Source organism: Janthinobacterium agaricidamnosum (genome assembly GCF_003667705.1).
Lineage (GTDB): Bacteria > Pseudomonadota > Gammaproteobacteria > Burkholderiales > Burkholderiaceae_D > Janthinobacterium.
On the sequence record NZ_CP033019.1, the window covers coordinates 5,435,793 to 5,491,280 of the forward strand.

The 55,488-nt window shown below is 63.2% G+C and carries 53 protein-coding genes and 2 pseudogenes (2 of these 55 running past the window's edge); 21 read left to right on the forward strand and 34 right to left on the reverse strand.

Going from position 1 to position 55,488, the window contains the following annotated elements; all coding sequences use genetic code 11:
* Nucleotides 1–720 carry the 5' end (the start) of a leucine--tRNA ligase gene (gene leuS / locus D9M09_RS24630; protein WP_070311735.1) on the reverse strand. Its footprint begins 1,920 nt before the window's first position, so the window shows 720 of its 2,640 coding nt (coding positions 1–720); it begins with the start codon at nucleotides 718–720; the stop codon falls past the left edge of the window.
* Nucleotides 721–875: 155 nt separating this feature from the next.
* On the opposite strand from leuS, the gene D9M09_RS24635 reads away from it, so the two are divergent.
* Together D9M09_RS24635 and D9M09_RS24640 are read left to right on the forward strand one after the other, a co-directional pair.
* On the forward strand, nucleotides 876–1,640 hold the full coding sequence (locus D9M09_RS24635) for a DUF6597 domain-containing transcriptional factor (RefSeq protein ID WP_240453466.1): 765 nt from the start codon (nucleotides 876–878) through the stop codon (nucleotides 1,638–1,640).
* A gap of 41 nt (nucleotides 1,641–1,681) precedes the next feature.
* Entirely contained in the window at nucleotides 1,682–2,083 is a 402-nt protein-coding gene (locus D9M09_RS24640; protein WP_240453467.1) for a VOC family protein, read from the forward strand.
* Here the strand turns inward: D9M09_RS24640 and D9M09_RS24645 are convergent.
* Nucleotides 2,080–2,976 carry a LysR substrate-binding domain-containing protein gene (locus D9M09_RS24645; protein WP_070220526.1) on the reverse strand — a complete coding sequence of 299 codons (897 nt, stop codon included), beginning with the start codon at nucleotides 2,974–2,976 and terminating at the stop codon, nucleotides 2,080–2,082. The genes D9M09_RS24640 and D9M09_RS24645 overlap by 4 nt on opposite strands.
* Nucleotides 2,977–3,135: 159 nt before the next feature.
* Between D9M09_RS24645 and D9M09_RS24650 the strand changes: the two genes are divergently transcribed.
* Both D9M09_RS24650 and D9M09_RS24655 read left to right on the forward strand, forming a co-directional pair.
* Entirely contained in the window at nucleotides 3,136–4,317 is a 1,182-nt protein-coding gene (locus tag D9M09_RS24650; RefSeq protein ID WP_070220528.1) for an acyl-CoA dehydrogenase, read from the forward strand.
* Nucleotides 4,317–5,576, forward strand: a complete 1,260-nt coding sequence (locus D9M09_RS24655; RefSeq protein WP_070220530.1) for a CaiB/BaiF CoA transferase family protein — start codon at nucleotides 4,317–4,319, stop codon at nucleotides 5,574–5,576. The genes D9M09_RS24650 and D9M09_RS24655 overlap by 1 nt, the downstream gene beginning before the upstream one ends.
* 113 nt (nucleotides 5,577–5,689) lie before the next feature.
* Here the strand turns inward: D9M09_RS24655 and D9M09_RS24660 are convergent, their stop codons facing one another.
* Genes D9M09_RS24660 through D9M09_RS24670 form a run of 3 tightly spaced genes read right to left on the reverse strand, consistent with a single transcriptional unit; the run spans nucleotide 5,690 to nucleotide 7,495 of the window.
* Entirely contained in the window at nucleotides 5,690–6,016 is a 327-nt protein-coding gene (locus D9M09_RS24660; protein WP_070220532.1) for a barstar family protein, read from the reverse strand.
* An 8-nt stretch (nucleotides 6,017–6,024) separates the two neighbouring features.
* Nucleotides 6,025–6,834 (reverse strand): 4-hydroxy-tetrahydrodipicolinate reductase, encoded by an 810-nt coding sequence (gene dapB, locus D9M09_RS24665; RefSeq protein WP_121670611.1) that lies wholly within the window; start codon nucleotides 6,832–6,834, stop codon nucleotides 6,025–6,027.
* Between the two features lie 19 nt (nucleotides 6,835–6,853).
* Nucleotides 6,854–7,495 (reverse strand): outer membrane protein assembly factor BamE, encoded by a 642-nt coding sequence (locus tag D9M09_RS24670; RefSeq protein WP_070220536.1) that lies wholly within the window; start codon nucleotides 7,493–7,495, stop codon nucleotides 6,854–6,856.
* A gap of 196 nt (nucleotides 7,496–7,691) precedes the next feature.
* Between D9M09_RS24670 and fur the strand changes: the two genes are divergently transcribed.
* Nucleotides 7,692–8,123: a ferric iron uptake transcriptional regulator gene (gene fur / locus D9M09_RS24675; RefSeq protein ID WP_034745717.1), complete on the forward strand. Its 432-nt coding sequence runs from the start codon at nucleotides 7,692–7,694 to the stop codon at nucleotides 8,121–8,123.
* A gap of 51 nt (nucleotides 8,124–8,174) precedes the next feature.
* Here fur and hrcA read toward each other — a convergent pair whose 3' ends face one another.
* Nucleotides 8,175–9,191, reverse strand: a complete 1,017-nt coding sequence (gene hrcA / locus D9M09_RS24680; protein ID WP_034745713.1) for a heat-inducible transcriptional repressor HrcA — start codon at nucleotides 9,189–9,191, stop codon at nucleotides 8,175–8,177.
* Between the two features lie 117 nt (nucleotides 9,192–9,308).
* Nucleotides 9,309–10,034 carry an HAD family hydrolase gene (locus D9M09_RS24685; RefSeq protein ID WP_162995788.1) on the reverse strand — a complete coding sequence of 242 codons (726 nt, stop codon included), beginning with the start codon at nucleotides 10,032–10,034 and terminating at the stop codon, nucleotides 9,309–9,311.
* Nucleotides 10,035–10,280: 246 nt separating this feature from the next.
* On the opposite strand from D9M09_RS24685, the gene D9M09_RS24690 reads away from it, so the two are divergent.
* Complete coding sequence (locus tag D9M09_RS24690; RefSeq protein ID WP_070220540.1) at nucleotides 10,281–10,880, forward strand: hypothetical protein; 600 nt, start codon at nucleotides 10,281–10,283, stop codon at nucleotides 10,878–10,880.
* A 41-nt stretch (nucleotides 10,881–10,921) separates the two neighbouring features.
* Complete coding sequence (locus tag D9M09_RS24695; protein ID WP_121670613.1) at nucleotides 10,922–11,503, forward strand: hypothetical protein; 582 nt, start codon at nucleotides 10,922–10,924, stop codon at nucleotides 11,501–11,503.
* 187 nt (nucleotides 11,504–11,690) lie between these two features.
* Here D9M09_RS24695 and mmsB read toward each other — a convergent pair.
* The 5 genes and pseudogenes from mmsB to D9M09_RS24720 form a co-directional block, all read right to left on the reverse strand.
* A pseudogene (mmsB, locus tag D9M09_RS24700) lies at nucleotides 11,691–12,599 on the reverse strand (3-hydroxyisobutyrate dehydrogenase); the annotation flags it as partial.
* Nucleotides 12,600–12,613: 14 nt separating this feature from the next.
* Nucleotides 12,614–13,741, reverse strand: a complete 1,128-nt coding sequence (locus D9M09_RS24705) for an enoyl-CoA hydratase/isomerase family protein (protein WP_121670615.1) — start codon at nucleotides 13,739–13,741, stop codon at nucleotides 12,614–12,616.
* Nucleotides 13,734–14,519, reverse strand: a complete 786-nt coding sequence (locus D9M09_RS24710) for an enoyl-CoA hydratase (RefSeq protein WP_070290847.1) — start codon at nucleotides 14,517–14,519, stop codon at nucleotides 13,734–13,736. Before D9M09_RS24710 ends, D9M09_RS24705 begins: the two co-directional genes overlap by 8 nt.
* The gene (locus tag D9M09_RS24715; RefSeq protein WP_070290846.1) at nucleotides 14,516–15,676 is read right to left on the reverse strand and encodes an acyl-CoA dehydrogenase family protein; all 1,161 of its coding nucleotides are present in this window, start codon (nucleotides 15,674–15,676) and stop codon (nucleotides 14,516–14,518) included. Before D9M09_RS24715 ends, D9M09_RS24710 begins: the two co-directional genes overlap by 4 nt.
* Nucleotides 15,677–15,685: 9 nt before the next feature.
* Nucleotides 15,686–17,194 carry a CoA-acylating methylmalonate-semialdehyde dehydrogenase gene (locus D9M09_RS24720; RefSeq protein ID WP_121670616.1) on the reverse strand — a complete coding sequence of 503 codons (1,509 nt, stop codon included), beginning with the start codon at nucleotides 17,192–17,194 and terminating at the stop codon, nucleotides 15,686–15,688.
* Nucleotides 17,195–17,348: 154 nt separating this feature from the next.
* On the opposite strand from D9M09_RS24720, the gene D9M09_RS24725 reads away from it, so the two are divergent.
* Entirely contained in the window at nucleotides 17,349–18,731 is a 1,383-nt protein-coding gene (locus D9M09_RS24725) for a short-chain fatty acyl-CoA regulator family protein (protein WP_070290844.1), read from the forward strand.
* Nucleotide 18,732: 1 nt separating this feature from the next.
* Here the strand turns inward: D9M09_RS24725 and D9M09_RS24730 are convergent, their stop codons facing one another.
* The 7 genes from D9M09_RS24730 to D9M09_RS24760 are packed head-to-tail and all read right to left on the reverse strand — an operon-like array spanning nucleotide 18,733 to nucleotide 25,656.
* Nucleotides 18,733–19,788: an adenosine deaminase family protein gene (locus D9M09_RS24730; RefSeq protein WP_070290843.1), complete on the reverse strand. Its 1,056-nt coding sequence runs from the start codon at nucleotides 19,786–19,788 to the stop codon at nucleotides 18,733–18,735.
* A 25-nt stretch (nucleotides 19,789–19,813) separates the two neighbouring features.
* Complete coding sequence (locus D9M09_RS24735) at nucleotides 19,814–20,758, reverse strand: nucleoside hydrolase (protein WP_240453468.1); 945 nt, start codon at nucleotides 20,756–20,758, stop codon at nucleotides 19,814–19,816.
* A gap of 20 nt (nucleotides 20,759–20,778) precedes the next feature.
* On the reverse strand, nucleotides 20,779–21,810 hold the full coding sequence (locus D9M09_RS24740; protein ID WP_121670617.1) for an ABC transporter ATP-binding protein: 1,032 nt from the start codon (nucleotides 21,808–21,810) through the stop codon (nucleotides 20,779–20,781).
* Between the two features lie 13 nt (nucleotides 21,811–21,823).
* Complete coding sequence (locus D9M09_RS24745) at nucleotides 21,824–22,603, reverse strand: ABC transporter permease (protein WP_070290842.1); 780 nt, start codon at nucleotides 22,601–22,603, stop codon at nucleotides 21,824–21,826.
* Complete coding sequence (locus tag D9M09_RS24750) at nucleotides 22,600–23,439, reverse strand: ABC transporter permease (RefSeq protein WP_070311744.1); 840 nt, start codon at nucleotides 23,437–23,439, stop codon at nucleotides 22,600–22,602. Before D9M09_RS24750 ends, D9M09_RS24745 begins: the two co-directional genes overlap by 4 nt.
* A 21-nt stretch (nucleotides 23,440–23,460) precedes the next feature.
* Entirely contained in the window at nucleotides 23,461–24,483 is a 1,023-nt protein-coding gene (locus D9M09_RS24755) for an ABC transporter substrate-binding protein (RefSeq protein ID WP_230501729.1), read from the reverse strand.
* 57 nt (nucleotides 24,484–24,540) lie between these two features.
* The gene (locus D9M09_RS24760; RefSeq protein ID WP_227742059.1) at nucleotides 24,541–25,656 is read right to left on the reverse strand and encodes a porin; all 1,116 of its coding nucleotides are present in this window, start codon (nucleotides 25,654–25,656) and stop codon (nucleotides 24,541–24,543) included.
* 227 nt (nucleotides 25,657–25,883) lie between these two features.
* On the opposite strand from D9M09_RS24760, the gene D9M09_RS24765 reads away from it, so the two are divergent.
* Entirely contained in the window at nucleotides 25,884–26,801 is a 918-nt protein-coding gene (locus D9M09_RS24765) for a LysR family transcriptional regulator (RefSeq protein ID WP_070220566.1), read from the forward strand.
* 8 nt (nucleotides 26,802–26,809) lie between these two features.
* Here the strand turns inward: D9M09_RS24765 and rsmA are convergent, their stop codons facing one another.
* From rsmA to D9M09_RS24785, 4 genes are all read right to left on the reverse strand, one after another.
* On the reverse strand, nucleotides 26,810–27,589 hold the full coding sequence (gene rsmA / locus D9M09_RS24770; RefSeq protein ID WP_070220568.1) for a 16S rRNA (adenine(1518)-N(6)/adenine(1519)-N(6))-dimethyltransferase RsmA: 780 nt from the start codon (nucleotides 27,587–27,589) through the stop codon (nucleotides 26,810–26,812).
* Nucleotides 27,590–27,680: 91 nt separating this feature from the next.
* The gene (gene pdxA, locus D9M09_RS24775) at nucleotides 27,681–28,736 is read right to left on the reverse strand and encodes a 4-hydroxythreonine-4-phosphate dehydrogenase PdxA (protein ID WP_121670618.1); all 1,056 of its coding nucleotides are present in this window, start codon (nucleotides 28,734–28,736) and stop codon (nucleotides 27,681–27,683) included.
* A gap of 19 nt (nucleotides 28,737–28,755) precedes the next feature.
* Nucleotides 28,756–30,150: a peptidylprolyl isomerase gene (locus D9M09_RS24780; RefSeq protein ID WP_227742060.1), complete on the reverse strand. Its 1,395-nt coding sequence runs from the start codon at nucleotides 30,148–30,150 to the stop codon at nucleotides 28,756–28,758.
* A 103-nt stretch (nucleotides 30,151–30,253) separates the two neighbouring features.
* Nucleotides 30,254–32,491 (reverse strand): LPS-assembly protein LptD, encoded by a 2,238-nt coding sequence (locus D9M09_RS24785; RefSeq protein WP_070220574.1) that lies wholly within the window; start codon nucleotides 32,489–32,491, stop codon nucleotides 30,254–30,256.
* A gap of 99 nt (nucleotides 32,492–32,590) precedes the next feature.
* Between D9M09_RS24785 and D9M09_RS24790 the strand changes: the two genes are divergently transcribed.
* The 5 genes from D9M09_RS24790 to D9M09_RS24810 all read left to right on the forward strand — a co-directional run bounded on the left by D9M09_RS24790 (nucleotide 32,591) and on the right by D9M09_RS24810 (nucleotide 37,953).
* A complete protein-coding gene (locus D9M09_RS24790) occupies nucleotides 32,591–33,658 on the forward strand; it encodes an aminoglycoside phosphotransferase family protein (RefSeq protein ID WP_070290836.1) in 1,068 nt (355 codons plus the stop codon).
* Nucleotides 33,659–33,702: 44 nt separating this feature from the next.
* Nucleotides 33,703–34,422, forward strand: coding sequence for an N-acetylmuramate alpha-1-phosphate uridylyltransferase MurU (murU, locus tag D9M09_RS24795; protein WP_070311748.1), 720 nt, complete (start codon nucleotides 33,703–33,705; stop codon nucleotides 34,420–34,422).
* A complete protein-coding gene (locus D9M09_RS24800; RefSeq protein ID WP_162995848.1) occupies nucleotides 34,422–35,744 on the forward strand; it encodes an aminopeptidase P N-terminal domain-containing protein in 1,323 nt (440 codons plus the stop codon). Before murU ends, D9M09_RS24800 begins: the two co-directional genes overlap by 1 nt.
* Nucleotides 35,745–35,753: 9 nt before the next feature.
* Nucleotides 35,754–36,896: a UbiH/UbiF/VisC/COQ6 family ubiquinone biosynthesis hydroxylase gene (locus tag D9M09_RS24805; RefSeq protein ID WP_070220590.1), complete on the forward strand. Its 1,143-nt coding sequence runs from the start codon at nucleotides 35,754–35,756 to the stop codon at nucleotides 36,894–36,896.
* Between the two features lie 115 nt (nucleotides 36,897–37,011).
* Nucleotides 37,012–37,953: a GGDEF domain-containing protein gene (locus D9M09_RS24810; RefSeq protein ID WP_071650188.1), complete on the forward strand. Its 942-nt coding sequence runs from the start codon at nucleotides 37,012–37,014 to the stop codon at nucleotides 37,951–37,953.
* Nucleotides 37,954–38,084: 131 nt separating this feature from the next.
* On the opposite strand, the gene D9M09_RS24815 is transcribed toward D9M09_RS24810, so the two are convergent.
* From D9M09_RS24815 to D9M09_RS24825, 3 genes are read right to left on the reverse strand one after another with little or no spacing between them, the layout of a single operon-like run.
* A complete protein-coding gene (locus D9M09_RS24815) occupies nucleotides 38,085–39,539 on the reverse strand; it encodes an NAD(P)(+) transhydrogenase (Re/Si-specific) subunit beta (RefSeq protein WP_070220594.1) in 1,455 nt (484 codons plus the stop codon).
* A gap of 8 nt (nucleotides 39,540–39,547) precedes the next feature.
* Nucleotides 39,548–39,862 (reverse strand): NAD(P) transhydrogenase subunit alpha, encoded by a 315-nt coding sequence (locus D9M09_RS24820; RefSeq protein WP_034745644.1) that lies wholly within the window; start codon nucleotides 39,860–39,862, stop codon nucleotides 39,548–39,550.
* A 24-nt stretch (nucleotides 39,863–39,886) separates the two neighbouring features.
* Entirely contained in the window at nucleotides 39,887–40,999 is a 1,113-nt protein-coding gene (locus tag D9M09_RS24825) for a Re/Si-specific NAD(P)(+) transhydrogenase subunit alpha (protein WP_121670620.1), read from the reverse strand.
* A 411-nt stretch (nucleotides 41,000–41,410) separates the two neighbouring features.
* Between D9M09_RS24825 and D9M09_RS24830 the strand changes: the two genes are divergently transcribed.
* Nucleotides 41,411–41,890: an NUDIX hydrolase gene (locus tag D9M09_RS24830; RefSeq protein WP_010401817.1), complete on the forward strand. Its 480-nt coding sequence runs from the start codon at nucleotides 41,411–41,413 to the stop codon at nucleotides 41,888–41,890.
* A gap of 42 nt (nucleotides 41,891–41,932) precedes the next feature.
* Nucleotides 41,933–43,054, forward strand: coding sequence for a tRNA 2-thiouridine(34) synthase MnmA (gene mnmA / locus D9M09_RS24835; RefSeq protein WP_121670621.1), 1,122 nt, complete (start codon nucleotides 41,933–41,935; stop codon nucleotides 43,052–43,054).
* On the opposite strand, the gene D9M09_RS24840 is transcribed toward mnmA, so the two are convergent.
* The 3 genes from D9M09_RS24840 to D9M09_RS24850 all read right to left on the reverse strand — a co-directional run bounded on the left by D9M09_RS24840 (nucleotide 43,051) and on the right by D9M09_RS24850 (nucleotide 45,121).
* Complete coding sequence (locus D9M09_RS24840; protein WP_121671233.1) at nucleotides 43,051–43,458, reverse strand: response regulator; 408 nt, start codon at nucleotides 43,456–43,458, stop codon at nucleotides 43,051–43,053. The genes mnmA and D9M09_RS24840 overlap by 4 nt on opposite strands.
* A 146-nt stretch (nucleotides 43,459–43,604) precedes the next feature.
* Complete coding sequence (locus tag D9M09_RS24845; RefSeq protein ID WP_070290831.1) at nucleotides 43,605–44,378, reverse strand: 5'-3' exonuclease; 774 nt, start codon at nucleotides 44,376–44,378, stop codon at nucleotides 43,605–43,607.
* A gap of 71 nt (nucleotides 44,379–44,449) precedes the next feature.
* A complete protein-coding gene (locus D9M09_RS24850) occupies nucleotides 44,450–45,121 on the reverse strand; it encodes a glutathione S-transferase (protein ID WP_121670622.1) in 672 nt (223 codons plus the stop codon).
* Nucleotides 45,122–45,287: 166 nt separating this feature from the next.
* On the opposite strand from D9M09_RS24850, the gene D9M09_RS24855 reads away from it, so the two are divergent.
* The 4 genes from D9M09_RS24855 (at nucleotide 45,288) to nagZ (ending at nucleotide 50,793) form a co-directional block, all read left to right on the forward strand.
* Nucleotides 45,288–46,340, forward strand: coding sequence for a YjgN family protein (locus D9M09_RS24855; protein WP_070220604.1), 1,053 nt, complete (start codon nucleotides 45,288–45,290; stop codon nucleotides 46,338–46,340).
* A gap of 1 nt (nucleotide 46,341) precedes the next feature.
* Nucleotides 46,342–47,355 (forward strand): M48 family metallopeptidase, encoded by a 1,014-nt coding sequence (locus tag D9M09_RS24860; RefSeq protein ID WP_121670623.1) that lies wholly within the window; start codon nucleotides 46,342–46,344, stop codon nucleotides 47,353–47,355.
* 104 nt (nucleotides 47,356–47,459) lie between these two features.
* Complete coding sequence (locus D9M09_RS24865) at nucleotides 47,460–49,070, forward strand: FMN-binding glutamate synthase family protein (protein ID WP_121670624.1); 1,611 nt, start codon at nucleotides 47,460–47,462, stop codon at nucleotides 49,068–49,070.
* A gap of 181 nt (nucleotides 49,071–49,251) precedes the next feature.
* Entirely contained in the window at nucleotides 49,252–50,793 is a 1,542-nt protein-coding gene (nagZ, locus tag D9M09_RS24870) for a beta-N-acetylhexosaminidase (RefSeq protein ID WP_121670625.1), read from the forward strand.
* A gap of 46 nt (nucleotides 50,794–50,839) precedes the next feature.
* Here the strand turns inward: nagZ and D9M09_RS24875 are convergent, their stop codons facing one another.
* Entirely contained in the window at nucleotides 50,840–51,820 is a 981-nt protein-coding gene (locus D9M09_RS24875) for an oxidoreductase (RefSeq protein ID WP_121671234.1), read from the reverse strand.
* 138 nt (nucleotides 51,821–51,958) lie between these two features.
* Here D9M09_RS24875 and D9M09_RS24880 point away from each other — a divergent pair, with 138 nt between their 5' ends.
* The gene (locus D9M09_RS24880) at nucleotides 51,959–52,879 is read left to right on the forward strand and encodes an AraC family transcriptional regulator (RefSeq protein ID WP_121670626.1); all 921 of its coding nucleotides are present in this window, start codon (nucleotides 51,959–51,961) and stop codon (nucleotides 52,877–52,879) included.
* 35 nt (nucleotides 52,880–52,914) lie between these two features.
* Here the strand turns inward: D9M09_RS24880 and D9M09_RS29255 are convergent, their stop codons facing one another.
* The 4 genes and pseudogenes from D9M09_RS29255 to D9M09_RS24895 all read right to left on the reverse strand — a co-directional run.
* On the reverse strand, nucleotides 52,915–53,076 hold the full coding sequence (locus D9M09_RS29255; RefSeq protein ID WP_162995789.1) for a hypothetical protein: 162 nt from the start codon (nucleotides 53,074–53,076) through the stop codon (nucleotides 52,915–52,917).
* 64 nt (nucleotides 53,077–53,140) lie between these two features.
* The gene (locus D9M09_RS24885) at nucleotides 53,141–53,422 is read right to left on the reverse strand and encodes a hypothetical protein (RefSeq protein WP_121670627.1); all 282 of its coding nucleotides are present in this window, start codon (nucleotides 53,420–53,422) and stop codon (nucleotides 53,141–53,143) included.
* 8 nt (nucleotides 53,423–53,430) lie between these two features.
* Nucleotides 53,431–55,331 (reverse strand): annotated as a pseudogene (gene feoB, locus D9M09_RS24890) (ferrous iron transporter B).
* A gap of 2 nt (nucleotides 55,332–55,333) precedes the next feature.
* Nucleotides 55,334–55,488: the 3' portion of a FeoA family protein gene (locus D9M09_RS24895; RefSeq protein WP_070220616.1), read on the reverse strand. The gene runs 130 nt beyond the window's last position; only the last 155 of its 285 coding nucleotides appear in the window; its start codon lies beyond the right edge, outside the window; its stop codon occupies nucleotides 55,334–55,336.

The window sequence follows — 55,488 nt, forward strand, 5'->3', positions numbered from 1 at the left end:
ATGCGGGAAGGCGAAGCGCACGCCCGTCGACTTGCCGATCCAGTTGGTCTGCATGATGCGCACGCGCTCGGGCCAGCCCGGCAGCTTGTCATCGACATAGGCCAGCAGCTCTTCCGCGTAATCGGTGATGCGCGCGTAGTACATGGGGATTTCGCGCTTTTCGATCAGCGCGCCGGAACGCCAGCCCTTGCCGTCGACCACTTGTTCGTTGGCCAGCACGGTCTGGTCGATCGGGTCCCAGTTCACGGTGCCCGTCTTCTTGTAGATGATGCCTTTTTCCAGCATCTTGAGGAACATCCACTGGTTCCATTTGTAGTATTCGGGCTTGCAGGCGGTCATTTCGCGCGACCAGTCGATGGCCAGGCCCATCGATTCCATCTGCTGCTTCATGTGGGCGATGTTCGAATACGTCCATTGCGCAGGCGGCACGTTGTTGGCCATGGCCGCGTTTTCCGCCGGCATGCCGAACGCATCCCAGCCCATCGGCATGAGCACGTTGTAGCCGTTCATGCGCAGGTAGCGGTACATCACGTCATTGATCGTATAGTTGCGCACGTGACCCATGTGCAGCTTGCCCGAAGGGTAAGGCAGCATCGAGCAGGCAAAATACTTGCCTTTTGGGAAACGCGGATCGTGTTCGACGGCTTTATAGGCGTCGATCGCCTTCCAGTGCGATTGGGCGGCTTGTTCGACGTCGGCGGGACTATATTTATCTTGCATGATGTGCGGCCAATAGTGGATATGAACCGAGCATTATACTGGTTGTCGCCGCCCGATAGCGCGGCGCGCTGGCGGCCCGGGCCGGCAAATTTTGGCAAGCGCACAATTATGCTGTGTAATATATGGCAATCTTGTTCTTTGCATCAAAGCCGGCCATGATCGTCTATCAGGAATATCTGCCCATCCCCACCTTGCGGCCCTGGCTGGACTGCGTCTGGACCTGCCGCGTGCAGACGGGCGCCACGCCCTTCACGCACCAGGTCTTGCCCGACAATTGCATCGACATCCTGTGCCAGGACCAGCAGGACGCCAGCTTTGCCGTGGGCATGATGACGGCGCCGATTACCGTCGTCAGCCAGGGTCTGGTGCAGACGGTGGCGGCCCGCTTCAAGCCGGGCGCAGCGGCACGCTTCTTCCAGCTGCCCTTGTGCGAACTGAGCGATGGCCGCACGGGATTGCAGCAGCTATGGGGCCGCGAGCTGGCGGCGCGCCTCGGTGACGCGCTATGGAGCGAGCCCTTGTCCAACGCACAAAGAATTGCCATTTTGCAAGAATATCTGCTGCTGCGCCTGCGCGCCGCGCCGCCACGGCGCCAGGCCGGCGCGGCCGACCATGCCATCGCGGCCATTGAGGCGGCATCGGGGCAGGTGCGCGTGGATGGACTGGCGCAGCAGCTGGGCGTGTCGCGCCAGCACCTGGCGCTGCAATTTCGCCAGCAAGTGGGCATCAGCCCGAAGCTGTTTGCCCGCATCTGCCGTTTCCGCGCCGCCTGCCAGGCCATGCAAAGCGTGGCGGGACAGCAGGACTGGGCGCAGATGGCCTTGCAATATGGTTATTTCGATCAGTCGCACCTGATCCACGACTTCCAGGAATTCGCCCGCAGCTCGCCCGACGCGTGGCTGGCGGGCCGGCGCGCGTGAGCACCTTCCATTTTTCCAATCGCCACGCGCACGCCGGTGGCATGATGGCGTTATTCTTCATTCACCAGGAGCAGAACATGATCAAGGGCTTGCGCACCGTCACCTATCCCGTCCCCGACCTGGACAAGGCCAAAGCCTGGTACAGCCAGGTATTCGGCACGGCACCGTATTTCGACCAGCCGTTCTATGTCGGCTTTGCCATCGGCGGCTTCGAGCTGGGACTGCTGCCGGACGGCAAGCCTGGCACGCAGGGCAGCGTGACGTACTGGGGCGTGGATGGCATTGAGCAGGAAGTCGAACGCATCGTGGCGCTGGGCGGCAGCCTGCACCATCCGATCACGGACGTGGGCGACGGCATCCGCACGGTGGAATTGCTCGACCCCTTCGGCAACCAGATCGGCCTGATCGACAATCCCCACTTCGATACGGCCAAGGTCGTCTAGGCCGCCTCGTCTTGCAGCCATACGCGGAACTGCTGCAAGGCCAGTTTCTCATGTGCCGCCTCGGGCGTGATCAGGTAATACGCGCGCTGGCCGCGCAGTGGGCGCTCGCATGCGATGCGCAGCTCGCCGCGCGCCAGTTCCGCTTCGACCAGCATACGGGGCAGCAAGACCACGCCCTGTCCCTGCACGGCCGCCATGGCCAGCATGGAAAACAACTCATAGCGGGCGCCGTAGCGCGCCAGTTCCCCATCGACCTGCATGGCGTCAAACCACTGGCGCCAGGCGCCCGGGCGCGTACTTTGCTGCAACAAGGTCAGTTCCAATAAATCCTGCGGCTGCCAGGCGCTGCGCGCCGCCAGCAGGCGCGGGCTGGCGACAGGCACGATTTCTTCGTGCATGAGCAAGGTGGCGCGCGTGCCGGGCCAGCGCGCCAGCTGCTCGGGCGTACCCGCGTACAAGGCGCCGTCGTATTCCGTATCGGCAAACATGAACGGCTTTGTATAGGCATCGATATGCACGACGATATCGGGGTGCAAACCGGCCAGCGACGACAGCCGCGGCATCAGCCAGCGCGTGGCAAACGTGGGCACAGACGCGAGCTGCAGCGCCCCGCCGCCGCCCTGGCGCGCCATGGTGTCGAGCGTGTCGCGCTCCAGGCCGTCGAGGCGGGCCGCGATCTGGCGCGCATACGCGGCGCCGGCGCTGGTCAGCAGCACGCCATGGCGCGTGCGCTGGAATAGTTGCACGCCAAGAAAGCTTTCCAGGGAAGATATCTGCCGCGACACGGCGCTTTGCGTCAGCGACAGTTCGCGCGCCGCATGCGTGTAGCTCTGGTGGCGCGCGGCCGCTTCGAAACAATTTAGCGCTTGCAGCATGGGAATTTTGCGTGACATGGGGGTATCGGGCCGGTGAAAGGCTTCAGTATGCCGCAAGATATGCGCATCACGCATGTCTGGGTGCAAAAAAATCGTTTGCGCAAGGCTAGGCAAAAACCTACCATGAGCCATATTCAATCTTGCGCCGATCACCGGCGCTCACCTGCGAGGCCTGTGATGAGCAAAACCGTATTCGACTGGAATTCCCCCCTGCTGCTGGAAGAACAACTGACGGGCGACGAACGCGCCGTGCTGGAAGCGGCCCGCGACTATTGCCAGGGCAGCCTGGTGCCGCGCGTGCTTGAATCGTTCCGCCATGGCCGCACGGACGCCGCCATCTTCCGCGAAATGGGCGAGCTGGGCTTGCTGGGCACGACGATACCCGAAGAATACGGCGGCGCCGGCCTGAACTACGTCTGCTACGGCCTGGCCGCGCGCGAAGTCGAGCGCGTCGATTCGGGCTACCGCTCGATGATGAGCGTGCAATCATCGCTGGTGATGGTGCCGATCAATGCCTTCGGCAACGAAGAAACCAAGCAGAAATACCTGCCGAAACTGGCGACGGGCGAATTCATCGGCTGCTTCGGCCTGACGGAACCGAACCATGGTTCCGACCCTGGCAGCATGGTCACGCGCGCGCGCAAGGTACCGGGCGGCTACAGTATCTCCGGCGCCAAGATGTGGATCACCAACAGCCCGATCGCCGACGTGTTCGTCGTCTGGGCCAAGGACGATGAAGGCGCGATCCGCGGCTTCGTGCTGGAAAAAGGCTGGAAAGGCCTGTCGGCGCCGGAAATCCACGGCAAGGTGGGCTTGCGTACCAGCATCACCGGCGAAATCGTCATGGATGAAGTATTTTGCCCGGAAGAAAACGCCTTCCCCGACGTGCGCGGCCTGAAAGGTCCATTTACTTGCCTGAACAGCGCCCGCTACGGCATCGCCTGGGGCGCGCTGGGCGCGGCCGAAGACTGCTACCTGAAGGCACGCCAGTACACGATGGACCGCCAGCAATTCGGCCGCCCATTGGCTGCGAACCAGCTGGTGCAAAAGAAACTGGCCGACATGCTGACGGAAATCACCATGGGCTTGCAAGGGTGCTTGCGCCTGGGCCGCATGAAGGATGAGGGCTCGCCCGCCGTGGAAATCACCTCTATCATGAAACGCAACAGCTGCGGCAAGGCACTGGACATCGCCCGCATGGCGCGCGACATGATGGGCGGCAACGGCATTTCCGACGAGTTCGGCGTCATCCGCCACCTGGTCAACCTGGAAGTGGTGAACACCTATGAAGGCACGCACGATGTGCACGCGCTGATCATCGGCCGCGCCATCACCGGCATCGCCGCCTTCAGCAACTGATGGACGCCTTGGCTTCCACCCTCGCCTCCACCCTGCGGCCCGCGCCGTTGAGCGGCTTGCGCGTGCTCGACCTGTCGCGCGTGCTGGCCGGCCCGTGGGCCGGACAAATGCTGGCCGACCTCGGCGCCGACGTCGTCAAGGTCGAGCAGCCGGGACGCGGCGACGACACGCGCTCCTGGGGTCCGCCGTATCTGAAAGACGCGGACGGCCGCGATACGGCCGAGGCTGCCTACTTCCAGTGCGCCAACCGCAACAAGCGCTCCTTGTGCATCGACCTGGCTGCCCCTGAAGGGCAAGCCCTGGTGCGCAAGCTGGCCGCCGAATCGGACGTGCTGCTGGAAAATTTCAAGCTCGATGGTTTGAAGCAATACGGCCTCGATGCGGCGAGCTTGCTGGCGCTCAACCCGCGCCTCGTGTACTGCTCCATCACGGGTTTCGGCCAGGATGGGCCGTATGCGGCGCGCGCCGGCTATGACTTCTTAATCCAGGGCATGGGCGGCCTGATGAGCATCACGGGCGTGCCCGATGGCCAGCCGGGCGCCGGACCGCAAAAAGTGGGTGTGGCGCAAACGGACATCCTGACGGGCCTGTACGCCACCATCGCCGTGCAGGCCGCATTGGCCGAACGCGAGCGCTCGGGCCTGGGCCAGCATATCGACCTGGCCCTGCTCGACGTGCAAGTGGCCGCGCTGGGCAACCAGGCCGCCAACTACTTGTGCGGAGGCAAGGTGCCGCAGCGCATGGGCAATGCGCATCCGAACATTGTTCCGTATCAAGACTTTCCCACTGCCGATGGCGACATGATTCTGGCGATCGGCAACGATGGACAGTTTTCGCGTTTTTGCGCCGTCGCCGGCCACCCGGAATGGGCGCAGGACGAACGCTTCGCCACCAACCCGCAGCGCGTCGCGCACCGGGCGGTGTTGATACCGTTGATGCGCCAGACCACGGTCATGCGCACGACGGCAGAGTGGATCAGCGCGTTCGAGGCGCAAGCCGTGCCGTGCGGCCCCGTCAACCGCATCGACCAGGTCTTTGCCGACCCGCAAGTGGTGGCGCGTGGCTTGAAAGTGGAGATGCCGCATCCGACGGCGGGCACGGTGGCGCTGGTGGCCAATCCCGTGCGCCTGTCCGGCTCGCCGGTGCAATACCGCTTGCCGCCGCCCTTGCTGGGGCAGCATACGGACGAGGTATTGCAGCAGTGGCTGGGGTTGGACGGTGCGGAGATTGACGGCTTGCGTGAGCGCAAGGTGGTGTAAATGTTGGTCGTCTGGACGTAGGTCGGATTGGCGCTTGCGCGTAATCCGACCTGCACAGCCAACAATGTTGTCGGATTACGGCCCGCAGGGCCTAATCCGACCTACCATTCCATTCACTTGAGTACCAGTTTCAATGCCGGTTTTTCACCGTAATCGTCATAGCGCTCATTGATGCCGGCGATGCAAAACGTGATTTCTTCCAGCAAATCAGGCACTTGCGCCTTCATCGCGTCAGCGTCCTGTACCACGATGTCCAGCACTTCGTTCGGTTTCAAACGGAACTGCGTCATGTTTTCATCGTCGCGCAGGTAGCTGAGGCAATCGACCCAGGCATCCATGCTGTTGCCGTAGAACGCGGGGAAACCGAAGGCTTGCACGCATTGCGCGTGAAAGCTCGCTTCATCGGTGATGTCTTTTCCATTCAGGATGGCTGTGGCCATAGTCTTCCTCAGTTCTTCAGCGACAGCACATCCTGCATGTCGAACAGGCCCGTCGGCTTATCGGCCAGGAAACGCGCGGCGCGCAGGGCGCCGTGGGCGTAGGTGACGCGGCTGCTCGATTTGTGGCTGATCTCGATGCGCTCGCCGATGCCGGCAAACAGCACCGTATGGTCGCCGACGATATCGCCGCCGCGGATGGTAGCAAAGCCGATGGTCGACGGATCGCGTTCGCCCGTCACGCCTTCGCGGCCGTACACGGCGCATTCCTTCAGGTCGCGGCCCAGGGCGCCGGCCACCACTTCACCCATTTGCAGGGCCGTGCCCGACGGCGCATCGACCTTGAAGCGGTGATGCGCTTCGATGATTTCGATGTCGTAGCCTTCGGACAGGCTTTTCGCGGCCAGTTCCAGCAGCTTCATGGTGACATTCACGCCCACGCTCATGTTCGGCGCGAACATGATGGCCGTCTTTTCGGCGGCGGCGGCAATGGCGGCCTTGCCCGCGTCATCGAAACCGGTGGTGCCGATGATCATCTTGATGCCATGCTCGGCGCAATACGCCAGGTGCTGCAAAGTGCCTTCGGGGCGCGTGAAGTCGATCAGGTAATCGGCATTGGCCAGGCCGGCGGCAAGGTCCGACGCGATCAGCACGCCGGCAGGCTTGCCGAGAAAGGCGGCGGCATCCTGCCCGACGCTCGGCGAGCCGGCGCGGTCGAGGGCGCCGGTCAGCACGGCGTCGGGCGCGTTGCTGACCGCTTCGATCAGGATATGGCCCATGCGGCCGCTGGCGCCAGCGATGGCAATTTTCAGTTCAGTCATTTTATTCTCTTACAACAACTTATTTGGTGGGTTCGGCGGCAGGCGTCGGTGCTGGCTCGGCGGCAGGCGCCGTTGCTGGTGCTGGTGCAACGTCAGGCTTGCTCACAGGAATGGCAGGAGCGGCATCGGCCGGTACCGGCACGGCGCTCGGCGCCACGGGCGATGGCACGACGGCGGCAGGCACGTCAGCCTTGGCGACCTTGGCGAATGGCGACGGACCGGCGATGCGGTCGATATATTCTTTCTCCGTCGGCAAGTTGCCGCCTTCGAAACGTTCAACCTTGCCATCCTTGCCGAAGTACACGACCACGCGGCTGCTAGTGGTTTCGCCACTGCCCCGCGCCAGACGGAATGGATAATCCCAGCGGTCGGCATGGAAGATATCGGTCAGCAGCGAAGTGCCGAGGACGAAACGCACCTGGTCGCGCGTCATTCCTACTTTCAACTGGGCCAGCATCTCTTCGGAGACAAAGTTGCCTTGTTGAATGTCAGGACGGTAGGGCGAGAAAAACCACATGAATTTTTGCAGCGGCGTAATGGTGGTCGTTTGTGCGCCCTGTTCGGGAACCAGTTCCTTGCCTTCTTTTTGAGCAGCTGCCGGCTTTTCGCCAAGAATGCCACGGTTGGCGCAGCCGGACACGGCCAGCGCGACACAGACCATGCCTGCCACGACTGGTGCTCGAAATGAAATACGGTGCCAGAGAGATGGCAATACAGCCGGGGTTACGCGCATAAATGACCTCAATTGGATGAACAAAACGCCAGGAGTGACCGGCCCGCCAAAAAAAAGCATATTTTGGCACTCCCCGACAAAACGCTATATGATAAAGCACCTGACCCACATACGAGCAACAAACATGAGTAACAATCCTAGTGATCTCAAGGCAAGCGGCCTGAAAGCCACCCTGCCACGGCTGAAGATACTCGATATCTTCCAGAGTAGCCCGGTACGCCACCTGACCGCGGAAGACGTCTACAAGATTCTGCTGGCCGACAATATGGATGTCGGCTTGGCAACTGTCTACCGTGTCCTCACGCAATTCGAACAAGCCGGCTTGCTTAACCGCAACCATTTTGAAACCGGCAAGGCGATTTTCGAACTCAACGAAGGCTCCCACCACGACCACCTGGTGTGCCTCGACTGTGGCCGGGTCGAAGAATTCTTCGACGAAGAAATCGAAATCCGCCAGCAAAAAGTGGCCGAAGAGCGCGGCTTCAAGATCGCCGAACACGCCCTGGCCATCTACGGCAACTGCACCAAGACAGCTTGCCCGCACAAAACAGCCTGACCCACGCCGGCCGTTCCCGCAAGGGGCCGGCCGGCGCAGCATTGAACCGCATCAATGATGGCTGAGCGCGCTCGACAGCAGCTTGGCCGTGATGTCGACGATCGGGATAACGCGCTCGTAAGCCATGCGCGTCGGTCCGATCACTCCCAACGTTCCCACGATCTTGCCGTTGACTTCATACGGCGCCGTCACCACGCTCATCTCATCCATCGGCACCAGGTTCGATTCGCCGCCGATGAAAATCTGCACGCCCGTCGCCTTGCTCGACACGTCGAGCAGCTGCATCAAGCCCGTTTTTTGCTCGAACATGTCGAACATCTGGCGCAGCGAATGCATATTCGATGACAGATCGCTCACGCTGAGCAAGTTGCGCTCGCCGGAAATCACCATGTCATCGCTATGATCGGCCATCGCTTCGCTGCCCGCCTCCACGGCCGCCTGCATCAAACTGCCCATGTCGTCGCGCAACTGGCGCAGCTCGCCTTGCAGGCGCACGCGCACGGCGTCGAACGACAGGCCGCCATAATTCTGGTTGATGTAATTAGCCGATTGCACCAGTTGCGCCGGCGTATAGTCGGCCTCCGTCAGCAATAAACGGTTCTGCACATCGCCGCCGGGAGCGACGATGACGAGCAGGATGCGTTTTTCGGACAGGCGCAGGAATTCGATTTGCTGGAACACGGATTCGCGGCGCGGGCTGAGCACGACGCCGGCGAACTGCGACAGCGACGACAGCATCTGCGCCGCGTTGGCGATGGTTTTTTGCGGCTGCGGTGTCTGCAGGCGCATGCGCGACTCCACCAGGTGCTCGTCCAAGTGCCGGACGGTCAGCAAGGTGTCGACAAAGATGCGGTAGCCACGCGGCGTGGGGATGCGTCCGGCCGAGGTATGCGGACTGGACACATAACCGAGCTCTTCCAGGTCGGCCATGATGTTGCGGATCGTGGCCGGCGACAGGTCGAGGCCGGAAATTTTCGACAAGGCGCGCGAACCGACCGGCAGGCCGTCGGCGATATATCGCTCGACCAGGGCTTTCAGCAGTGTTTGGGCACGTGTATCGAGTTGCATGGTGTCTTAGGTAAGCAAATATTCTTTAAACAAGCATATTGTTAAGCAAGCGGCAACGAAAGCGGCCGAACGTGCATCAACAGCGCCTATTATGCACGTTCGCCCGTCCGACGGCGATCAATCTTCCAGCTGCCCCTGCAGCCACAGCAGCAATTCATCAAAGTTGGCGCAGATGGCGTCGGGCTGCACGCCGGCGGCCAGATGGGCATCGCTGCCCTTGCGGTTCATCCACACGGCACGCATGCCCGCCCCTTGCGCCCCCGTGACATCGAAATACAAGTCATCGCCGACATACACGGCCTCATGCGGCGCCACGCCCAGCGCGGCGCAACCGGCCAGGAAGATGCTGGCGTCAGGCTTGGCGACGCCGAAATCGCTGGCGGCAATCGACACTTTAAAATGCTGCGCCAGGCCGATAATTTCAAGGTCCGCATTGCCATTCGAGATCGAGCCGACCAGCATGCGCTGCCCCATCCAGGCCAGGCCGGGCAAGACATCGTCATACGGCTGCACGCGATGGCGCGCCGCCAGGAACTGCGCGATGGCGCCGTCGACCAGGGCGGGATCTTCGCCGGCGGCCTCGAAGGCGGTCAGCAAGCCCGCGCGGCGCAGCTCGATCAAATTGCCATGGAAATGCGGTTGTTCATTGAGCATGGCCAGACGGTGCTGGCGCAACAGCTCGATGGAAAACTGCTGCGCCACCTTGGGCGCATGCGTGGCCAGCCAGTCGTGCAGCAGGGTTTCGGCGGCGGCAATCACGGGCGCGATGGGCCACAAGGTATCGTCGAGGTCGAAGAGGATGGCCTTGGGCGGCACGGCAGGTTTTACAGGGGCAAGAGACATGGAACTCACTATATAGATGCCGCGTCACGGTGCGCAGCCCGCAGCTATTGTCGCACCGATCGCCGCCGCCGGCATGGCGGCGCCCCCATGAAATGGGGCCGGGCCGGCGCTTCCCGGCGAAAAATTGTTACAGGGTGATACAAGGCAAGATCATCCGGCTTGCCAGATAGACTAAAATAGGCGCCATTCCAATGCGGCGCCAGCGTCCGCGTTGCGCTACCCAACCTAATTCGTTTTGGAGAATGTATGAAAAATTTGTACCTGCGCTCGATGCTGGCGGCGGCTTGCGCCGTCACATTGGCGGCCTGCGGCGGCAGCGGCGGCAATCTGTATCTGAGCGGCCAAGTCGTCAATCTGGCAAAAGATGGCCTGATTCTGCTGAATGACGGCGAACGCCTGCCTGTCACCTCAGGCCAGACTTCCTTTGTTTTCACCAAGCTGGTCAGCACCGATGACCGCTACGATATCACCATCGCGCAACAGCCAAAAGGCGCCGTGTGCACGATTACCAATGGCGCCGGCAAGGCATCGAGCTATACCGTGACCACGGCCCAGGTGATTTGCGTGACCAATACCTACCCGCTGAGCGGTACGATCACGGGCCTGACCGCAGACGGTTTGACCCTGGCCATCGGCAATATCACCACCAGCCCGCTGAAAGGCAGCACCAGCTATACGTTCCCGAATGTCAATGACGGCATTGCCTACAATATTTCCATCGCGACGTATCCAACAGGCCAGACGTGCAGTTTCGTGGGTTCTGCCAGCGCCAACGGCCGCGATGTCGTCGGCACCATGGGCTCAGCCGCCACGACCGGCGCCGCACTGAACTGCACGGCGCAGTAAGCTACGCGATTCGTCACCACTATATTGGATTGGAGAAATACATGAAGTTATCCTGCCTGCGCCCTATCGCCGCGCTGCTGTTGACCCTGGGATTGGCTGCTTGCGGCGGCAAGGCCTCGTATGATGTCAGTGGCACCGTCAGCAACTTGAACACCGAAGGCCTGGTCCTGGCCAATGGCGGCGATCCGCTCCCGATCAAAGCCGGCCAGACCTCGTTTACCTTTGGCAAGCGCATCGACTATGGCACCGACTACAACATCACCGTGCAGACCCAGCCAGCCCACATGACTTGCACCGTCAGTGGCGGAACCGGCTCGGCCGGTCACTACGTCAGTATCCAGGCATCGGTTTCCTGTGCGCGAAACGCGTACACGGTAGGCGGCACGGTGACTGGCCTGACAGCCGACGGCCTGGTCCTGATCAACGGCAATGCGCAAACCACGGTGGCCAAAGGCAGCACGACCTTCACTCTGGCATCGCCTGTTGCCGATGGCGACAAGTATGGCATCAGTGTATTTACCCAGCCTACCGGCTTGAAATGCACCGTGGCACCCAACACGGGCGTCGGTGTGATGGGTGAAGCAAACGTGACCACCGTGCAGATCGCCTGCAATCCAGGCTAAGACTGTGGCGCTGGCAGCCGCGACGCGGCTGCCATGAAGAGATATCACGAAAATCTATATTTGATATTCGAAAGATAAATTGGAGTTATATGTGGCGATGCAGCATAATGCATCTGTCTCCTCCAACTCTTCCAAGAATTGGATTTAGCCCGCTTTCACCAGCGGGCTTTTTTTTGTCCAAAATTCCTCAGGCGGGTTTATCCAAGCCCGGCTGCAGCATCTGCACGATGCTGGAGAAATCCTGCTGCGCATAGCCGGCTTGCGCATGCATCTGGTACAGCTGGCGCACCAGCCCGCCCAGGGGCGTGGGCGCGTTCGCCGACAGGGCCGACTGCTGCGCCAGACCCAGGTCCTTCAGCATCAGCGCCGTGCCGAAGCCGCCCGTGTAATTGCGCGACGCGGGCGTGCCGTCCATGACGCCGGGCCACGGGTTGTACACTTCCAGGGTCCAGTTGCGCCCCGAACTCTTGGCCATGATGTCGGACAAGACTTTCGGATCGAGGCCATGCGCCACGCCCAGGTTCAGCGCCTCGGCCGTCCCCGCCATCAGTATGCCCAGCAGCATGTTGTTGCAAATCTTCGCCACCTGGCCCGCACCCGCCTCGCCCGCATGGAAGATGTTCTTGCCCATCTTTTCCAGCAGGGGACGCGCCTGCTGCAAGGCCGCCTCGCTGCCGCCGACGATGAAGGTCAGCGTGCCGGCCGCCGCGCCCGCCGTGCCGCCCGAGACGGGCGCATCGATCATGGCAAAGCCCCGCTCGCTGGCCGCCTGCGCCACTTGCCGCGCCACGTCGGCGGCGATGGTGCTGCAGTCGATGAACAGGGCACCGGGCTTGGCCGAATCGAGCACGCCGCCTGCCGCCAGGTACAGTTCCTGCACGTGCTTGTTGGTTGGCAGCATGGTGATGACGGCGTCCGCCGTCTGCACGGCTGCGCTTGCGGATGCGGCCGCCGTGGCGCCCGCCTCGACCAGCGACGCCACAGCCGCCGGCGCCAGGTCGAACACGGACACGTGGAAGCCGGCGGCCACCAGGTTGCGGGCCATCGGCGCGCCCATGTTGCCCAGGCCGATGAAAGCGATATGTTGCATATGTGTCTCCTGTTGTTCTTTTAATGCAGGTCGCGCAAAGGATGGCTATCCCATGGCGCCGTGAAATATTCATTGAGATACGTCTCGCTGACCTCGGCCAGGCTGGCCGGCTGCCACTGCGGCGCGTTGCCCTTGTCGATCAGCAAAGCACGCACGCCTTCGCTGAAGTCTGCATGGGCGCAACATTGCACGGCGACAATGAGTTCCAGCTGGAACACTTGCGCCAGGCTCATGTGGCGCGTGCGTACACGCATGGCCCAGACCAGCGCGGCCGAAGTGGGCGCGCCCTTGTCCAGCGAGTGGGCCGCCTTTTGCAGCCAGACCGAATCGCCGTCATACGCGGCAATGGCGGCCACCACTTCGGGCAAGGTGGGCGCTTGCGTCAGCGCAGCGATGGCGTCAAAGTTGGCGCACACTTCGGACACGGGCAGCATGGAGGCCGGCGCCGAGAAGCCGCGCAGCAGGCGGTCCAGCTGCTCGCTGTTCGCTTGCGGACTGGCTTGCCATTGCGCCAGCGCCAGCGCGTCGAGCACCATGTTCCGTTCTTCCTGGCGCAGGAAATAGTCGCCCAGGCCCGCGAACAGGGCGTCGGCCCCGTTCAAGGGCGCGCCCGTCAAACCCAGGAACAGGCCGCTGCGCCCCGGCATGCGGCCCAGGAACCAGCTGCCGCCCACGTCGGGGAACAGGCCGATGGTAATTTCCGGCATGGCGATGCGCGTGCTTTCCGTCACGACCCGGTGGCTGGCACCGGCCATCAGGCCCAGGCCGCCGCCCATGACGATGCCGCCGCCCCACACCAGCAGCGGCTTCGCATACGTATGGATGCGGTGGTCGAGCCGGTATTCCTCGGCAAAGAAGGCCAGCGCCTGCGGGTTCGGCACGACGCCGGGCTGCTCGACGATGGCCGCGCGCAGGCTGCGCACGTCGCCGCCGGCACAGAATGCCTTGTCGGTCGACGAGTGCAGCACCACGCAGGCGACGGCGTCTTCAGCGGCCCAGCGCACGAGAGCGCCGTCGATGGCGCGGATCATGTCCAGGGTCAGCGCGTGCAGGGATTTGGGCGCATCGAGGGTGATGACGCCCAGCTTCATGCCGCCGGGACAGTCGCGCTCCTCGATTTTCACGGTTTCAAGTAAAGTCTCAACCATTCTTCCACTCCGCCGGACGTTTTTCCAGGAACGCCTGCACGCCCTCTTTCTGGTCTTGCGTATCGAACAGGCCCAGGAACAGGGTGCGTTCATCGGGCAGGGAATCGACGAGCGGATGGCTGCGCGCGCCCTGGATCAGGGTCTTGCATGCCGTCACGCTGCTCGGGCTCTGGCGCGCCACTTTGGCAGCCAGGGCCAACGCCGTGGCGGCAGCCTTGCCGGTTGGAACAACTTCCTCGACGAGGCCGATGGCCAGGGCCTTGGCCGCATCGACTCTCTCGCCGCACAAAATCATGCGCTTGGCCCAGCCTTCGCCCACCAGCCACGGCAAATGCTGCGTGCCGCCCGCGCATGGCAGCAAGCCGACCGAGGCTTCCGGCAAGGCCATCTGCGCGTGCTCCTCGGCAATGCGGATGTCGCACGCGAGCGCGCATTCGAGCCCGCCGCCCATGGCGTAGCCGTTGATGGCGGCGATGCTGACGCCGCGAAACGCGGACAATGCCTCGAACGCCTCGCCAAACGCGGCGGCCATGGCGAAGGCCGTGTCCTTGTTACCGTCGGCAAATACGTTCAGATCGGCGCCGGCCGAGAAGAACTTGGCGCCGCCGCCCGTGATCACGAGAGCGTACACGTCGGCGTCCGCATTCAGGTCGGCCACCAGTTCCTTCAGGGCGTTCAGGCTGGCCAGGGTCCACGTGTGGGCGGGCGGGTTGTCGAGGGTCACCAGGGCCGTATGGCCACGGCGTTCCAGCAGTAAATTTGTATACACTTTGTTCATCGTAAGGTCTCCGTAGCGCCGTCTTTCAAAATCGCTCGCGCGACGATCAGGCGCATGATTTCATTCGTCCCTTCCAGGATCTGGTGCACGCGCGTGTCGCGCACGTGGCGCTCGAGCGGGTACTCGCGGATGTAGCCGTAGCCGCCGTGCAACTGCAGCGCATCGTTGGCCACATTGAAACCCACATCCGTCGCGAAACGTTTTGCCATGGCGCAATACGCCGTCGCATCCGGGCTTTCCTGGTCAAGTTTCCAGGCTGCCAGGCGCACCATCTGGCGCGCCGCCACCAGTTCCGTCAGCATGTCGGCCAGCTTGAATTGCAGGGCCTGGAACTGCGCCAGTTCGCGGCCGAACTGCGTGCGCTCCTTCATGTACGTTTGCGCGCGCGTGAGGGCCGCCTGCGCCGTGCCCACCGAGCACACGGCGATATTGATGCGCCCGCCATCGATGCCCTTCATGGCGATGGCAAAACCTTCGCCTTCCGCGCCCAGCAAGTTGCCAACAGGCACTTTCACCTGGTCGAAGCTGATGATGCGCGTGGGCTGGCTGTTCCAGCCCATCTTTTCTTCTTTCTTGCCATACACGATGCCGGGCAGATTCGCCGGCACGGCAAAGGCGGAAATGCCGGCCGCGCCCTCGCCGCCCGTGCGTGCCATGACGATCAGCATATCCGTCTGCCCCGCGCCCGAGATGAACGCTTTCGTACCGTCGAGCACATAAAAGTCGCCCTCTTTTACTGCCTTGGTGCGCAAGGACGCCGCGTCGGAACCCGATTGCGGTTCCGTCAGGCAATAGCTGGCCAGCTTCCGGCCGGCCGCCAGCGCCGGCACCCACTCGTCGCACAGGGCTTCCTGGCCCCAGCGCGACAGCATCCAGGTGGCCATGTTGTGGATCGTGATGTAGGCCGTGGTCGAGGTGCAGCCACCGGCCAGCTCTTCAAACACGATGGCCGCATCCTGGCGGGACAGGCCCAGGCCGCCCCAGCGCTGCGGCGTGTACAGGCCGCAAAAGCCCATCTCGCCCGCCTTGGCGATGGTGTCCACGGGGAAGATCGATTCCGCATCCCAATGGGCCGCGTGCGGCGCCAGTTCGCCTTCGGCAAACGCGCGCGCCGCCTGCTGGAACTCGCGCTGCTCGTCGCTCAGTTCAAAGTCCATGGCCACTCCTTACTTGAGGCTGATGGTGGTGTTGACCTTGCCCACCGAGGCCGCATCCGTGAACCAGCGCTGGGTGATCGTCTGCGTCTGCGTGTAGAACAGCACGACCTGCTTGCCGAACGGGCCCAGGTCGCCCAGCTTGGAGCCGCGCGAGCCCGTAAAGCTGAACAGGGGAACGGGCACGGGAATGGGCACGTTGATGCCGACCTGGCCCACGTCGATTTCTTCCTGGAAATAGCGCGCGGCCGCGCCGCTCCGCGTGAACAGGGCCGTGCCATTGCCGTTCGGATTCGCATTCACCAGTTCAATGGCTTCGTCCAGGGTCTCGACTTCGACGACGATCAGGACGGGACCAAAGATTTCCTGGTCATACACGACCATGCCGGGTTTTACGCCGGACAAGATCGTCGGGCCGACGAAGTTGCCGTTCGGATAGCCATCGACCTTCACGTCGCGGCCATCGAGCGTCAGCACGGCGCCCTGCTCCACGCCCTTGGCGATCAGGCCAAACACGCGTTCTTTCGCCGCGCACGAGATCACGGGGCCCAGGTCCGGATTATCCTTGCCCGCGCCCACCGTCAGGGTTTGCGCCTTGGCGGCCAGTTCCGGCAGCCACTCGCGCGCCTCGCCCACCAGCACGGCGACGGACGCCGCCATGCAGCGCTGGCCGGCCGCGCCGAAACCGGCGCCCAGCAACTGGTTCAGGGTCTGTTCTTTATTGGCGTCCGGCAAGACGACGGCGTGGTTCTTGGCGCCCATCATGCATTGCGCGCGCTTGCCGTTCAGGCTGGCGCGCTTGTACACATGCGTGCCCACCTTGCTGGAGCCGACAAACGAGATCGCCTTGATGTCCGGATGGTCGCACAGGGCGTTGACCACGTCTTCGCCGCCGTGGATGACGTTCAACACGCCAGCCGGGATGCCCGCCTGCAAGGCCAGGCGCACGAGTTTTTCCGTCACGAGCGGGTCTTGCTCCGATGGTTTCAACACGAAGGTATTGCCGCAGGCAATCGCCATCGGGAACATCCACAGGGGGATCATGGCGGGGAAATTGAATGGGGTAATGCCGGCGCACACGCCCAGCGGCTGCATCACGCTGTAGGTGTCGACGCCGCCGGCCACGTTTTGCGCGTATTCGCCCATTTGCAGGGTGCCGATATTGGCCGCATGTTCCACCACCTCCAGGCCGCGGAAGACGTCGCCTTCCGCGTCGAGCAAAGTCTTGCCCTGTTCCATCGTCAGGGTGGCGGCCAGGTCGGCCATGTTTTCGCGGATCAGCTGCTGCAATTTCAAGAAAATGCGGGCGCGGGCGCCGATCGGCGTCTTGCGCCAGGTTTTGAAGGCGCGCTGGGCCGAGGCGATGGCCGCGTCGACTTCATCGGACGTGGCGAACGGCACCTTGGCCAGGACTTCCTGCGTGGCGGGGTTGACGACGTCGCGCCAGACGGTGGTGCGGGATTCGACCCACTCGCCGTTGATCAAGAGGGGAACGGTCGGAATTGTGTTTTGCGTAGTCACTCGGAGTCTCCTGGTTGGTATAGGTCTGTTTGCATTATTCGCACAATCCAGCCTGCAAACAAGGCGTGAAAATGCGAGATAATGCAAAGACGAATCTGTTAATCTGCAAAGATTGTAAATTTGCAGATTCCACAAACGGGGAAGAGGAAACGCGATGGCAAAGGTTTTCATGGGCGTGCGCCTGCAGCGGCTGCGCGAGGAACGGCGCATGACGCAGGTGGCGCTGGCCAAGGCCCTGGGCATCTCGCCCAGCTACCTGAACCAGATGGAGCGCAACCAGCGCCCGCTGACGGTGCCGATCCTGCTGCGCATCGGCACGGTGCTGGGCGTTGACCCGCAAATCTTTTCCGAACACGACAGCGCCAGCCTGGTGGCGGACGTGCGCGACGTGTTCGGCGAATTGCCCGACGCGCCGCCCACCTCGATGGCGGAATTGAAAATGCTGGTGGAAAACATGCCGGAACTGGCGCGCTCGATTTTGCTCCTGCAGCGGCGCTACCGGGTGATGGCGGAACGGGCCGATACGCTGGCCGCGCGCCTCGACGACGGCAGCCGCGGCGCCAGCTCGGCGGCGCCCTCCACGGACGAGGAAGTGCGCGAATACCTGAACCGGCGGCAAAACTACATCGATGAGCTGGACCGGGCGGCCGAACGGGTGGCGGGCGAACTCGATCCCTCCCTGCGCACGCTCGACGCGCTGCAAGGCCGGCTGCTGGAGCGCCACGGCATCCAGGTGCGCTTGTCCGATGGCGACGCGGGCATGGTGCGCAAGCACCGCTACGACGCGCAACACCATATCTTGTTTCTGCCCGACACCCTGACGGGCGGCCAACGCGCCTTCCAGATGGCGGCGCAAATCAGCCTGCTCGAACACAGCGACCTCATCGACGCCCTGGTGCTGGCGGCAGGACTCTCGGGCGCGGCCGCGCAGACGGGCGCGCGCCTGGCGTTTTCCAATTATTTCGCCGGCGCCCTCTTGATGCCGTACCAGCGTTTTTTACAGGCGGCGGAAACGCGCGCCTACGACATCGAACGCCTGGCGCACCAGTTCGGCGTGGGCTTCGAGGCCGTGTGCCACCGTTTGAGCACCATGCAGCGCCCCGATGCGGCGGGGCTGCCGTTTTTCTTCGTGCGCGTCGACCGCGCGGGCAATGTCTCGAAGCGCCAGTCGGCCACGGACTTTCACTTTTCACGGGTGGGCGGCACCTGCCCGCTGTGGATCGTGTACGACGCCTTCAGCCATCCGGGCCAGGTGCTGACGCAAGTGGCCAGCATGCCCGACGGCTGCACGTATTTATGGATCGCGCGCCAGGTCAGCACGGCCTCGCCAGGCTTCCGGGCGCCCGGCAAGACGTTTGCCGTGGCGCTGGGCTGCGACATCTCGCAGGCGCACCGGCTGATCTATTCGAAGGGACTCGATTTGCACGACCCTTCCAGCGCCACGCCGATCGGCACGGGCTGCAAGGTGTGCGAGCGCCAAAGCTGCCCGCAGCGGGCGTTTCCGTCGCTGCTGGCCCCGCCACCGGCATCGGCCTGATTTACCCGACGACTCTTGCCCGCAACGCGTCGAATTCGCGCGCAAATTCCGCGCGCCAGTCGCGCCGCGTGGACTCGTCTATCCAGGCCGCGTCCAGGCCATTCAACATGAAGCCCCGCATGTCGTCGAGACCGAAGCCGAATTCGCGCATCATCATCCAGGCGCCCGTCGGCGTCACGTGGTGCAGGGTCGGATCGTCCGTATTCGGATGCAGTTTCAGGCCCAGCTTGGCCATGGCGCGGATCGGGTGATCGAGCGCCCAGCGCTCGGGGACCAGGGTGCGCAGATAATACGAATTGGTGGGCACCACGGTGAAGACAAGTCCCCGTTCCACGCAGCGCTGCGCCAGCTCCGGGTTGTCGACGATCGTGTAGCCATGGTCGACCCGGTCCACCTGCAATTCGTCTATCGCCGTCGCCACATTCATCCACGGCATGCCGAATTCGCCCGCATGCGCCGTGCACTTGAAGCCGGCGGCGCGCGCGGCGCGATAGGCTTCGATGAACAGTTCGGGCGGACGGTCGTTTTCGCGGTAGTCGATGCCGATGCCGATCACTTCCGGCGCGCGGTAGGCCTTCATCCACTCCACCATCTGCACGGCTTCGGCAGGAGCCGCTTCGCGGTCGATGCTGGGGATCAGACGGCCGATCACGCCAAAATCCCTTTGCGCATCGCGGATGGCGGCCACGATGGCGTCCTGCGCCGACTCGTAGCGGATGCCCGACACGCGCACGGTGCCGGTCGGGTTCCAGAAGAACTCCGCATAGCGCACGCCATGGCCATGCACGTCTTCCAGGTATTCGTAGGCGAGGCAATACAAATCGGTCGGCGAGACGATCAGGTGCGCGTCGAGCGCGCGCAGCACGCGCAGCACGCCGACGGGCTTGTCGCCGCGCGTGTAAAACGCGTCGATTTCCTCGGGGGTGACGACATTGCCCGTCTTGGCGGCCAGCGCGCGGAAAGTGGCTTGCCGCACCGTGCCGAACAGGTGGCAATGCAGCTCCACCTTCGGCATGGCGCGTAAAAACTGTTCGATGCTCAGGGGTGAATTAGACATGAAGCTCGTTTCGTAGTGAAGTGGGTCAGACGAGAATGGCGGCCAGGCGGCGCATCAGGCGCTCGATGGCGGCGGGGCCATCGGCCAGCATCGCCACTTGCGTGTTGATGGCGGCGCGGCGCGGCACGCGGAATTCGCACACCGTCATGCCGCGCGTCAGTTCGCCCGTCAATTCGATGGCCACGTGAGCCGGCTGGAACTGGAACAGCTGCGGCGCTTCCAGATACAGGGCCACCACCGGGTCGTACATGGGCATGGGCACGGAACCGTCGCTGCTCCGGATGCGCACATACGCTTCCAGGTAGCCGGCCAGACGTAGCGCGCGCGGCGTGCCGAGGGCGCGCAGGCGTTCCACTTCCGCATTCGTCACCAGGAGCTGGCGGCACAGGTTCAGACCGAACATGCGCAGCGGAATGCCGGATTTGAACACCTGGGCGGCCGCTTCCGGGTCCGCATAGATATTGAATTCGGCCGCCGCCGTATGGTTGCCCTGGTCGGTCGAGCCGCCCATCAGGATGATCTCGACGATTTTCTCGGCGATATCGGGCGCGCGGGACAAGGCCGTGGCTAGGTTCGTCATCGGTGCGATCGCCATGATGGTGATCTGGCCGGGATGCTTGCGCACGGCGGCGATCAGCGCGTCGACGGCGTGGCCCGCAGCGTCACTGGCGGCACCGGGCGGCAGGATGTCGCCCGTGGTCGGCATGCCGCTGTCGCCCAGGATGCGCTGCGCCGTCTCGATGACGCCGGCCAGCGGTTCTTCGCAGCCGCGGTAGATCGGCACCGTCAAGCCGTCATGGGCCTTGATGCGCAAGGCGTTGTCGTAAGTGATGGCGACGGGTGCATTGCCCGCCACCACGCTCACGCCCAGCCACTCGATGTCGGGATTGCTGCCCAAGAGCAGCATCGTCAGCCAGTCGTCGAAACCGGGATCGGTATCGAGCCAGATCTTTTTCAAGGCTTGGGTCATGATGGTCTCAGGTTAAAAAATCAGGCAGCCAGCCACAGGGCGCTGTCGGACGGCAGCACGAAACTCACGGCCGTGCCTTCGCGCCAGGCGGCGCCGCCGGCCGCGCAAATGCCCTTGACCTGGCCCAGCGGCGTTTGCAGCAGGTATTCGACGGTGTCGCCCAGGAAACCGCGCGCCAGCACGGTGCCAGGGTACTGGCCTGCCGCGTCGTCGGCGGCGCAGACGCGCACCTTGTCCGGACGCCAGCCCAGCACCGTGGTGCCGGCAGCGACAGGGGACGTGTACGGCAGGCTGGCGCCGGCGTGGTGCAGCGCGCCGTCGCGGTAGTCGAACAGGTTTTCGAAACCCATGAAGTTGGCGACGAAGCGCGTGGACGGCGTATTGAAGACGGCTTCCGGCGCGGCCAGCTGCTCGATACGCCCGCCGTTCATGACGACGATACGGTCGGACAGGGCCAGCGCTTCTTCCTGGTCGTGCGTCACGTACAGCATGGTGATGCCCAGTTCGCGCTGGATGCGGCGCAGCTCGGCGCGCATCTGCACGCGCAGCTTGGCGTCCAGGTTCGACAGCGGTTCATCGAGCAGCAGCAGGGCCGGTTCGACGACGATGGCGCGCGCCAGCGCCACGCGCTGCTGCTGGCCGCCCGACATCTGCGTCGGCAGGCGCGTTTCAAACCCCGTCAGCCCGACGGCGGCGATCACGGCTTCCACTTTCGTTTTCAGCAGCGCCGGCGCCACCTTGCGCAGGCGCAGGCCGAAGGCGATGTTGTCGTACACGTTCAGGTGCGGGAACAGCGCGTACGACTGGAAGACCATGCCGATATTGCGCTTGTTCGGCGCCAGCTTGCCGATTTCGCGGCCGTCGAGCACGATGCGGCCCGACTGCAGCGGCATCAGGCCGGCAATCGCGCGCATGGTGGTGGTCTTGCCGCAGCCGCTGGGGCCCAGCAGGGAAATCAGCTCGCCCTGCTCGACGTGCAAGTCCAGGTCTTTCACGGACGTCGTGTTCTTGGCGTAGCCGAGGTTCAGCTTGTGCAGTTCCAGATAACTCATCGTGTGTTGCCTCTTACATGTATTTAGAAATGCCCAGCACCTTTTCGGTCACCATCACGAAGGCCATGGTGAACAAGACCAGCAAGGTCGACAGGGCAGCGATCGACGGATCGAAACTGTTTTCCATATGGCCCAGCATCTCGATCGGCAAGGTGCTGATGCCGGGGCCCGTGAGGAACAGCGAGACGGGCACCTGGTTGAACGAGGTGACGAAGGCGAGGAAGAAGGCGGCGATCACGGCGTTGCGGATATTCGGCAGCACGATCATGAAGAACGCGCGCAGGCGCGACGCGCCCAGGGTGATGGCCGCATCCTCGATATCCACGCGCAGGTTGACCAGGCTGGCGTACACGACACGCACCGAGTACGGAATCAGCAGCGCGATATGGCCGATCAAGAGGCCCACGTACACGGGCGCATTGATCGTCAGCACCAGGTGGTGCAGCAAGCCCAAACCGACGAGGATGGCGGGAATGATCAGCGGCGATGTCAGGATTTGCCGGATGGCGCCGATACCGGGCGGCGGCATGCGCGAAAACGCATACGCGACGGGGATGCCCAGCAACAGCGCGATGACGGTGGCGATCAGGCCGATTTCCAGGCTGGTCTGGAAGGCGCGGCGGAACTCGGGCGCAGCCCACACTTCGAGGATCCAGCGCAGCGAATACGATTCGGGCGGGAAGGCCAAGGTTTCGCCGCCGGAAAAGCCGGCCAGCACGACGATGGCGAAGGGTCCCAGCAGGAACAAAAACACCAGCCATAAAACGGCACGTGAAAACAGGCTTTCTTTCATACGGAACTCCGGCTCGAGGAAATACGTTTAAGGCCGGCATTCACCAGCAGGGTCATGCAGACGAGGATGACGGCGATCACATTCGCGGCGCCGAAATCGCTCTCCACGCTGACCTTCTGGTACAGCAGCGTTTCCAGCATCAGCACCTTGGTGCCGCCCAAGAGGGCCGGCGTCACGTAGGCCGTCACGCAGCCCGTAAACACCAGGGTGCCGCCGACCACCAGGCCTTCCTGCGTCAGCGGCAGGGTGACCTTGCAGAATACTTGCCATGGATTCGCGCCCAAAGTCGCCGCGGCCGGTTCCACGTCGCGCGGCAGGTTTTCCAGCGCGCCCGCCAGCGACATCAGCATCAAGGGCAGCAGCAATTGCAGCAAGCCGACAAAGACGGCGAACTCGCTGAACAGCAAACGCAGCGGCTCGTCCGTGAAACCCATGTTGACGAGCGCCGCGTTGAGGGCGCCATTACGGCCCAGCAGCACGATCCACGCATAGGTACGCGCGATCGGCGAGACCATCAGCGGCAGAATCATCATGCCGACCACCAGCCCGCGCCACTTCGGCGACACGCGCGCCACGGCCTGCGCGGCCGGATAGCCGAGGATGATGGAAGCGAGCGTCACCAGCGCGGCGATGCGCAGGGTGCGCCAGAAGATGGTGCGGTTGAACTCTTGCGAGAAGAATGCAACGAAGCGCTCAACACCCCACTGCATGCCGTCGCCGACGCGGAAGGCGTCGATCAGCAAGGCCAGCACGGGCAGCAGGAAGCAGACGACGATAAAGATCAGCGCCGGCAGGACCAGCAGCAGTCCCAAGCGCTTTTTTGGATCAGCAAACATGGTGTTTTCTCCTCGTCACCACTATTTGCTCATGGCCTTGTTCCACTGCGTCATCCAGTTGCTGCGCTGTTTGATGATGGTTTCCGGCTTGACGAACTTCAGCGAGCTGATTTGATCGGCGCCATAGGTATTGAATTGCGCGGCCGCCACCGACAGGCGCACGTCCTTGTTGACGGGCGAGTCGACCAGGTTGGTCGCCAGCTGCGTCTGCACTTCCTTGGACAGCCAGAAATCCATCAGCTGGTAGGCCAGGTCCGCATTCTTTGACCCGGCAACGATGCCCATCACGTTCATGCCGGCCGCCTGGCCTTCGGCCGGGATGCTCCATTTCAGGGGCAGGCCCGTCTTGAGCATTTGCGACCAGGTAAAGCGCGCCACGGGCGCGGCCCAGATTTCATCCTGCGCAAACAGGGCGGCCAGCTGCGCGCTGTTTTTCGAGAACGTGACGACGTTGCCCTTCATGCCGACGATCTTGGCAAAGCCCGTGGCGTAGTCATCCGTCTTGCCGCCCCAGGCCGCATCAGCCATGCGCAGCATCAAGGGACCCTGCGTGGTGCTCACGTCGGGGAAGGCCACGCGGCCCTTCAGTTCGGGGCGCCACAGGTCCTTCCAGGACGTCAGCGGGGCAACCTTGTCGCTGCGGTACACCAGGCCGACCGAATACAGGGTGTAGCCGACGGCAAAGTTGCCGCCGATAGGGTTTTTCGCCACGTCGTACAGGGCTTTGTAATTGCTCAGCTTGGAATAATCCATGGGCTGGATCACGCCCTTTTGCGCCGCTTCCAGCATGCCGGAATCGGACAGCAGCACCAGGTCGATCACCGGGTTCTTGGCGTGCACCACCAGCTTGGCGATGCGATCCGCATTATTCCCCGTTTCCACCTTGATATCGCAACCGCATTTGGCCTTGAACGGCTCGTACACATACTTCATGAACAAGGGCTGGGCAATCGGATAGGCCGAAATGACCAGCTCGCGTTTTTCCGCGTGGGCGGCGTTGGCCAGCAAGCCTAGGCTCAACGCCAACATGAGGTGCTTTTTCAAGATGCTTCCTTTCAGGGGACGGCGCTGCGGGACAGCGCCTGTAAAGATGAATCAGAATCAGAAATAATGTCGCATGCCAACGATCAGCACGCTTTGCGTCTTGCCGCCCGAGGCGCCGAAGCCGAACACGCGGGCGAACGTCGCATCGCCGGCCGCTTTCTGGTAGCTCCAGGTGATGGCGACATCGGTGCGCTTGGACAGGAAGTAATCGGCCTGGAAGTTAACCTGGTGCCATTTCGGCGTCTTGTTGATCACGTCATATTTACCAGTCGTATAGAAATACGACGCGCCCAGGTTCAACGCTTCCGTCAGCTTGTGGTTCACGTTCAAGTCCACGTTCTGCAGGGTCAGATTGCTTTGATCCAGGTAGTGGTAGCGCACATTGGTGTACAAGGCGCCAAACTTGGTCTTGCCCACATTATAAAAGCCTCCCGTGCCGGCGATGGCCTGGCTGTCCACGCCGGCGCCCTTGACGGCGCTCTTGTTAAAGATCAACAGGGAACTGGCATAATCATTGCCGATGGCGCCATTCGGCGCATCGGGGCTGTTCGGGCGATCCATCTTGGTGTAGGCGACGGCCCAGCTGAAGGCATCGACCTTGTAGCCGGCGCCCATGCTGTAGACGCGATTGCGGTTCGAATCTTCCGGGTTCTCGCTGAAACCATACAAGCCCGTGAACGACAGGTTGCTGATATTCGGGCTGACATACTTGACGGCGTTTTGCACGCGCAGGTTGTTGTAGCCATTGTCGTTGTCGCCGATGTGCACGCCGTTACTGGCGATGACCACGGGACCCAACAGATCCTTGACGGCTTCGTACTGGCGGCCCAGGGTCAAGGTGCCCTTGTCGTTGCTGGACAAACCCACATACGACTGGCGGCCGAACAGGCGGCCGCTTTGCGAGGCCGTGCCCGTCATCACGTTAAAACCGTTTTCCAGTACGAAGATCGCCTTGGTGCCGTCGCCCAGGTCTTCCTGGCCGCGGAAACCGATGCGGGGATTCTGATTCGTGCCGCTCAGCGCATGCGTGCGGCTGCCTTTGCCCTCATCCGACACATACCCGATACCGGCCGACAGCAGTCCATACACTTGCACGCTGCTTTGCGCCTGCGCCGCACCCTGCGCCGCCAGCAAGCCACCCACTACCATCGTTCCCGTCATCCATTTGTTCATCGCCGCCACCCTAAAAAGAATAAACCCTGAGTTTTTTTGGAATTATTTTATTGATGCATCCCTTGCATGGCGCGCCGCCGTACGTGCCGGCACCGCATTCCAGGCGCTTCTCCCGAATATTGTTGCTTTCAAGACAAGTAAGGACCAGTCCAGAATATGGTAAATTGCGGGATAAGAAAATTTGTTTATTTTTATAAATCCATTACTTTTTCTAATAAGCAACGCCCATGCATGAACTGAGCAAGAAAATTTCATTACGACATTTACAAGCGTTTTCCACCCTAGCCCGGGTAAACAGCTTCAGCAAGGCTGCACAGGAATTGTGCGTGACCCAGCCGGCCCTCAGCGCGTCGATCAAGCTGCTGGAAAATCAGCTGGGAAAAAAGTTGTTTAACCGCACAACCCACCAGTTGGAATTGACGCGCGAAGGCAAGCTGGCGCTCGAATACGCCACGCATTTATTGAATACGGCCAGCAACACCTTTGCCGATATCCAGCGCGCCATCGGCAGCGGCCGGCACCGCATCCGCATCGGCGCGATTCCCTCTGCCATGGCGATGACGGCCGTCGTGGTGGCGCGCTACTGCGAGCAGCATGGCGATGAGGTGGAAATCGTCCTGTCGGACATGCCCAACGATGGCTTGCTGCACGCGCTGCATTCGGGCCAGCTGGACTTTTGCGTGGGCATCGAGGTGCCCGGTTCCGTGTCGCTGGAAAGCGTGGGCCTGTTCGAAGACGAGCTGGTCTTGGTGACGGCGGGACGCCATGCGCTGGCGCCGCTGAAGGAAGTGCGCTGGGAGCAGCTGGCGGGCCAGGAAATCGTCGTGTTTACCAAGGGCAGCATCTGGGAGTTCGCTTCCAGCGCCCTGCGCCAGCATGGCTTGAGCCCGTCGAGCCTGTACCAGATGATCCACAGCGAATCGCTGTATGGCGTGGTGCGCGCGGGCATCGCCGTGGGCATCATGCCCAGCCTGTACACGACCTTCCTCAACGACGAGGACCTGCATGTGGCACCGCTGCGCCAGCCCACGTGCAAGCGCAAGATCGCCCTGATGCGGCGCAATGAAATCAGCCGCAACCACCATGTGGACGACTGTTTTTCAGCGTTGCGCCAGGATTTGCAGCAGGTCGACCAGTGGTTTTAAGTTAAAACTCAAGCAGGCGCCTTCAGCAGATTCGCCAAGGCAACATACTGCTCCAGCCCCACGGTTTCCGGACGCAGGGTCGGGTCGATGCCGGCCGCCTTGATCTGCTCTTCCGTAAACATCCCGGCCAGGCAATTGCGGATCACCTTGCGGCGTTGCGAAAACGCCTTCATGACCACGGCTTCCAGCGTGGCCTGGTCGCACGCGAGGCGCTCGGCCACGGGAATCATGCGCACGATGGCCGACTCCACTTTCGGCGGCGGATCGAAGGCCGTCGGCGGCACGATGAACAGCAGCGACATCTTGTAGCGCCATTGCAGCATCACGGACAGGCGGCCATACGCCTTGCTGCCCGGTTCGGCTACCATGCGTTCGACCACTTCCTTTTGCAGCATGAAATGCTGGTCCTGCACCAGCGGCGCGAAGTCCGCCAGGTGGAACAGCAGCGGGCTGGAAATGTTATATGGCAAGTTGCCCACGATGCGCAGCTTCTGGCCGGCCGGCACGGGGATTTGCGCGAAATCGAATTTCAGCGCGTCGCCCGAGTGGATCGTCAGCTTGGCCGGATTAAACGTTTTTTCCAGACGCACGATCAGGTCGCGGTCCAGTTCCACCACGTGCATCTGTTTCAAATGGCGCAGCAGCTGCTCCGTCATGGCGCCCAGGCCGGGGCCGATCTCGACCATGGCATCGTCCGGCTGCGGCGCGATGGCGGCCGTGATGTCGTCGAGGACGAAGCGGTCATGCAGGAAGTTCTGGCCAAAGCGTTTGCGGGCAACGTGTTTCATAATGTGTTTTCTATCAATGCGGTAAAGCCGGCACAGGCCGGCGGGATCGTTGAGCAGGCAGCGTCGGGTTACGTCTTGCGGCTAACCCGACCTACGCTCTGGTCGGGGTGCTGGCGCGCAGCATGTCGAGCGCCGTTTGCAGGGCTTGCTCCATGCTGTGGCAATCGGCCAGGCCCAGCCCTTGCGCGGCCAGGTCCAGTGCCGTGCCATGGTCGACCGAGGTGCGGATCAGCGGCAAGCCCAGGGTGATATTGATGCCGCGCCCGAAGGTCGCGTATTTCAGCACCGGCAAACCCTGGTCGTGGTACATGGCCAGCACGCAGTCGGCGTCCGCCAGATATTTTTGCTGGAACAAGGTGTCGGCCGGGTACGGTCCGCGCGCATCGATGCCGCGCGCTTGCGCCGCGGCAATCGCCGGGGTGATGACATCGATTTCCTCGCGTCCCAGATACCCGCCCTCGCCCGCGTGCGGGTTCAGGCCGGTGACGAGGATACGCGGCGCGGCGATGCCGAATTTCTGTTGCAAATCAAGCTGAATGATATCCAGCGTGACGGCCAGGCTGTCCATCGTGATGGCAGCGGACACGTCCTTCAATGGCAAATGCGTGGTGGCCAGCGCCACGCGCAGGGTCGGCTCGCCGTGGCCCGGTTCGCCGGCCAGCATCATCACCACTTGCGGCGTGCCGGTTTTTTCTGCCAGGTATTCCGTATGGCCGGAAAAGGCCACGCCCGCGTCGTTGATCGTGCTCTTTTGCAAGGGGGCCGTGACCATGGCGCCAAACCAGCCCGCCTGGACACCCTCCACGGCCGCGTCCAGGGTAGCGAGCACGGAACGCCCGTTTTCCTTGTCCAGCACGCCAGGAATGACATTGTTCACAGTGGGAATATCGATCACGGCCAAGCGGCCGGGACCGAACTGGGGCAAGCCGCTGTTGCGCACGGCTTGCAGCGACAGCGCCGCCAGGCGGATCTCCGGATCGATCAGGCTGGCCGTCAGCGCCAGGAAGGCGGCGTCGCCCAGCAGGATGCAGTTGACTTCATTGCGCATGGCCCAGGCGGCGCGTATCGAGATTTCCGGACCGACACCGGCCGGTTCGCCACAGGTAATGGCGATGGCCGGACGGCGTGCAACAGGCAAGTTACTCATGCGCAATCAGTCAGCAGCATTACTGGTCGTCCGCGCGGAATTCGACGTAAGCACGGTCGCGCACTTCGCGCGCCCAGTTTTCCGTCGCTTCTTCCAGCTTGCGTTCGCGCAAGGCATTGCGTGCGGCAGCGCGTTTCTTCTCTTTCGAGACGTCGTCGCTCTTACGTTCCAGCACTTCGATCAGATGGAAGCCAAAGCTCGATTCGATCGGCTGGCTCACTTCGCCCGGTTTCAGCGCATTCATCGCCGTTTCAAATTCCGGCACGGTGTCGCCCGGATACAGCCAGCCCAGGTCGCCGCCTTTGGCCGCGGAACCGTCGTTCGAGAACAAACGGGCCAGGTCTTCGAACTTGGCGGCCTTGTTGTCGAGACGTTCTTTCAATTCCAGCAGTTTGCGCTTGGCTTCGGCCGCCGACAGGGTTGGCGTCACTTTCAGCAGGATATGGCGGGCATGCGTCTGCTGCACGGCGGCGACAGCTTGTGCCTCGGCAGCGCTGCGGCGGTCCACCAGTTTCAGGATATGGAAGCCCGTGTTGCTCTTGATGATAGGCGTGATCTGGCCAGGCTTCAATTTCAGCAACTGTTCCGTGAACAGGGGCGGCAGGCGGTCGCTCTGGCGCCAGCCGATATCGCCGCCGCTCAGCGCATCGCTGGCGTCGGAATAGGTGGCGGCCATCTTGGCGAAATCGGCGCCCGTGCGCAACTGGCGGCTGACTTCTTCGGCGCGCGCGCGGCGTGCGGCGATCTGTTCGGGGCTGGAATTTTCCGGAATGCGCACGAGAATTTGCGCCAGGTTCAGCTCCACCTGTTCGCTGGCTGCCGCTTTTTCCGCTTCCAGGAAGTTATCCACTTCGGAATCGGAAATCTGGATCTTGGCGTCGACTTCGTGCTCGCGCAGGCGCTGCATGATGATTTCATCGCGGATTTCTTCGCGGAAGGTCGCAAACGGCGTGCCTTCCTTTTCCATCTGGTTGCGCAGCTCTTGCACCGTCATCTTTTGCTGTTCAGCAATACGGCCAATCGCGCGGTCCAGGGTCAGGTCATCCACGCGCACACCCATTTCCTTGGCCAGCTGCATTTGCGCGCGCTCGACAATCATGCGTTCGAGCAACTGGCGGCGCAGGTCGGCAGGGTCGGGAAGCGGGATATTCTGCGCCTTCATGCGCTGCTCCACGCTCTTGATGCGGGCCGCCACTTCATTGCGCGTGATCACATCGTCATTGACGACAACGGCGATGGAGTCGATGGTCTGGCCACTGCTCGACGCAGGGGGAGTGAAGCCCTTGACTGGCGCTGGGGCAGCGGCAGCGGGTTTGGCCGCAGGCGCTGGCGCAGCCTGTTGCGCCCAGACACTACTGGTCGTGGCGCCGGAAATGGCGCACAACAAAACCGTTGCAATTTTGAGTTGGTGCATACTGGCATTACGCATAATGTGTAGAGCGCTCATGAGTTCAGGTGAATAAAAAAACCGGTTTGTGCCAGCGCCGGGGACACCGGCGGCGGCAACGGTGACTATCTTAACGGAGTGGCTGGCTCAATGTCTGGTAACCAGGGATAGTTTTTGTAAAAGTTTCCAGGCCATTCGCACCCAGGCCCAGGCCACTCGACAAGCCCGTCAATTCCAGCTGGAAGAAGATCGGCGTCGAGACAGTCTTGGTCGTCGTCACGAAACGCTGCGCCCCCATGCGGAACACCCAGCAGTCGCCCTTGTATTCGAGGCCGACCAGGCTTTCCAGCATGCTGCGATCCTTGATGGAGTAACTGATGCGGCCCACGCCATACAGGCGGTCCGTCAACGGCCACTGCGTCGACACTTCCGCATTACGCAGTACGCCACGTTGAAAACGGTTACTGAAATTCAATACTTTCTTGGCACCAGGCTGATATTGCAAGGTGTAGTTGTAGCTCATCAACTGGCGATCGCTGGGATTGTACTGCACCAGACTGTCGACGGTCCAAGTCTCGGACACGCGGCCCGTTGCGGCCAGCAGGATATCGGAACGCGACTGGTTGACGGGCGTCGTCGAATTGAGCTGCACGCGCTGGTCGGCAAAATAGAAACGCTGACCGAAGGTCAGGCGCATGCGCTCCGTGCCGTCCGATTGCAGGAAACGCGATACGACGGCGGCCGTGACCTGGTTGGCGTCGCCGATGCGGTCGCTGCCGACAAAACGGTTTTCCGTGAAGATTTGCGTCAGGTTGAACGTCCCATCGGCCGTATCGAAGTTCGGAAACTGCGACTGGTCGCGGTACGGCGTGTAGACGTAGAACAGGCGCGGCTCCAGGGTTTGCGTGCCGCCCTTGGTGCCAAACAGATTCGTGTCGCGTTCAAACACCAGGCCGCTGTCGACCGAGAAGGTCGGCACGGCGCGCGTAAACGAGGTAGTTTTAAACAGCGCCTTGGTCCGGGCGTCATTGTCGAGCTGATACGCGCTGGCATTGAGCATCAGCTTGGGCGTGATGAAGTAGCCAGGGCGCATGATGGGAAAACTCACCTGCGGCACGGCCACGAGACGCGAGCCTTGCACCTGTGTCGGATGCGCGAAGCGCGTCGCTTCCGCGTCAAAGGTCCAGTCGAAACCGCCCCAGACATCGTATTTGCCAGCATGGAAGTTCACCGCCGGCAAACGGTCATACGGGCGTGGCACGACCACGTTGGGATCGGGATCCTGCAGCACCTGGTAATTCTGCACGCGCGCCGTCAGGCTCCAGTCCTCGGTACGGTAATCGGTGCGCAATTCGCGCAGCAACTGGCGCTCGGTGGCGGTGGCGACGGTTTTCGAAAAATCGTTCGGGTAATTATCGTCCGACGCCTCGCGCAGATCCCAGCTGTAAGTCCAGCCCTTGGCCAGCGCCTGCTCATGCTTGGACTTGATCATGTAGCGGTTGGTCTTGGTCTGCTTGTCGTTCGGCAAAAATTCAAACGACGTTTCACCGCTGTACAAGCCGGCATCCGTCTCGCCCATGTAGCGGCCCGTCGCACCGAGCTGAATGCCGCGCCGCTGGATGTAGCGCGGATACAGGGTCAGGTCGCGGTTCGGCGCGATGTTCACGTAATACGGCATCAGCAGCTCGAAACCGTTCTTCGAGGCAAAGCCCGGCGTGGGCGCCAGCCAGCCCGAGCGGCGCGCACCCGACAACGAAAACGACATGCCCGGCGTGCCCAGGATCGGCACGTCCTTGAAATAGATGATGGTCTTGCTGCCCGTGCCCACGTCGCGGCCCGTATCGAGGTTCAAGGTGCTCGATTTCAGGTACCAGTCCGGATTCGGCCCTTCGCAGGTACTGTAGGTGCCTTCGATAACATTGGCTTCGTCTGGATTGATGAAGTCGACGCGCTCGGCCTTGCCCTGGCCGCCGCCCACTGCGAAGCGGTAAGTCGGGTTGAGCAGGAAACCCTTGCCGGTCTCCATGTTCAGCTTCAGGACGTCACCCGTGTAGTAATCGCCGAAACGCCACATCTTGATATGGCCCTCGGCGTCGAACTGATCTTCAACTTGTTTGTAACAAGCTGTATCGGCCGTCATTTTTGTGGTTTTTCCGCGCTCAATCACGACATTCTGGTCGAGATTGATCTCTCTTTCCGGTCGACCGTTCATGCTGTTCGCCGTCATGACGGTAGGCGCGTCGGGATCTTCCACATGAACCGGACGCGGTGCTTTCTGGGCGTGGACAGGCACCGTCGTGGCGGCGACGAGCGCGCTGATGGCGAAAGCCCAGCGCTGCGAAGGGGGGGAGGCCGAAAACCAGCTCATGAATTGGAAGGGGCAAGCACCATTGACAGGCGATTTTTTGATTTGAATCCCTTATTATATGGGAATCTGCACCATCAACCCGATTCCACAGGCCGCTTAATGTCATTCTCCCCCAATTCCTCCACCGCGCCGGTCTCCGCCGACGCTCGCCTGACCCTGTTGAAAGCCTGGTTGACCTCGCTTAACCTCGTCGCGCCCGAATCCGCCCGTCCCGCTTCCAGCGATGCCAGCTTCCGCCGCTACTACCGTCTCGATGTGCTGCCAAGCAACACAACATTGCCAGGAAAGACACTGATCGCCATGGATGCGCCGCCCGAGCGCGAAAACGTGCCCGCCTTTGTCAAGGTGGCCGGCTTGCTGAAAGGCGCCGGCGTGTCCGTGCCCGACATCATCGCGCAAGACCTGGAACAGGGCTTCCTGCTGCTGTCCGACCTGGGCACGACCACGTATCTGGACGCCCTGAACCACGACAACGCCAGCGTGCTGTACGCCGAAGCGCTGGAATCCTTGATGAAAATCCAGCTGGCCAGCGCCCCCGACGTGCTGCCCGAATTCGACCGCGCCTTCATCCTGCGCGAAATGAATCTGTTCCCGGAATGGTTCATCGGCAAGCACCTGGGCGCCACCTTGACGGATGTACAACAAACCCAGCTGGACAAGGTCTTCGAAGCCATCACGGCGAATATCTTGTCGCAGCAGCAAGTATTCATGCACCGCGACTACCATTCGCGCAATTTGATGCACATCAACGATGGTTCGATCCCCAATCCCGGCATCCTCGACTTCCAGGACGCCGTCTTCGGTCCCGTCACCTACGACATCGCCTCGCTGCTGCGCGACGCGTATATCCAGTGGGACGAGGAACTGGTGCTCGACTGGGTGATCCGCTACTGGCAGCGCGCCAAGCAGCTGGGCTTGCCGGTGAATCCCGACATCGACGCCTTCTACCGCGATTTCGAATTCACGGCCCTGCAGCGCCACCTGAAAATCCTCGGCCTGTTCGCGCGCCTGAACTACCGCGACGGCAAGGATCTGTACATGGGCGACCTGCCGACCGTGCTCGACTACGTGCGCAAGACGGCCAATCGCTACACGGAACTCAAGCCGCTGGTGCGCTTATTGGACGCTCTGGAAAACAAGGCCCCACAAGTGGGCTATACATTCTGATGACTTCAGAGCAATTTACAAAATAAATCAGAAAACGAATACCCATGAAAGCCATGATCTTTGCCGCAGGCCGCGGTGAACGGATGCGTCCGCTTACCGATACCTGTCCCAAACCGCTGCTGAAAGTGCGCGGCCGTCCGCTGATCGTCTGGCATGTGCTGAATCTGGTGCGCGCCGGCATCACGGACATCGTCATCAACCATTCCCACCTGGGCCATTTGATCGAGGAAACCCTGGGCGACGGCAGCGCGTATGGCGCGCGCATCGCGTACTCGCCCGAGACCACGCCGCTGGAAACGGCGGGCGGCATCGCCCAGGCGCGGCACTTGCTGGGCGAGGAACCATTTCTCGCCATTTCCGGCGACATCTATTGCCCGTATTTCGACTTCAAGCAAGTGCTCGACGTGCTGGCCGACAAGGATGTGCTGGGCACGCCGTATCCGGCCGACCAGCGCGACATCGCCTGGACCTACCTGGTGCCCAATCCCGACTTCCATCCCAAGGGCGACTTCGGCCTGACCTTGTTCTCGATCAACAATACAGACGAAACCAAGTGGACCTTCGCCAATATCGGCGTGTACCGTCCTGAAATGTTCGACGGCATCGCGCCCGGCAGCCACGCCAGACTGGGCGATTTGCTGCGCCAGTACGCGGATCAGGGCCGCGTGGGCGGCGAAGTCTATACCGGAGAGTGGACGAATGTGGGTACGCCGGCGCAGCTCGACGTACTCAACGGTGTGGCAGCGAAGGCGCCAGCGGCATGATGGCCAATTACGCGGCACGGCGCGCGGCGCTGCTGGCGCAGATGCTGCCGGGCAGCGTGGCCATCCTCGCCACGGCGCCCGAAGTGCCGCGCAACAGCGATTGCGATTATCCGTACCGCCACGACAGCTATTTCTATTACCTGAGCGGCTTTACGGAACCCGACAGCGCCGTGGCCCTCGTGGCCGCCAGCGCCACAGCCCCGGCGCGCGCCATCCTGTTTTGCCGCGCCAAGAATACGGAGCGCGAAATCTGGGACGGTTTCCGCCACGGGCCCGAGGCGGCGCGCGCCACTTTCGGCTTTGACAGCGCCTTCCCCATCGAGGAACTCGACGTCGAAATGACGCGCCTGCTGGCCGACGTCCCCGCCATCTACTATGCGCTGGGCGGCAGCCTTGATGCGCAGGTGAAGCTCTGGCGGCACAACGTGCGGCAAAAGGCCCGCAGCGGCGTCACGGCGCCCGCCATCGCGCATGACATCAATGGCATGCTCGACGCCATGCGCCTGCTGAAAGACACGCAGGAACAGCAGCTGATGCGCCGCGCCGCCGCCATTTCCAGCGCCGCGCACGTACGCGCCATGCGCGCCACGCAGCCCGGCATGCACGAATATGCGCTGGAAGCGGAGCTGCTGTACGAATTCCGGCGCAGCGGCGCGCAGTTTCCCGCCTATTCCTCCATCGTCGCCGGCGGCGGCAACGCCTGCATCCTGCACTACAGCGCCAATAACGCGGTATTAAAAGACGGCGAGCTGGTCTTGATCGACGCCGGCTGCGAACTCGATGGCTATGCCTCGGACATCACGCGTACCTGGCCCGTCAACGGCCGTTTCAGCGGCCCGCAGCGGGCGCTGTACGAACTGGTGCTGGCGGCCCAGCAGGCGGCGCTGGACATGGTGCGCCCCGGCTTGCCGCACAGCGCCATCCACGAAGCGGCCGTGCAAGTGCTGGCGCAAGGCATGCTCGACCTGGGTTTGCTGGACCGGCAAAAAAGCGGCGGCGTGCAGGACGTCATCGCCAACAAGGCCTATATGCCCTTCTACATGCACGGCACCAGCCACTGGCTGGGCATGGACGTGCACGACGTGGGCGCCTACCGCAACACGGATGCGCCCGGCAAGCCGTGGCGCGCTTTGGCACCGGGCATGGTGCTGACGGTCGAACCGGGCATCTACGTGCGTCCGGGTACGGGCGTGCCGGAGCAGTTCTGGCATACCGGCATCCGCATCGAAGACGATGTGCTGGTCACGCCGCAAGGCCATGAAGTCTTCAGCTCGGCACCCAGGAGCGTCGCTGAAATCGAACAACTGATGTCACAGGATTAACCCCGCCGCATGCATACACCGTCCACTTTCGATCTCGCCATCTGCGGCGCCGGCCCCGTCGGCATGGCGCTGGCCGCCCTGCTGGTACAGCGCGGCAGCCGCGCCGCCGGCATCGCCCTGCTCGACGCCAAATCCATCGAGCAGGCCCGGCGCGACCCGCGCACCATCGCCCTGTCGCACGGCAGCCGCCAGATACTCGAGGAAGCGGGCGCCTGGCCCGTGGAGGCGACGCCTATCCACCAGATCCACGTGTCGCGCCGCGGCCAGTTCGGGCGCAGCCTGATGGACCGCAGCGAGCATGGCGTCGAGGCGCTCGGCTACGTGGCCCGTTACGGCGCCGTCGTCAGCGCGCTGGCCGACGTGTGCGAGCGCCTGGGCGTGGCCAGCCTGCGCCCCGCCCTGGTCACGGGCAGCGCGGAGGATGCCGATGGCGTGTCCGTGCAGATCGACCAGGCGGGCGCCGCATCGACCTTGCGCGCCAGCCTGCTGGTGCAGGCCGAGGGCGGCCTGTTCGGCCAGCAGCCGGAACGCGCCGTCAGCCGCGATTATGGCCAAAGCGCCATCATTGCCCATGTGCGTACAAGCGCCCCCATCGCCCACCGCGCGTATGAACGCTTCACCGACGAAGGTCCGCTGGCGCTGCTGCCGCAGGACGACGGCTACGCGCTGGTGTGGTGCGTGCCGCCCACGCGCGCCGAACAATTGCTGGCCCTGGACGACGCTGCCTTCCTGGCGCGCCTGGGCGCCGCCTTCGGCAGCCGCCTGGGACGCTTTAGCCACACGACGGCGCGCCTGGCCTATCCGCTGGGCCTGAACGCGCAGGCGAACGGCACGGCGCGCACGGTCGCCATCGGCAATGCGGCGCAAACCCTGCATCCGGTGGCGGGACAGGGCTTGAACCTGGGCCTGCGCGACGCCGCCGTGCTGGCCCGCGTGCTGGCGCAGGGCAGCAGCCCGGCCGGGCTGGAACGCTACGCCAGCCTGCGCCAGGCCGACCGGGGCCTGACCGTGCGCGTCACCGACACCATGGCGCGCATCTTCACGGGCAGCGCCCCCACGCAAGGCTTGCTGGGCCTGTCGCTGGGCTTGCTGGACGTTTTCAGCCCCGCGCGCAAAAGCCTGGCCACCCTGATGATGTACGGCCGCCGCTGAACCTTAACAATAAGTAAAGGGCACGGGCGAAAAAGAAACAGGGAACATCTCCGGCATGGAGTAAACGGCCTGCGGATGCGACAATGGCTGTCACCTGGTTTTTGGCGACCGTTCCATGACAGATGCATTGCCCGCAGCACCGCCTGCCGCTCTTCCCGAAGTGCTCTTTTCCCGCCTGCTGGAAGACGCCCTCGACGCCGTCATCATCATCGATGAACATTGCCGCATCCGCTATATCAATGGCGCCATGCAGGCGCTGTCGGGCTATGCCAGCGGGGAATTGCTGGGGCAGACCCTGAACGGCCTGCTGCCCGACGCCGTCGGCGCGCAGCACGACAACCACGTGATCAATTACATCCGCAGCTCGCGCACCTCCAGCGTGCTGGGCAAGATACGCGAATTCGCCATCCGCCACCGCGATGCGCAAATGATACCCATCGAAATGAAGGCGCTGGACCTGGGCGTGGTGGACGGCATCCGCTATTTCGGCGCCTTCTTGCTCGACGTGCGCGAACGGCGCGAACTGGCGGCAAAGAACGCCAGCCTGCTGGCGCAGCTGGAACAGCAGGCGCTGCACGATGCGCTGACGTCGCTGCCCAACCGGCGCGCCTATGAAGCGCAAGCCGAGCAGGCGATGGCGCGCGCGGCACGCAGCGGCGCCGCCCTGACCGTGGGCGTGGCCGACCTCGACCATTTCAAGAAGATCAACGACCGCTACGGCCATGCCGTGGGCGACGCCGTGCTGCGCACGGTGGCGCAGGCGCTGCGCGACACGGGACGCATCACCGACGTGGCGGCCCGTCTCGGCGGCGAGGAGTTCGGCCTGCTGTTCCCCGACGCCAGCCTGCGGCAGGCGCACAAGGTGGCCGAACGCATCCGCGCCGCCGTGGCCGCCGCCATCACGCCTTTGCCCGATGGCGGCGAACTGCAGGTGACCATCAGCATCGGCGTGGCCTCCCTGACGGCCGGCGCCAGCCTGGACGCGGCCATGTCGGATGCCGACAAGGCCCTGTACGCGGCCAAGCACCAGGGACGCAATAAAGTCGTCGCAGCCTGAAGACAAGCGTAGGTCGGATTAGGCGGGGCCGCCGAGGCCGAAGGCCTTAATCCGACAACATTGTTGGCCCCAATACGTCGGATTACGCGGGGCTTTGCCCCGCTAATCCGACCTACGGCAAAAAATACCGCTTATTCAACTGCCTTGAGCATATCCTCGATCACCTTCTTGGCGTCGCCAAACACCATCATCGTGTTCGGCTGGTAGAACAGGTCGTTGTCCAGGCCCGCATAGCCGGACGCCATCGAGCGCTTGTTGACGATGATGCTCTTGGCCTTATAGGCTTCGAGGATCGGCATGCCGGCGATCGGCGATTTCGGGTCTTTCGCCGCCGGGTTGACGACGTCGTTCGCGCCCAGCACCAGCACCACGTCCGTCTGGCCGAATTCGCCGTTGATGTCTTCCATCTCGAAGACCTGGTCATACGGCACTTCCGCCTCGGCCAGCAGCACGTTCATGTGGCCCGGCATGCGCCCCGCCACGGGGTGGATCGCGTACTTGACGGTGACGCCCTTGTGCGTGAGCTTTTCCACCAGTTCTTTCAGCGAGTGCTGCGCGCGCGCCACGGCCAGGCCGTAGCCGGGCACGATGATGACGGTTTCCGCATTGCTCATGATGAAGGCGGCGTCGTCGGCCGAACCCGATTTGACCGGGCGCTGTTCCTGCGCGCCGGCTGCGCCTGCGGCCGGCGCATCGCCGCCGAAACCGCCCAGGATGACGTTGAAGAACGAGCGGTTCATGGCCTTGCACATGATGTACGACAGGATCGCGCCGGACGAACCGACCAATGAGCCGGCGATGATCAGCATCGAGTTATTCAGCGAAAAACCGATGCCGGCCGCGGCCCAGCCCGAGTAACTGTTGAGCATCGATACCACCACCGGCATGTCGGCGCCGCCGATGGGGATGATGATCAGCACGCCCAGCGCGAAGGCGATGAGGGTCATGATGACGAACGGCGTCCAGGCCGGCTCCACCCCGTCGGCGAAGCAGAACGCCAGGCCCAGGCCCACCATCACCAGCGCCAGCACCAGATTGAGCATGTGCTGGCCCTTGAAACTGACGGGCGCGCCCTGGAACAGGCGGAACTTGTATTTGCCCGACAGCTTGCCGAAGGCGATCACCGAACCGGAGAACGTGATGGCGCCGACAAAGGTGCCGATGAACAGTTCGAAGCGGTTGCCGATGGGCAGCGCCTCGCCGTGTTTCGCGATATTGAAGGCCCACGGTTCCGACACGGCCGCCACGGCGATGCAGACGGCCGCCAGGCCGATCAGCGAGTGCATGGCCGCCACCAGTTCCGGCATCTTCGTCATTTCCACGGTCTTCGCCAGATAGGCGCCGATGGCGCCGCCCGTAACGATGCCGATGATGACGAGGGTCAGGCCCATGCCGCCCGTCTGCTGTTCCTTCAGTTTCAGGATCAGCGCGACGGTGGTGACGGCGGCAATGGCCATGCCGCTCATGCCGAAGGCATTGCCGCGGCGCGCCGTCGATGGCGACGACAGGCCTTTCAGGGCCTGGATGAAGCACACCGAGGCGATCAGGTACATCATCGTCACCAGGTTCATGGTGACGAAGCTCATGGCGTGACTCATTCTTTTGCTCCTTGCTTGGCCTTCGGTTCTTTTTTACGGAACATCTCGAGCATGCGCTGCGTGACGAGGAAGCCGCCGAACACATTGACGGCGGCCAGCGCCACGGCCAGGGTGCCGGCCACTTGCGCCAGCGGACCATCGGTCAGGCCGGCCGCCAGCATGGCGCCGACGATGATGATGGCGGAAATGGCGTTGGTGACGGCCATCAGCGGCGTATGCAGCGCCGGCGTGACGGTCCAGACGACGTGGTAGCCGACATAAATGGCCAGCACGAAGATGATCAGGTTGGTGATGGTGTGACTGATTTCCATGATGTTGTTCTCTCCGGCGCCGCGTTATTTTCTGAGGATGTCATTGCCTGCGCAAACCAGGCTGGCCTTGATGATTTCATCCTCGCGGTCGATCAGCAATTGGTCGTCCTTGTCGATGATGAGCTTTAAGAAGTCCAGCACGTTGCGCGCATACAGGGCCGAGGCGTCGGCCGCCACCAGGGTCGCCAGATTCGGCTCGCCGACGATGTACACGCCGTGTTTGAGCACCGTCTTGCCCAGCTCGGACAGCGGGCAGTTGCCGCCCTGCTCGACGGCCAGGTCGACGATGACGGAGCCCGGTTTCATGGCTTTCACCGTTTCTTCTGAAATCAGCACGGGCGCGGCGCGGCCGGGAATCAGGGCCGTGGTGATGATGATGTCGGCCAGTTTCGCCCGTTCGTGCACCAGTTCGGCCTGGCGGCGCATCCAGTCGGCCGGCATGGCGCGCGCATAGCCGCCCGAGCCCTTGGCGATTTCCTTTTCTTCGTCGGTGAGGAAGGGCACGTCGAGGAACTTGGCGCCCAGCGATTCCACTTGCTCCTTGACGGGCGGGCGCACGTCGGACGCTTCGATGACGGCGCCCAGGCGCTTGGCCGTGGCGATCGCCTGCAAGCCGGCCACGCCCACGCCCATGATCAGCACGCGGGCCGCCTTGACGGTGCCGGCCGCCGTCATCAGCATGGGCATGAAGCGCTGATAGGTATTCGCGGCCACCAGCACGGCCTTGTAGCCGGCGATGTTCGCCTGCGACGACAGCACGTCCATCGACTGCGCGCGCGTGATGCGCGGCACGGCTTCGAGGGCGAAGGCGGACAGGCCCGCCGTCGCCATGGCGGCGATATTGTCGGCGTCAAACGGGTTCAACATGCCGATCAGCACCGTGCCGCTGGCCATCATGGCCCGTTCGCCGGCGTCCGGTGCGCGCACCTTGAGCACGATGGCGCAGCCATAGGCTTCCTGGGCGGTACCGATCTGCGCGCCGGCGGCAGCATACGCCTCGTCGGGAATCGAGGCTTGCACGCCCGCCCCCGACTGCACGACGACTTGATGCTTGGCTGCCAGCTTCTTGACTGTCTCGGGCGTGGCTGCCACCCGGGTTTCACCAGGCCGTGTTTCGGCCGGTATGCCTATCCTCATGATGCCTCCGCTAATTGATAAACTGACTAGAATCTAACACGGAAAGCAGCGCGTTAAACGTTTGTGAACCAGCAACTTTTAGTCGTACGACACTAATTTCATCCGCATCCATGATTTGTTTCACCATGCGGCGCGGCGCCCATATTGTGGGAAAGGTGTGTCAATCTCACCACAGTCGAGCAAGCGTGCGCGCTTGTTTTGACCACAGGGAAAGCCTATATTAGCGGGCGCTTCCTGCCATCTTGCCAACTAAGCCCCCATGCTAGTGCGCTCCCCGGGAAAGACGTAAGTACCTCCCACCGCTATTTGCTAAAACGTTGTCATTTATCAATATGTCCGCGCAACAAAAGGCCGGCTTCAAACCGCGCGCGCAGAACAAGATAAAATGTCGGCTCTTTCAAGGATGGAATCATGCCGAGAATCTGGAAACCCTCTGTCACCGTGGCCGCCATCGTCGAGCGCGATGGCCTGTTTTTACTGATTGAAGAAGAGACCAGCGAAGGCATCAAGCTCAACCAGCCAGCCGGCCACCTCGACCCGTTCGAGTCGCTGGAACAGGCGGTGATCCGCGAAACGCTGGAAGAAGCGGCCTACGATTTCATTCCCACGGCACTGGTCGGCATGTACATGTCGCGCTACCAGTCACTGCGCACGGGCGAGGACGTGACCTATCTGCGCTTCACCTTTTGCGGCACGGCCGGCGCCGAACACGATCGCCCGCTGGACGAAGGCATCATCCGCACCCTGTGGATGACGCGCGACGAGCTGGCGGCGTGCCAGGAGCGCCACCGCAGTCCGCTGGTGCTGCAGTGCGTGGACGAATACCTGGCTGGCCGGCGCGCGCCGCTGGCCCTGCTGCACACGCATGCGTCCGTTTTCAATAGCGCATAGCAATACGCATTGCCATATTATTAAAGTACACTGGAAAGCAAGATGAGCAAGAAGAAAGTCGTGATCGGCATGTCGGGCGGGGTCGATTCCTCGGTCGCGGCATGGATGCTGAAGGAACAAGGCTATGAAGTCATCGGCCTGTTCATGAAAAACTGGGAAGATGACGACGATTCGGAATACTGCTCCACGCGCCAGGACTGGATCGACGCGGCCAGCGTGGCCGACGTCATCGGCGTCGATATCGAAGCCGTCAATTTCGCTTCCGAATACAAGGACCGCGTGTTCGCCGATTTTCTGCGCGAATACCAGGCCGGCCGCACGCCGAACCCGGACGTGCTGTGCAACGCCGAAATCAAGTTCAAGGCCTTCCTTGACCACGCCATGACCCTGGGCGCCGACCTGATCGCCACCGGCCACTATGCGCGCGTGCGCCAGGCGCCGACCGATGCGGGCCGTTATGAACTGCTCAAGGCCGTCGACGCCAGCAAGGACCAAAGCTACTTCCTGCACCGTCTGAACCAGGCGCAACTGTCCAAGACCTTGTTTCCGCTCGGTGAAATCCCGAAGACGCAGGTGCGCCAGATCGCCGAGCAACTGGCGCTGCCGAACGCGCAGAAGAAGGATTCCACGGGCATCTGCTTTATTGGCGAACGCCCGTTCCGCGAATTCTTGAACCGCTACCTGTCGTACAAGCCGGGCCCGATGAAAACGGCCGACGGCAAGACGGTGGGCGAACACGTGGGACTGAGTTTCTATACCCTGGGCCAGCGCAAGGGCATCGGCATCGGCGGCGTGAAGTCGTACCAGAACGCGGACGGCAGCAGCGACGCCTGGTATGTGGCGCGCAAGGATATCGTCAACAACACCCTGTGGGTGGTGCAGGGCCACGACCACCCGTGGCTGCTGTCGCCATCGTTGACGGCCGATCAGGCCAGCTGGGTCGCCGGCACGGCGCCGCAGGCAGGCGCCCTGTCCGCCAAGACGCGCTACCGCCAGGCCGACGTGGCCTGCCAGCTGCTGCCGGAGGGGAATGAACACTTCGGCCTGGCCTTCGACCAGGCGCAATGGGCCGTCACGCCGGGCCAGTCGGCCGTGCTGTACGACGGCGACGTGTGCCTCGGCGGCGGCATCATCGCCAGCGCCACAGGCCTGAGCGGCGTCTAAGTATTGCCTTGCGCGGCGGCGGCCAAGGCCTGCTGCTTGCGCACCATCGCAATGACGGTATTGCGCACGGTTTTCAGGACCGTGTCGGCCATGAACGGTTTCACGATGAAGCCCGACACGCCCATCGCGTGGGCCGCCTGCAGCGAGGCGGCGTCGATGCCGCCCGAGACCATGAAAATGAGCGTCTTCGGATACTGGGCGCGGATGGTTTGCACAATATTCGTCCCATCTTCCACCTGCTCGCGCGCGATGCAGACGAAATGCGGATGGTGCTTGACCAGCAGGGCCAAGCCCAGCGCGCTCGTATGCGTCTGCCCGCAGACATCGTAGCCGCCATCGGTCAGGACCGTGTTCAGCAGGCCGCGCGCCACGGCGCTGCTATCGATCAGGACTGTCTTTAACATCATGATTACTTCCCTTGCTTGATTTTCTATTGCGAGTTCCACTCAGAGAGCGCCCATCAAAATGCTCAGGGCTAGGCGCGTTGCCGAAGGCAGTACGAATGTACGACGAGGCAAGGCAACAACGCCATGAGCTTTTTTTGGGCGCTCTACTTTTCCCACGCCAGCTTGTTCCAGGTGACGCCCAACGTCACGTCGGTCTTGAGTTCGACCAACTTTCTTGAAAGATACAGTATTTCCCGCTCTTTTCGCAGGCTTTCACCGAGCGTGCCGGGCAAAATGCCCGCGCCGGCCATCACGGCGTCGATATTGCCGTAAGCGCGCAACAGTTTCGCGCCCGTCTTCAGGCCGATCTTCGACACGCCGGGAATGCTGTCGGTGACGTCGCCCATCAGCGCCAGCAGGTCGGGCAGCAGTTCGGGCGGCACGCCGAACTTTTTCTCGACCCAGGCGTGGTCGTGCCAGACGCCCTTGAAATGGTCCCACACGAGCGCGCCGTGGGCGATCAGACCGTGCAAATCCTTGTCGGTGGTGGCGATGACGGCCGCGCCGCGCCCCTCGTGCAGCCAGCGCATGACGGCCGTGCCGATCACGTCGTCGGCCTCGACCTCGGGGATGCTGACCACGTGCATGCCGAAGCTGGCCAGGGTGGCGTAAAAGCCGGGCAAGGCGTCGCGCAGCACTTGCGGCATGGGCTGGCGCCCTTCACGATAGCCGGCATACAGGGCGTGGCGCCAGGTCGGGCCGCCAAAGTCGAAGGCCGGCAGGATGTGCGTCGGCTCATGGTCGTTGATGAGGGTGCGAAACGACGACAGCGCATGGCGCAGCGCGATCTCCGCCTTCAGGTCGGAATCGGGTTCAGGACTGGCTTCGTAGACGCGGCGTACGATATTCAAGCCGTCGATAGCGAGGAGTCTGGCCATGCGGTAAATGGATACTGGTTGAATCGATCATTTTACCGTATGGCGCCCCGCGCATAGCCCGTCAACGCCGCTTACTTGGCGAAATCGTAGGGCCCGCCCCGTTCCAGGGCGCGCTGGTAGGCCGGGCGCGCATGGATGCGCTGCAGGAACGCCGTCAGCTTCGGCAGGCGCTCGTCGAGCCCGCCGCGCATGGCGGCCGCTTCCAGCGGAAAGCTCATCTGGATGTCGGCCGCCGTGAATTCATTGCCGGCAAACCATTTGCTTTTCTCGAGTTCCGCTTCCATGTAGGCCAGCTGGCTGTTGATATTGGGCAGGATGAAGCTGCTCTTGACCTTGCCGGCGATGCCGCGCGCGATCGGTTTGACGAAAAACGGCATCGGCGACGATTCGACCTTGTCGAACACCAGCTTCATCAGCAGCGGCGGCATGGCCGAGCCTTCCGCGAAATGCAGCCAATAGGTCCAGCGCAGCTTCTCGGGCGTGCCCGCCGCCGGTATCAATCGGCCATTGCCGTAGCGCTCGACCAGGTACTCGATGATGGCGCCCGATTCGGCGATGGTGTTGGCGCCGTCCGTGATCACGGGCGACTTGCCCAGCGGATGCACGGCCTTCAGCGAAGCGGGCGCCAGCATGGTTTTCGGGTCGCGCTGGTAGCGCTTGACCTCGTAGTCGAGGCCCAGTTCCTCAAGCAGCCAGAGCACGCGCTGCGAGCGCGAATTGTTCAAATGGTGGACGACGATCATGGCGATTTCCGTTGGCAATGGTTGAGTCCCAGTATAGCCGGGACGGGAAAATCGCGGCGGCAGGGGCCGCGCACCAAAAATAATTGCGAAAAACACTATTTTCAATTGATAACTTTTCAATCTTCCCTTATCTTGTTTTGTTTCCAATAAGTAAGGAAACTCCCCCGTGGATTTCGATACCAACAACACCACGCCCAAGCGTGAAGCCATTACCTTCAGCGCCACCGGCAGCGAATACTTCCGTATCTGGATCGTCAACCTGCTGCTGAGCATTGTCACCCTGGGCATTTATTCCGCCTGGGCCAAGGTGCGCCGCAACCGCTATTTCTATTCCAGCACCCACCTCGCTGGCAGCAGCTTCGAATACCACGGCAATGCCGTCGCTATCCTGAAGGGCCGCATCGCGGCAGTGGTATTGATCGGCGGCTACAACATCGCCTTCCAGATCTCGCCCATCGTCGGCCTGATCATGCTCGTGCTGATGATGGCCGTGCTGCCATGGCTGGTCTGGAAAAGCCTGCAGTTCAAGCTCTACAACACCAGCTACCGCGGCATCCGCTTCGGCTTCGACGGCAGCGCCAGCGAAGCCTACAAATACTTCCTGTGGCTGCCCATCCTGAACACCTTCACGGCTGGCCTGATGACGCCGTTCCTGCACCAGCGCCTGAAGCGCTTCCAGCACACACAGAGCCGCTTCGGCAGCACCAATTTCAGCTTTGACGCCTCGGTTGGCAGCTTCTACAAGACCTATCTGCTGTTCTTCGCCCTGCTGCTGGCCGGTTTCCTGGTCCTGATCTTTGTCGTCTTCGCCAGCGTCTTCGCCACCTTTGCCACCGATGCCAACGATGTCACCAAGGCCGGCAGCATCTTCGGCGCCGTGGCGGCCCTGTATGCGTGGGCCTTTATCGTGCTGCCGCTGTTCCTGACCATGATCCAGAACCTGATCTGGAACCATACGCGCCTGCAGCAGCACCAGTTCCAGTCGCAGCTGACCTGGGGCCGCACCACGTTCGTCATGCTGACCAACCTGCTCGGTATCGTCGTCACCCTGGGCCTGTTTTCGCCATTCGCCCAGGTGCGCTGGCTGAAGTACCGCCTGGAAGCGACGTCGATGCTGGTGCACGGCAGCCTGGACGCCTTCGTCGCCGCCACCGGCGAGCAAGTCTCTGCCACGGGCGAAGGCATGGTCGATCTGCTGGACTTCGACCTGTCGCTGTAGCATGACGCTCGATCACCACGCGCCGGGCGCGGTCCCCGTGCCCGCGCGCTATTTCGACGGCCAGACCTCGCGCCTGTACCACGTCACGCTCAGCGTGCGCGATGGCATGGCCGTGCTGGCCGGCGACATCGAGCGCAGCTGCCCGCTGGGCGAGCTGCACGTGTCCGAACGCAGCAGCCACGCCGTGCGCAAGGTCAGCTTTCCCGACGGCGCCTACCTGGAGATCGCCGACCAGGCGGCCTTCAACGACGTGCTGCATGAGACGGGCCACCGCGACGGCTGGGTCGTGCGGCTGCAGCAAAGCTGGCGCGGCGCCCTGCTGGCCACGGTCGCCACCGTACTGGCCCTGTGGCTCAGCTATCAGTACCTGCTGCCTGTGGTGGCGAAGGGCGTCGCGTATGCGATTCCCCAGTCCGTCGAGCGCCAGCTGGGCCAGGGCGTGCTCGATTTCCTCGACGGCCACGTGTTTGAGGCAAGCAAGCTCGATGGCGCGCGCCAGCAAGCCTTGCGCGCCCGTTTCGCGCGCCTGGCCACGCCCGGCGACAGCGCGCCCGCGCACCGCATCGTTTTCCGCAAAAGCAAGATCGGTCCGAACGCGTTCGCCCTGCCGTCCGGCGACATCGTGCTGACCGATGAAATGGTGGAACTGATGCCGGACGACGACGCCATCATGGGCGTGCTGGCGCATGAACTGGGCCATTTGCAGCAGCGCCACCTGACGCGCCGCCTGATCCAGACCTCGGCCGTGGGCGCCGGCGCGGCGCTGCTGTTCGGCGACGTCTCGACCGTGGTGGCGACCTTGCCGCCGCTGCTGCTGGACTTGAAGTATTCGCGCGATGTCGAGCGCGAGGCGGACGACTACGCGATTGCCATGCTGCGCCAGAACGGTATTCCCCTGGAACACCTGGCGCAGGTGTTTGTCGCCCTGGGCAAGCTGGACCATGGCACGCCCTACCTGTCGAGCCATCCGGCCAGCGCCGAACGCATCGAGCGCATCCGCGCCGCACAACGCTAAGTACCGTGCGCGGCGTCCTATGGGCGCCGCGTTCTTTCCCACCAGCACGTTCCGTGAATCGAAGGTAGACTCAGCAATATCAGTCTGACTTTCCCGGAGTGCCCATGCACCTAGTACCATTTCGCTACCTGACCTTCATTGCGACGGCAGCCATCTTTGTCCTGTCCCTGTTTTACTATGACCATTACTGGCTGCCCGTGCTGGCCGGTGCGCTGACCCTGGTCGGCATCAGCGACCTGCTGCAAACGAAGCGCGCCCTGCGCCGCAACTACCCCATCCTCGCCCATTTCCGCTTCTTTTTTGAGAGCATCCGCCCCGAAATCCGCCAGTATTTCCTGGAAAGCGACAGCGAGGCGACGCCGTTTTCGCGCAGCCAGCGCAGCATCGTCTACCAGCGCGCCAAGGAGCAGACGGACAAGCGCCCGTTCGGCACCCAGCTCGACGTGTATGAAGCAGGCTACGAATGGATCAACCACTCCATCGCTCCCGCCAAGGTCACGGGCCACGATTTCCGCATCGAGATCGGCAACCATCCGGACTGCCCGCGCGCCAAGCCGTATTCGGCCAGCGTCTTCAATATTTCGGCGATGAGCTTTGGCGCCCTGTCGGCCAACGCCATCCTGGCCCTGAACGGCGGCGCGCGCAGCGGCGGCTTCATGCACGACACGGGCGAAGGCAGCATCAGCCCCTACCACCGCGAAAACGGCGGCGACCTGGTGTGGGAAATCGGTTCCGGCTACTTCGGCTGCCGCAACCAGGACGGCACGTTTTCGGAAGAGCGCTTCATCGCCAACGCCAGCTCGGAGCAGGTCAAGATGATCGAGCTGAAAATGTCGCAAGGCGCCAAACCGGGCCACGGCGGCGTGCTGCCCGGTCCGAAAGTGACGATCGAGATCGCCACCACGCGCGGCGTGATGGTGGGCGAGGATTGCGTCTCGCCGGCCGCGCACAGCGCCTTTTCCACGCCACGGGAAATGCTGCATTTTATCAACCGCCTGCGCACGCTCTCGGGCGGCAAGCCGACGGGCTTCAAGCTGGCCATCGGCCATCCGTGGGAATTCTTCGCCATCGTGAAAGCCATGCTGGAAACGGGCATCACGCCCGACTTCATCGTCGTCGACGGCAGCGAAGGGGGAACGGGCGCGGCGCCCCTGGAATTCACGGACCACGTGGGCACGCCACTGCAGGAAGCGCTGGTACTCGTGCATAACACTCTCGTGGGCGCCAACCTGCGCGCGAAGATCAAGATCGGCTGCTCGGGCAAGATCATCACGGCCTTCGACATTGCCCGCTTGCTGGCGCTGGGCGCCGACTGGTGCAATTCGGCGCGCGGCTTCATGTTCGCGCTGGGCTGCATCCAGTCGCAAAGCTGCCACACGGACCGCTGCCCCACGGGCGTGGCCACGCAAGACCCGCAGCGCCAGCGCGCGCTGGTGGTGCCCGACAAGATCGCCCGCGTGGCGCACTTCCATCAGAACACCATGAAGGCGCTGGCCGAACTGATCGCCGCCGCCGGCCTGGCGCATCCGCAGGAACTGCGTCCGCACCACCTGGTGCGGCGCATCTCGCCGAACCAGGTGAAACTGGCGTCCGCCCTGCTGCCCTTCCTGGAAGCGGGCCAGTTGCTCGACCCGAGCCAGCTGCCGCAGCTGCCGCCCGTGTTCGGTCTGTACTGGCCCAAGGCGCAATCGGCCTCGTTCCAGCGCCTCGATTGATACGGTGTTTGCGCAAGTGGAGCAATACCACTTAATAACCACTTGCGCAAAAACCCAAATCCAATACAATACCAAAACAAGTACAAAACCAAGGCAGCTTTTCCGGTGACCGCCACGATGCGCCACCACGGTGCCAGAATACGTATGCCGTCGTCACAATCAATACCGGAGGAGTTGCAGCATGGAGCAGGGTTTGCGCGAGAAAATAGGACAGTTGTTCATGGTGGGATTCGACGCCCTGCAGGCGGACGAGCATATCAAGACCTTGATACGCGAAAAGAAGGTAGGCGGCGTGATCCTGTTCCGCCGCAACGTGCACACGCCCGCGCAAGTGTCGGCCCTGTGCCGCGAACTGCAGGAGATCAACGCGGAAGTGTCCGACATCCCGCTCTTGATCTCCATCGATCAGGAAGGCGGCATGGTGATGCGCATCGAGCAGGGCGTCACGCCGATTCCCGCGGCGATGGCCTTCCAGGCGGCCGGCTCCATCGAAGACTGCGAACGCATGAACCAGATCAGCGGCGATGAGATGCGCCAGGTGGGCATCAATATGCTGCTCGCGCCCGTGCTGGACGTGAACAACAACCGCAACAACCCCGTCATCGGCGTGCGCGCGTATGGCGAGGATGCCGCCACCGTCATCGACTACGGCATGGCCGCCATGCGCGGCCAGCGCGCCAGCGGCGTGGCCGTCACCGCCAAGCACTTCCCCGGCCACGGCGACACGGCCATCGACACGCATTACGCCATGGCGCTGGTCCCGCACGACAAGGAACGCCTGCGCGCCGTGGAACTGGCGCCGTTCCGCGCGGCGATTGCCGGCGGCGTGGACGCCATCATGACGGCGCACGTGGTCTTCCCCGCCTTCGAGGCCGACACCAGCGTGCCGGCGACGCTCTCAAAAGGCGTGCTGACGGACCTGCTGCGCGGTGAAATGCAATACAAGGGCGTGGTCATCACCGATTGCCTGGAAATGGCGGCCATCGCCGACGGCATCGGCATCGCCCGGGGCGCCATCGCCACCTTGCAGGCGGGCGCCGACATCGTCCTCATCTCGCACCGCGAAGCGCAGCAGACGGCGGCCATCGAGGCCGTCATCGCCGCCGTGGAGCGCGGCGACATTGCGATCTCCCGCATCGACGCGGCTTGCGCGCGCGTGGCGGAACTCAAGCGCAACCGCGCCGTGCGCGACTGGCGCGAACGTCCTGTCGCCCCGCCGGCGCTGATGCAGCCGGCCGCCATGGCCCTGTCGCAGCTGCTGCAAAAGGCGGCGCTGCGCGTGCAGGGCGGCTACCGCCCGCTCGACGCCAGCCTGCCCGTGACCCTGCTGACGGTGGAAGTGCGCTCGCGCAGCGAGATCGACGAAGTGGCGCTGGGCCGCAACAAGGAAGCGCGCAGCTCGATGCTGCCGGCCCTGCTCGAAGCGGGTCTGGACGTGAGCGAATATGCCTTGTCGGCCGAAGCGCTGGACGACGAGGTCAACGAAGCCATCGCCTTTGCGCAAGGCGCGCGGCAGATCGTGCTGCAAACGTATAACGCCATGTTCGTCGACGGCCAGCGCCGCCTGGTCGAAGCCCTGCCGCACGATAAACTGTGGCTGGTGGCGGGCCGTTTGCCCTACGACCTGGACCTGGCGCCCCACGCGCAAGGCCGCCTGGCCGCCTTCGGCTGCCGTCCTGCCGCGCTGGTGCCCGTCGTCGACAAGCTGGCCGGCAAGGCGTAAAGCCACGCCGTCCTCCTGCACATGCCGGGAATTGCCCGGCATTTTTTTATGCCGCGTCGCACTCGAAGCGCACGCCCGTCATCTGCTCGCTGAGCGCCCATAGCCGGCGTGCCTGCGCGGGGTCGGCCGCCCAGCGCCGCACGCCCGGCCCCGTGCTGTCGTCCGCCGCCAGGGTAGCGATATCGCAATCCTCGCAATACACGCCGCCCAGACCCTCGAGCTGCGCGCTGGTGGCGCACCAGACGGCGGTGGCGGCGCCCTGCGCCACACTCTTGAAACCCGATTGCGGCGGCGGATTCACCTGGCCCTCGTCATCGAGCGCCCCGACCCGGCGCAAGTCGTCGCGGTCCAGATGGCGCACCAGCGGCGTCAGGATGGCGCCCGGATGCAGCGAGAAGGCGCGCACGCCGTGCGCCGCAGAACGCCGATCCAGCTCCACGGCAAACAAGGCATTGGCGCTTTTCGACTGCGCATACGCGCGCCATTTATCGTACGGCTGGCGCAGGAAATGCGGGTCATCCAGGTCAGTGGCGGCCTGCCGGTGTCCCAGCGACGACACGCACACCACGCGCGCGCCCCGCGCCTGCCGCAGGGCGGGCCACAGGCGTGCCGTCAGCTGGAAATGCCCCAGGTGATTCGTCGCGAACTGCGCCTCGTAGCCACGCGCATCGCGCAGCAAGGGCGTGGCCATGATGCCGGCGCCGTTGACCAGCACGTGCAAGGCGCGGCCGGTGGCAAGAAAGGCGGCGGCAAAGGCGTCGATCGATTGCGGATCGAGCAGGTCGAGCGCGGCGATTTCCACGCCGGCCATACCGTCCAGGGCCGCTTGCGCCTGATGCGGGTCGCGCGCCGGCACCAGTACCCTGGCACCGGCACCGGCCAGCACGCGTACCGTTTCCAGCCCCAGGCCCGACGCGCCGCCCGTGACGATGGCCTGCATGCCGGACAGGTCGCGCCCGGCCAGCGCCTCGGTGGCGGTCGTGGCGGCATCAAAACCGCAGCGCAGGGGAGTTTGTTTGTTGTCGATACTGTCCATTGGATCGGCCTTTGCAAGTGGCGCCAGTCCGAATGGCTGGCGAGATGGATATGTTGCGCGCAAAGAACCGGACTGTGAATGGCGTAAAATCTTCAACACTATCGCCATCGTCCAGAATTGAACCCCGCCATGGATTTGCTCTCCGATGTACTCTCGCTGTTTGATACGCGCAGTTCCTATTTTGCCGGCCTGAAGGCGGGCGGCGAGTGGGCCATCGACTTTCCGCCACCGGACGGCATCAAGTTCAACGCCGTGATCGAAGGCGGTTGCTGGCTGACGGTCGCGGGCATCGACGCTCCCGTGCAGCTGCAGACGGGCGACTGCTTCCTGCTGGCGTCGGGGCGCGCGTTCACCCTGGCCAGCACACCCGGCTTGCCGGCCGCGCCAGCGCTGGACGTATATCGGCACACGCAGCAGGGTGTGGCCCGCCACGGCGCGCCGCGGCACGATTTTTTTCTCATCGGCGGACGCTTCAGCTTTGGCGACGAAGCGGCCATCCTGCTCGACTGCCTGCCGCCGCTGCTGCACGTGCGCGGCGATACGGACCAGGCCAGCGTGCTGCACTGGGCCTTGCAACGCCTGGCGCAGGAACTACAGGCGACGGCGCCCGGCGCGGCGCTGATGACGCGCCACCTGGGCCACATGATGCTGCTGCAGATGCTGCGCCAGTATCTGGCAGCGCAGGCCTCGCACCCGGCAGGCTGGCTGTTCGCGCTGGCCGATCCCCGGCTGCGCGCGGCCATCGAGGCCATGCATGCGCAACCGGCCCACCGCTGGACCTTGGCGCAGCTGGCCGCCGTCGCGGGCCAGTCGCGCTCCGCCTTTGCCGTGCATTTCAAGAACAGGGCGGGCGTGACGCCGCTCGACTACCTGCTGCGCTGGCGCATGCGCCTGGCCACGCGGCGCCTGAAGGACAGCGGTGCGCCCATCGCCGCGATCGCGCAGGCGCTGGGCTACGATTCCGACAGCGCCTTCAGCCACGCCTTCAAACGCGTCATGGCCTGCTCGCCGCGCCAGTACCGGCTGCGCCACGCGGGCGCGCAGGCGTAAAAAAACCCGCGGTGGCGGGTTTGAACAATACAGGCTCAGCGCGCCGCGACGGGTGGCAGGGCCGCCACCGCCAGCAAGGCAAAGGGTGCGAGGACCAGGCCGATGCCGAACCAGAGTCCCCCGTGGCGGCCGCGCCGGCTGGCCAGCAGCCAGGTAGCGATCGCAAACAAAAACATGAAGATCAACAGTATCGCCATTGCCACTCCTTGCCATGCGGAAAGCCCAGTGTAGCCCACGGGCACGCCCGTGACCAGACGTACATCAATCCTGGCGCTGCACCTGCATCAGGATCACGCGCTTTCTGCTGCCGTCGGCCGGCGGCGTGGCGGACGGTGGCGGCGGACTGTCGCAGGAGCCGCAGGAACCGCAGCCGCTGCCGCAGCCCGGCGCCACCTTGAAGAAGGTCGACATCTTCGCCTCATCGAGGCCGCAGCGCACCAGGCCGCGCACGATGGCGCGGCGCACGCCCGCCGGCAGGTACTTGGTCGAAAAATGCAGCAGCGCGGCTGCGACGATCAGGGCGACGATGAGGGTTTGCCACATGGTTTCTCCTAAGCGCCCAGCAACAGGGCGACGCGGTACGTGATGAACGAGGCGGCATACGCGAGGGCGAACATATAGCCGGCCATCAGCAGCGGATAGCGCCAGCCGCCCGTTTCGCGTTTCACCACGGAGAGGGTCGACAGGCACTGCGGCGCGAACACATACCAGGCCAGCAATGACAATGCAGTGGCCATCGACCACGAATGGGCGATCAGCGGTTCCAGGGTGGACGCCAGCGCGTCGCCCGTTTGCGACAGCGCATACACGGTGCCCAGGGCACCGACGGCCACTTCGCGCGCCGCCATGCCCGGCACCAGCGCGATGCAGATCTGCCAGTTGAAGCCGATGGGCGCGAAGATCACTTCCAGACCGCGGCCCAGGATACCGGCCAGGCTGTAATAGATGGGCGGATGGATCGCGTTGTCCGGCGCGCCGGGGAAGGTGCTGAGGAACCACAGGATGATCATCAGGCTCAGGATGATGGTACCGACGCGCGTGAGGAAGATCTTCGCGCGCTCCCACAGGCTGACGGCCAGGTTGCGCAGATGCGGCCAGTGGTAGGCCGGCAATTCCAGCAGCAGCGGCTGGTTACCGCGCACGCCCATGCTGCGCTTCATGACCCAGGCCACGGCCATGGCCGAGATGATGCCGGCGAAGTACAGCACGAACAGCACCAGGCCTTGCAGGCTCAGATAGCCCCACACCTGGCGCTGGGGAATGAAGGCGGCGATGATCAGCGCATACACGGGCAGGCGCGCCGAGCACGTCATCAGCGGCGCGATCATGATGGTAACGAGGCGGTCGCGCGGATTCTGGATGGTGCGCGCCGCCATCACGCCGGGGATGGCGCAGGCAAAGCTCGACAGCAGCGGGATGAAGGCGCGGCCCGACAGGCCCACGCCGCCCATCAGGCGGTCCAGCAGGAAGGCCGCGCGCGGCAGGTAGCCGCAGTCTTCCAGGCTCAGGATAAAGAAGAACAGGATCAGGATTTGCGGCAGGAACACCAGCACGCTGCCGACGCCGCCGATGATGCCTTCGACCAGCAGGCTTTTCAGGTGGCCGTCGGGCATGTTCGCCGTCAGCAGGGCGCCCAGGTGGCCCACGCCGTCCGTGATCATTTCCATCGGCGTGGCGGCCCAGGCAAACACGGCCTGGAAGATCAGGAACATCAGCACGGCCAGGATGATGGGGCCGAAGACGGGATGCAGCACCACGTCGTCGATCTTTTCCGTCAGGTTGCCGCTGTCGCGCGTGTCGTTGCTGACGGCGGCCAGGATGCGGCGCACTTCGCGCTGCGTTTCTTCGACGGTCACGGCGTCGATGGCCGCCAGCGGTTTCGCTTCCACCGCAGGCAGCGGCAGCATGGCGTCGATGGCATCCAACAAGGCTTTTTCGCCATCGTGCTGCACCGCGACGGTTTCCACCACGGGCATGCCCAGTTCCTGCGACAGCCTGGCCGTGTCGATGAGTATGCCGCGCTTGCGCGCCACGTCCGTCATGTTCAGCGCCAGCAGCATGGGCAGGCCCAGGCGCTTGACTTCCAGCACCAGGCGCAGATTCAGGCGCAAATTGGTGGCATCGACCACGCAGATGATGGCGTCCGGTCGTGGATCGCCGCGGCGCAGCCCCCCACCACGTCGCGCGTGATGGCTTCATCGGGCGTGGTGGCCGACAGGCTGTAGGCGCCCGGCAAATCGAGCACGCGCACGGGCTTGCCGCTTGGCGACGTGAAATGGCCTTCCTTGCGCTCGATGGTCACGCCGGCGTAGTTCGCCACTTTCTGGCGCGCGCCCGTCAAACGGTTGAACAGGGCCGTCTTGCCGCAGTTCGGATTGCCCAGCAAGGCGATTTGTGGCTGGTGCGGCGGCTTGTGCGCGCCCGCTTCCACGATAGTTTCTACGGCACCCATATTTATTCCGGTTGAAGCAGCGGTTGAATCGTGATCAGCGCCGCTTCGAAGCGGCGCAGTGCGAACGTGGCATTGCCGACCTTGATGGCCAGCGGATCGCCGCCGGGAATACCGCGCTTGAGCATGCGGATTCGTTCGCCGGGAACGAATCCCAGCT

What these genes read in the sequence shown, in the direction of transcription:
- D9M09_RS24840 (WP_121671233.1), bottom strand. Translation starts at nt 43,458, where the DNA reads ATGTTAAAGACAGTCCTGATCGATAGCAGCGCCGTGGCGCGCGGCCTG.
- dapB (WP_121670611.1), bottom strand. Translation starts at nt 6,834, where the DNA reads ATGACTGAACTGAAAATTGCCATCGCTGGCGCCAGCGGCCGCATGGGC.
- D9M09_RS24650 (WP_070220528.1), top strand. Translation starts at nt 3,136, where the DNA reads ATGAGCAAAACCGTATTCGACTGGAATTCCCCCCTGCTGCTGGAAGAA.
- fur (WP_034745717.1), top strand. Translation starts at nt 7,692, where the DNA reads ATGAGTAACAATCCTAGTGATCTCAAGGCAAGCGGCCTGAAAGCCACC.
- D9M09_RS24705 (WP_121670615.1), bottom strand. Translation starts at nt 13,741, where the DNA reads ATGGTTGAGACTTTACTTGAAACCGTGAAAATCGAGGAGCGCGACTGT.
- D9M09_RS24815 (WP_070220594.1), bottom strand. Translation starts at nt 39,539, where the DNA reads ATGAGCTTCGTCACCATGAACCTGGTGACGATGATGTACCTGATCGCC.
- D9M09_RS24880 (WP_121670626.1), top strand. Translation starts at nt 51,959, where the DNA reads ATGGATTTGCTCTCCGATGTACTCTCGCTGTTTGATACGCGCAGTTCC.
- D9M09_RS24715 (WP_070290846.1), bottom strand. Translation starts at nt 15,676, where the DNA reads ATGGACTTTGAACTGAGCGACGAGCAGCGCGAGTTCCAGCAGGCGGCG.
- D9M09_RS24820 (WP_034745644.1), bottom strand. Translation starts at nt 39,862, where the DNA reads ATGGAAATCAGTCACACCATCACCAACCTGATCATCTTCGTGCTGGCC.
- D9M09_RS24765 (WP_070220566.1), top strand. Translation starts at nt 25,884, where the DNA reads ATGCATGAACTGAGCAAGAAAATTTCATTACGACATTTACAAGCGTTT.
- nagZ (WP_121670625.1), top strand. Translation starts at nt 49,252, where the DNA reads ATGGAGCAGGGTTTGCGCGAGAAAATAGGACAGTTGTTCATGGTGGGA.
- D9M09_RS24790 (WP_070290836.1), top strand. Translation starts at nt 32,591, where the DNA reads ATGTCATTCTCCCCCAATTCCTCCACCGCGCCGGTCTCCGCCGACGCT.
- D9M09_RS24710 (WP_070290847.1), bottom strand. Translation starts at nt 14,519, where the DNA reads ATGAACAAAGTGTATACAAATTTACTGCTGGAACGCCGTGGCCATACG.
- D9M09_RS24670 (WP_070220536.1), bottom strand. Translation starts at nt 7,495, where the DNA reads ATGGTCTGTGTCGCGCTGGCCGTGTCCGGCTGCGCCAACCGTGGCATT.
- D9M09_RS24655 (WP_070220530.1), top strand. Translation starts at nt 4,317, where the DNA reads ATGGACGCCTTGGCTTCCACCCTCGCCTCCACCCTGCGGCCCGCGCCG.
- D9M09_RS24780 (WP_227742060.1), bottom strand. Translation starts at nt 30,150, where the DNA reads ATGCACCAACTCAAAATTGCAACGGTTTTGTTGTGCGCCATTTCCGGC.
- D9M09_RS24785 (WP_070220574.1), bottom strand. Translation starts at nt 32,491, where the DNA reads ATGAGCTGGTTTTCGGCCTCCCCCCCTTCGCAGCGCTGGGCTTTCGCC.
- D9M09_RS24885 (WP_121670627.1), bottom strand. Translation starts at nt 53,422, where the DNA reads ATGTGGCAAACCCTCATCGTCGCCCTGATCGTCGCAGCCGCGCTGCTG.
- D9M09_RS24730 (WP_070290843.1), bottom strand. Translation starts at nt 19,788, where the DNA reads ATGTCTAATTCACCCCTGAGCATCGAACAGTTTTTACGCGCCATGCCG.
- D9M09_RS24725 (WP_070290844.1), top strand. Translation starts at nt 17,349, where the DNA reads ATGGCAAAGGTTTTCATGGGCGTGCGCCTGCAGCGGCTGCGCGAGGAA.
- D9M09_RS24690 (WP_070220540.1), top strand. Translation starts at nt 10,281, where the DNA reads ATGAAAAATTTGTACCTGCGCTCGATGCTGGCGGCGGCTTGCGCCGTC.
- D9M09_RS24745 (WP_070290842.1), bottom strand. Translation starts at nt 22,603, where the DNA reads ATGAAAGAAAGCCTGTTTTCACGTGCCGTTTTATGGCTGGTGTTTTTG.
- mnmA (WP_121670621.1), top strand. Translation starts at nt 41,933, where the DNA reads ATGAGCAAGAAGAAAGTCGTGATCGGCATGTCGGGCGGGGTCGATTCC.
- D9M09_RS24845 (WP_070290831.1), bottom strand. Translation starts at nt 44,378, where the DNA reads ATGGCCAGACTCCTCGCTATCGACGGCTTGAATATCGTACGCCGCGTC.
- D9M09_RS24645 (WP_070220526.1), bottom strand. Translation starts at nt 2,976, where the DNA reads ATGTCACGCAAAATTCCCATGCTGCAAGCGCTAAATTGTTTCGAAGCG.
- D9M09_RS24735 (WP_240453468.1), bottom strand. Translation starts at nt 20,758, where the DNA reads ATGACCCAAGCCTTGAAAAAGATCTGGCTCGATACCGATCCCGGTTTC.
- D9M09_RS24660 (WP_070220532.1), bottom strand. Translation starts at nt 6,016, where the DNA reads ATGGCCACAGCCATCCTGAATGGAAAAGACATCACCGATGAAGCGAGC.
- D9M09_RS24805 (WP_070220590.1), top strand. Translation starts at nt 35,754, where the DNA reads ATGCATACACCGTCCACTTTCGATCTCGCCATCTGCGGCGCCGGCCCC.
- D9M09_RS29255 (WP_162995789.1), bottom strand. Translation starts at nt 53,076, where the DNA reads ATGGCGATACTGTTGATCTTCATGTTTTTGTTTGCGATCGCTACCTGG.
- D9M09_RS24640 (WP_240453467.1), top strand. Translation starts at nt 1,682, where the DNA reads ATGATGGCGTTATTCTTCATTCACCAGGAGCAGAACATGATCAAGGGC.
- D9M09_RS24865 (WP_121670624.1), top strand. Translation starts at nt 47,460, where the DNA reads ATGCACCTAGTACCATTTCGCTACCTGACCTTCATTGCGACGGCAGCC.
- D9M09_RS24800 (WP_162995848.1), top strand. Translation starts at nt 34,422, where the DNA reads ATGGCCAATTACGCGGCACGGCGCGCGGCGCTGCTGGCGCAGATGCTG.
- D9M09_RS24825 (WP_121670620.1), bottom strand. Translation starts at nt 40,999, where the DNA reads ATGAGGATAGGCATACCGGCCGAAACACGGCCTGGTGAAACCCGGGTG.
- D9M09_RS24850 (WP_121670622.1), bottom strand. Translation starts at nt 45,121, where the DNA reads ATGATCGTCGTCCACCATTTGAACAATTCGCGCTCGCAGCGCGTGCTC.
- D9M09_RS24750 (WP_070311744.1), bottom strand. Translation starts at nt 23,439, where the DNA reads ATGTTTGCTGATCCAAAAAAGCGCTTGGGACTGCTGCTGGTCCTGCCG.
- D9M09_RS24810 (WP_071650188.1), top strand. Translation starts at nt 37,012, where the DNA reads ATGACAGATGCATTGCCCGCAGCACCGCCTGCCGCTCTTCCCGAAGTG.
- murU (WP_070311748.1), top strand. Translation starts at nt 33,703, where the DNA reads ATGAAAGCCATGATCTTTGCCGCAGGCCGCGGTGAACGGATGCGTCCG.
- D9M09_RS24830 (WP_010401817.1), top strand. Translation starts at nt 41,411, where the DNA reads ATGCCGAGAATCTGGAAACCCTCTGTCACCGTGGCCGCCATCGTCGAG.
- D9M09_RS24685 (WP_162995788.1), bottom strand. Translation starts at nt 10,034, where the DNA reads ATGTCTCTTGCCCCTGTAAAACCTGCCGTGCCGCCCAAGGCCATCCTC.
- hrcA (WP_034745713.1), bottom strand. Translation starts at nt 9,191, where the DNA reads ATGCAACTCGATACACGTGCCCAAACACTGCTGAAAGCCCTGGTCGAG.
- rsmA (WP_070220568.1), bottom strand. Translation starts at nt 27,589, where the DNA reads ATGAAACACGTTGCCCGCAAACGCTTTGGCCAGAACTTCCTGCATGAC.
- D9M09_RS24635 (WP_240453466.1), top strand. Translation starts at nt 876, where the DNA reads ATGATCGTCTATCAGGAATATCTGCCCATCCCCACCTTGCGGCCCTGG.
- pdxA (WP_121670618.1), bottom strand. Translation starts at nt 28,736, where the DNA reads ATGAGTAACTTGCCTGTTGCACGCCGTCCGGCCATCGCCATTACCTGT.
- D9M09_RS24740 (WP_121670617.1), bottom strand. Translation starts at nt 21,810, where the DNA reads ATGAGTTATCTGGAACTGCACAAGCTGAACCTCGGCTACGCCAAGAAC.
- D9M09_RS24695 (WP_121670613.1), top strand. Translation starts at nt 10,922, where the DNA reads ATGAAGTTATCCTGCCTGCGCCCTATCGCCGCGCTGCTGTTGACCCTG.
- D9M09_RS24860 (WP_121670623.1), top strand. Translation starts at nt 46,342, where the DNA reads ATGACGCTCGATCACCACGCGCCGGGCGCGGTCCCCGTGCCCGCGCGC.
- D9M09_RS24760 (WP_227742059.1), bottom strand. Translation starts at nt 25,656, where the DNA reads ATGAACAAATGGATGACGGGAACGATGGTAGTGGGTGGCTTGCTGGCG.